Origin of the sequence: Vibrio sp. Vb1337 (assembly GCF_033338715.1) — a bacterium.
Classification (GTDB): Bacteria; Pseudomonadota; Gammaproteobacteria; order Enterobacterales; family Vibrionaceae; genus Vibrio; species Vibrio alginolyticus.
The window spans coordinates 1-57,671 of sequence record NZ_JAWOTD010000026.1 but is presented as its reverse complement, the minus strand read 5'-3'; the positions used below and the strand labels follow the sequence as shown (position 1 = coordinate 57,671).

51 protein-coding genes (1 of these 51 running past the window's edge) are annotated in these 57,671 nt (G+C 46.2%); 33 read left to right on the top strand and 18 right to left on the bottom strand.

Features of this window, described 5'->3' with window-relative positions:
- From secB to R7E42_RS21140, 4 genes are all read left to right on the top strand, one after another.
- A protein-coding gene (gene secB / locus R7E42_RS21155; RefSeq protein WP_005386410.1) for a protein-export chaperone SecB crosses the window boundary here: on the top strand, positions 1 to 163 show its 3' portion. 302 nt of this gene lie to the left of the window's left edge; the window shows 163 of its 465 coding nt (coding positions 303-465); the start codon falls outside the window, past its left edge; the stop codon is at positions 161 to 163.
- 195 nt (positions 164 to 358) lie between these two features.
- Positions 359 to 1,396, top strand: coding sequence for an NAD(P)H-dependent glycerol-3-phosphate dehydrogenase (gpsA, locus tag R7E42_RS21150; RefSeq protein ID WP_005381474.1), 1,038 nt, complete (start codon positions 359 to 361; stop codon positions 1,394 to 1,396).
- Between the two features lie 78 nt (positions 1,397 to 1,474).
- On the top strand, positions 1,475 to 2,296 hold the full coding sequence (cysE, locus tag R7E42_RS21145; RefSeq protein WP_005381475.1) for a serine O-acetyltransferase: 822 nt from the start codon (positions 1,475 to 1,477) through the stop codon (positions 2,294 to 2,296).
- 27 nt (positions 2,297 to 2,323) lie between these two features.
- Complete coding sequence (locus tag R7E42_RS21140; RefSeq protein WP_318072976.1) at positions 2,324 to 3,469, top strand: murein hydrolase activator EnvC; 1,146 nt, start codon at positions 2,324 to 2,326, stop codon at positions 3,467 to 3,469.
- 73 nt (positions 3,470 to 3,542) lie between these two features.
- Here R7E42_RS21140 and R7E42_RS21135 read toward each other — a convergent pair whose 3' ends face one another.
- From R7E42_RS21135 to epmA, 4 genes are all read right to left on the bottom strand, one after another.
- Positions 3,543 to 4,499, bottom strand: coding sequence for a DHH family phosphoesterase (locus R7E42_RS21135; protein ID WP_318072975.1), 957 nt, complete (start codon positions 4,497 to 4,499; stop codon positions 3,543 to 3,545).
- Between the two features lie 144 nt (positions 4,500 to 4,643).
- On the bottom strand, positions 4,644 to 5,279 hold the full coding sequence (locus R7E42_RS21130; RefSeq protein ID WP_005386402.1) for a TetR/AcrR family transcriptional regulator: 636 nt from the start codon (positions 5,277 to 5,279) through the stop codon (positions 4,644 to 4,646).
- Between the two features lie 21 nt (positions 5,280 to 5,300).
- On the bottom strand, positions 5,301 to 5,675 hold the full coding sequence (locus R7E42_RS21125; RefSeq protein WP_017635567.1) for a VanZ family protein: 375 nt from the start codon (positions 5,673 to 5,675) through the stop codon (positions 5,301 to 5,303).
- 9 nt (positions 5,676 to 5,684) lie between these two features.
- Positions 5,685 to 6,656, bottom strand: a complete 972-nt coding sequence (gene epmA, locus R7E42_RS21120; protein ID WP_154204977.1) for an elongation factor P--(R)-beta-lysine ligase — start codon at positions 6,654 to 6,656, stop codon at positions 5,685 to 5,687.
- A gap of 435 nt (positions 6,657 to 7,091) precedes the next feature.
- Between epmA and frdA the strand changes: the two genes are divergently transcribed.
- Genes frdA through frdD form a run of 4 tightly spaced genes read left to right on the top strand, consistent with a single transcriptional unit; the run spans position 7,092 to position 10,424 of the window.
- Positions 7,092 to 8,891, top strand: coding sequence for a fumarate reductase (quinol) flavoprotein subunit (frdA, locus tag R7E42_RS21115; RefSeq protein ID WP_005381487.1), 1,800 nt, complete (start codon positions 7,092 to 7,094; stop codon positions 8,889 to 8,891).
- Positions 8,891 to 9,649, top strand: coding sequence for a succinate dehydrogenase/fumarate reductase iron-sulfur subunit (locus R7E42_RS21110; RefSeq protein WP_005381489.1), 759 nt, complete (start codon positions 8,891 to 8,893; stop codon positions 9,647 to 9,649). Before frdA ends, R7E42_RS21110 begins: the two co-directional genes overlap by 1 nt.
- 2 nt (positions 9,650 to 9,651) lie before the next feature.
- Positions 9,652 to 10,035: a fumarate reductase subunit FrdC gene (gene frdC / locus R7E42_RS21105; RefSeq protein ID WP_005381491.1), complete on the top strand. Its 384-nt coding sequence runs from the start codon at positions 9,652 to 9,654 to the stop codon at positions 10,033 to 10,035.
- 11 nt (positions 10,036 to 10,046) lie between these two features.
- Positions 10,047 to 10,424 carry a fumarate reductase subunit FrdD gene (frdD, locus tag R7E42_RS21100; protein ID WP_005381493.1) on the top strand — a complete coding sequence of 126 codons (378 nt, stop codon included), beginning with the start codon at positions 10,047 to 10,049 and terminating at the stop codon, positions 10,422 to 10,424.
- 102 nt (positions 10,425 to 10,526) lie between these two features.
- On the opposite strand, the gene R7E42_RS21095 is transcribed toward frdD, so the two are convergent.
- Together R7E42_RS21095 and efp are read right to left on the bottom strand one after the other, a co-directional pair.
- Entirely contained in the window at positions 10,527 to 11,930 is a 1,404-nt protein-coding gene (locus R7E42_RS21095) for an SPFH domain-containing protein (RefSeq protein WP_005381498.1), read from the bottom strand.
- A 267-nt stretch (positions 11,931 to 12,197) separates the two neighbouring features.
- Positions 12,198 to 12,764 (bottom strand): elongation factor P, encoded by a 567-nt coding sequence (efp, locus tag R7E42_RS21090; RefSeq protein ID WP_005381500.1) that lies wholly within the window; start codon positions 12,762 to 12,764, stop codon positions 12,198 to 12,200.
- A 32-nt stretch (positions 12,765 to 12,796) separates the two neighbouring features.
- Between efp and epmB the strand changes: the two genes are divergently transcribed.
- Both epmB and R7E42_RS21080 read left to right on the top strand, forming a co-directional pair.
- Positions 12,797 to 13,819, top strand: a complete 1,023-nt coding sequence (epmB, locus tag R7E42_RS21085; RefSeq protein ID WP_005381502.1) for an EF-P beta-lysylation protein EpmB — start codon at positions 12,797 to 12,799, stop codon at positions 13,817 to 13,819.
- Positions 13,820 to 13,914: 95 nt separating this feature from the next.
- Positions 13,915 to 14,412: an MgtC/SapB family protein gene (locus R7E42_RS21080; protein ID WP_005381504.1), complete on the top strand. Its 498-nt coding sequence runs from the start codon at positions 13,915 to 13,917 to the stop codon at positions 14,410 to 14,412.
- Between the two features lie 100 nt (positions 14,413 to 14,512).
- Here the strand turns inward: R7E42_RS21080 and R7E42_RS21075 are convergent, their stop codons facing one another.
- The 3 genes from R7E42_RS21075 to R7E42_RS21065 form a co-directional block, all read right to left on the bottom strand.
- A complete protein-coding gene (locus tag R7E42_RS21075; RefSeq protein WP_005381507.1) occupies positions 14,513 to 15,076 on the bottom strand; it encodes a VC2662 family protein in 564 nt (187 codons plus the stop codon).
- A gap of 315 nt (positions 15,077 to 15,391) precedes the next feature.
- Entirely contained in the window at positions 15,392 to 17,038 is a 1,647-nt protein-coding gene (groL, locus tag R7E42_RS21070; RefSeq protein WP_005381509.1) for a chaperonin GroEL, read from the bottom strand.
- Between the two features lie 77 nt (positions 17,039 to 17,115).
- Positions 17,116 to 17,406 (bottom strand): co-chaperone GroES, encoded by a 291-nt coding sequence (locus tag R7E42_RS21065; protein ID WP_005381516.1) that lies wholly within the window; start codon positions 17,404 to 17,406, stop codon positions 17,116 to 17,118.
- Positions 17,407 to 17,646: 240 nt separating this feature from the next.
- On the opposite strand from R7E42_RS21065, the gene R7E42_RS21060 reads away from it, so the two are divergent.
- Positions 17,647 to 19,029, top strand: coding sequence for an MATE family efflux transporter (locus tag R7E42_RS21060; protein ID WP_033907284.1), 1,383 nt, complete (start codon positions 17,647 to 17,649; stop codon positions 19,027 to 19,029).
- A 90-nt stretch (positions 19,030 to 19,119) separates the two neighbouring features.
- On the opposite strand, the gene pfkA is transcribed toward R7E42_RS21060, so the two are convergent.
- The 3 genes from pfkA to R7E42_RS21045 all read right to left on the bottom strand — a co-directional run bounded on the left by pfkA (position 19,120) and on the right by R7E42_RS21045 (position 21,898).
- Positions 19,120 to 20,082 carry a 6-phosphofructokinase gene (gene pfkA, locus R7E42_RS21055; protein ID WP_005381521.1) on the bottom strand — a complete coding sequence of 321 codons (963 nt, stop codon included), beginning with the start codon at positions 20,080 to 20,082 and terminating at the stop codon, positions 19,120 to 19,122.
- 283 nt (positions 20,083 to 20,365) lie between these two features.
- Positions 20,366 to 21,274 carry a CDF family cation-efflux transporter FieF gene (gene fieF / locus R7E42_RS21050; protein ID WP_025768809.1) on the bottom strand — a complete coding sequence of 303 codons (909 nt, stop codon included), beginning with the start codon at positions 21,272 to 21,274 and terminating at the stop codon, positions 20,366 to 20,368.
- Between the two features lie 111 nt (positions 21,275 to 21,385).
- Positions 21,386 to 21,898 carry a CpxP family protein gene (locus R7E42_RS21045; protein WP_054575301.1) on the bottom strand — a complete coding sequence of 171 codons (513 nt, stop codon included), beginning with the start codon at positions 21,896 to 21,898 and terminating at the stop codon, positions 21,386 to 21,388.
- 190 nt (positions 21,899 to 22,088) lie between these two features.
- Between R7E42_RS21045 and R7E42_RS21040 the strand changes: the two genes are divergently transcribed.
- From R7E42_RS21040 to trmL, 4 genes are all read left to right on the top strand, one after another.
- The gene (locus R7E42_RS21040) at positions 22,089 to 22,778 is read left to right on the top strand and encodes a response regulator (protein WP_005382384.1); all 690 of its coding nucleotides are present in this window, start codon (positions 22,089 to 22,091) and stop codon (positions 22,776 to 22,778) included.
- Positions 22,778 to 24,172 carry an envelope stress sensor histidine kinase CpxA gene (gene cpxA / locus R7E42_RS21035; protein WP_170894109.1) on the top strand — a complete coding sequence of 465 codons (1,395 nt, stop codon included), beginning with the start codon at positions 22,778 to 22,780 and terminating at the stop codon, positions 24,170 to 24,172. The genes R7E42_RS21040 and cpxA overlap by 1 nt, the downstream gene beginning before the upstream one ends.
- 174 nt (positions 24,173 to 24,346) lie before the next feature.
- Entirely contained in the window at positions 24,347 to 24,955 is a 609-nt protein-coding gene (locus R7E42_RS21030) for a superoxide dismutase (RefSeq protein WP_262630482.1), read from the top strand.
- Between the two features lie 136 nt (positions 24,956 to 25,091).
- Positions 25,092 to 25,571, top strand: a complete 480-nt coding sequence (gene trmL / locus R7E42_RS21025; RefSeq protein WP_025768811.1) for a tRNA (uridine(34)/cytosine(34)/5-carboxymethylaminomethyluridine(34)-2'-O)-methyltransferase TrmL — start codon at positions 25,092 to 25,094, stop codon at positions 25,569 to 25,571.
- Positions 25,572 to 25,641: 70 nt separating this feature from the next.
- On the opposite strand, the gene R7E42_RS21020 is transcribed toward trmL, so the two are convergent.
- Positions 25,642 to 26,160 (bottom strand): FxsA family protein, encoded by a 519-nt coding sequence (locus R7E42_RS21020; RefSeq protein WP_005386383.1) that lies wholly within the window; start codon positions 26,158 to 26,160, stop codon positions 25,642 to 25,644.
- A gap of 431 nt (positions 26,161 to 26,591) precedes the next feature.
- Here R7E42_RS21020 and aspA point away from each other — a divergent pair, with 431 nt between their 5' ends.
- The 4 genes from aspA to R7E42_RS21000 all read left to right on the top strand — a co-directional run bounded on the left by aspA (position 26,592) and on the right by R7E42_RS21000 (position 32,345).
- Complete coding sequence (gene aspA / locus R7E42_RS21015; RefSeq protein ID WP_005382379.1) at positions 26,592 to 28,043, top strand: aspartate ammonia-lyase; 1,452 nt, start codon at positions 26,592 to 26,594, stop codon at positions 28,041 to 28,043.
- A 176-nt stretch (positions 28,044 to 28,219) separates the two neighbouring features.
- Positions 28,220 to 29,527 (top strand): anaerobic C4-dicarboxylate transporter, encoded by a 1,308-nt coding sequence (locus tag R7E42_RS21010; protein WP_005382378.1) that lies wholly within the window; start codon positions 28,220 to 28,222, stop codon positions 29,525 to 29,527.
- Between the two features lie 161 nt (positions 29,528 to 29,688).
- Positions 29,689 to 31,521, top strand: a complete 1,833-nt coding sequence (locus tag R7E42_RS21005) for a protein-disulfide reductase DsbD (RefSeq protein ID WP_318072974.1) — start codon at positions 29,689 to 29,691, stop codon at positions 31,519 to 31,521.
- A 194-nt stretch (positions 31,522 to 31,715) separates the two neighbouring features.
- Positions 31,716 to 32,345 (top strand): response regulator, encoded by a 630-nt coding sequence (locus R7E42_RS21000; RefSeq protein ID WP_005382375.1) that lies wholly within the window; start codon positions 31,716 to 31,718, stop codon positions 32,343 to 32,345.
- Here R7E42_RS21000 and R7E42_RS20995 read toward each other — a convergent pair.
- Positions 32,342 to 34,093 (bottom strand): potassium/proton antiporter, encoded by a 1,752-nt coding sequence (locus R7E42_RS20995; protein WP_318072973.1) that lies wholly within the window; start codon positions 34,091 to 34,093, stop codon positions 32,342 to 32,344. The two genes, R7E42_RS21000 and R7E42_RS20995, sit on opposite strands and share 4 nt — an antisense overlap.
- 520 nt (positions 34,094 to 34,613) lie before the next feature.
- Between R7E42_RS20995 and R7E42_RS20990 the strand changes: the two genes are divergently transcribed.
- The 5 genes from R7E42_RS20990 to R7E42_RS20970 all read left to right on the top strand — a co-directional run bounded on the left by R7E42_RS20990 (position 34,614) and on the right by R7E42_RS20970 (position 39,188).
- Positions 34,614 to 34,877: a DUF4212 domain-containing protein gene (locus tag R7E42_RS20990; RefSeq protein ID WP_005382373.1), complete on the top strand. Its 264-nt coding sequence runs from the start codon at positions 34,614 to 34,616 to the stop codon at positions 34,875 to 34,877.
- 12 nt (positions 34,878 to 34,889) lie between these two features.
- Positions 34,890 to 36,617, top strand: coding sequence for a sodium:solute symporter family protein (locus R7E42_RS20985; RefSeq protein WP_005382372.1), 1,728 nt, complete (start codon positions 34,890 to 34,892; stop codon positions 36,615 to 36,617).
- 108 nt (positions 36,618 to 36,725) lie between these two features.
- On the top strand, positions 36,726 to 37,208 hold the full coding sequence (locus R7E42_RS20980) for a hypothetical protein (protein ID WP_005382371.1): 483 nt from the start codon (positions 36,726 to 36,728) through the stop codon (positions 37,206 to 37,208).
- A 199-nt stretch (positions 37,209 to 37,407) separates the two neighbouring features.
- The gene (locus R7E42_RS20975; protein WP_318072972.1) at positions 37,408 to 37,785 is read left to right on the top strand and encodes a hypothetical protein; all 378 of its coding nucleotides are present in this window, start codon (positions 37,408 to 37,410) and stop codon (positions 37,783 to 37,785) included.
- 17 nt (positions 37,786 to 37,802) lie between these two features.
- Positions 37,803 to 39,188 (top strand): class II fumarate hydratase, encoded by a 1,386-nt coding sequence (locus R7E42_RS20970; RefSeq protein ID WP_017635560.1) that lies wholly within the window; start codon positions 37,803 to 37,805, stop codon positions 39,186 to 39,188.
- Positions 39,189 to 39,278: 90 nt separating this feature from the next.
- Here the strand turns inward: R7E42_RS20970 and R7E42_RS20965 are convergent, their stop codons facing one another.
- Positions 39,279 to 42,710 carry a PAS-domain containing protein gene (locus R7E42_RS20965; RefSeq protein ID WP_318072971.1) on the bottom strand — a complete coding sequence of 1,144 codons (3,432 nt, stop codon included), beginning with the start codon at positions 42,708 to 42,710 and terminating at the stop codon, positions 39,279 to 39,281.
- A 135-nt stretch (positions 42,711 to 42,845) separates the two neighbouring features.
- Complete coding sequence (locus tag R7E42_RS20960) at positions 42,846 to 44,033, bottom strand: 3-phenylpropionate MFS transporter (protein ID WP_005382367.1); 1,188 nt, start codon at positions 44,031 to 44,033, stop codon at positions 42,846 to 42,848.
- Positions 44,034 to 44,266: 233 nt separating this feature from the next.
- On the opposite strand from R7E42_RS20960, the gene R7E42_RS20955 reads away from it, so the two are divergent.
- From R7E42_RS20955 to fis, 9 genes are all read left to right on the top strand, one after another.
- A complete protein-coding gene (locus R7E42_RS20955; RefSeq protein WP_258515048.1) occupies positions 44,267 to 46,093 on the top strand; it encodes a DUF294 nucleotidyltransferase-like domain-containing protein in 1,827 nt (608 codons plus the stop codon).
- 33 nt (positions 46,094 to 46,126) lie between these two features.
- Positions 46,127 to 46,756 carry a 3'-5' exonuclease gene (locus R7E42_RS20950; protein WP_025768818.1) on the top strand — a complete coding sequence of 210 codons (630 nt, stop codon included), beginning with the start codon at positions 46,127 to 46,129 and terminating at the stop codon, positions 46,754 to 46,756.
- A gap of 237 nt (positions 46,757 to 46,993) precedes the next feature.
- Positions 46,994 to 48,946, top strand: a complete 1,953-nt coding sequence (gene acs / locus R7E42_RS20945) for an acetate--CoA ligase (protein ID WP_285400548.1) — start codon at positions 46,994 to 46,996, stop codon at positions 48,944 to 48,946.
- Between the two features lie 303 nt (positions 48,947 to 49,249).
- The gene (aroQ, locus tag R7E42_RS20940; protein WP_005382360.1) at positions 49,250 to 49,699 is read left to right on the top strand and encodes a type II 3-dehydroquinate dehydratase; all 450 of its coding nucleotides are present in this window, start codon (positions 49,250 to 49,252) and stop codon (positions 49,697 to 49,699) included.
- Positions 49,700 to 49,760: 61 nt separating this feature from the next.
- Positions 49,761 to 50,222 carry an acetyl-CoA carboxylase biotin carboxyl carrier protein gene (gene accB, locus R7E42_RS20935; protein ID WP_005386355.1) on the top strand — a complete coding sequence of 154 codons (462 nt, stop codon included), beginning with the start codon at positions 49,761 to 49,763 and terminating at the stop codon, positions 50,220 to 50,222.
- Between the two features lie 14 nt (positions 50,223 to 50,236).
- Positions 50,237 to 51,580, top strand: a complete 1,344-nt coding sequence (accC, locus tag R7E42_RS20930; RefSeq protein ID WP_005382509.1) for an acetyl-CoA carboxylase biotin carboxylase subunit — start codon at positions 50,237 to 50,239, stop codon at positions 51,578 to 51,580.
- 165 nt (positions 51,581 to 51,745) lie between these two features.
- Positions 51,746 to 52,633: a 50S ribosomal protein L11 methyltransferase gene (prmA, locus tag R7E42_RS20925; RefSeq protein WP_005386351.1), complete on the top strand. Its 888-nt coding sequence runs from the start codon at positions 51,746 to 51,748 to the stop codon at positions 52,631 to 52,633.
- 139 nt (positions 52,634 to 52,772) lie between these two features.
- Positions 52,773 to 53,741 carry a tRNA dihydrouridine synthase DusB gene (gene dusB / locus R7E42_RS20920; protein WP_005382505.1) on the top strand — a complete coding sequence of 323 codons (969 nt, stop codon included), beginning with the start codon at positions 52,773 to 52,775 and terminating at the stop codon, positions 53,739 to 53,741.
- 23 nt (positions 53,742 to 53,764) lie between these two features.
- The gene (fis, locus tag R7E42_RS20915; RefSeq protein ID WP_000462885.1) at positions 53,765 to 54,061 is read left to right on the top strand and encodes a DNA-binding transcriptional regulator Fis; all 297 of its coding nucleotides are present in this window, start codon (positions 53,765 to 53,767) and stop codon (positions 54,059 to 54,061) included.
- Positions 54,062 to 54,135: 74 nt separating this feature from the next.
- Here fis and R7E42_RS20910 read toward each other — a convergent pair whose 3' ends face one another.
- Both R7E42_RS20910 and R7E42_RS20905 read right to left on the bottom strand, forming a co-directional pair.
- Positions 54,136 to 55,293, bottom strand: a complete 1,158-nt coding sequence (locus R7E42_RS20910) for an MFS transporter (RefSeq protein ID WP_318072969.1) — start codon at positions 55,291 to 55,293, stop codon at positions 54,136 to 54,138.
- Positions 55,290 to 56,861 carry an ABC-F family ATP-binding cassette domain-containing protein gene (locus R7E42_RS20905; RefSeq protein WP_318072968.1) on the bottom strand — a complete coding sequence of 524 codons (1,572 nt, stop codon included), beginning with the start codon at positions 56,859 to 56,861 and terminating at the stop codon, positions 55,290 to 55,292. Before R7E42_RS20905 ends, R7E42_RS20910 begins: the two co-directional genes overlap by 4 nt.
- Positions 56,862 to 57,671: the final 810 nt, after the last annotated feature.

The following is a 57,671-nucleotide window of genomic DNA, read 5'->3' as shown; positions in this document are numbered from 1 at the left end:
CGCATTCTGCCCGAACATCCTATTCCCATACGCTCGTGAAACTATCTCAAGCCTAGTCGTTAAAGGTACGTTCCCTCAACTGAACCTAGCGCCAGTAAACTTTGACGCGCTATTCATGAACTACCTACAACAGCAAGCTCAACAAGGCGAAGCTGAAGCGTAATTCACGTTTTATAAGTGACGAATAGCCACAGTGCTGACGTCACCGACTCAAATAAAATGCACAGAGCGTCTACCATCCGATGCAATGTGCATTTTTTATTTCTGACAAAAGTTCCTAGTTCCTAATCGCCAGAAGGCGTAAAATTTGACGATTAGGAACTAGATTCTACTAGTAGCAAGACAATTAGGCGGTAGCATGACACAAGCAAATACAAACAATGCTTACGGTAAAGACATCGCAATGACTGTGATTGGCGCAGGCTCATACGGCACCTCTTTGGCAATTTCACTCGCTCGTAACGGCGCGAACGTTGTCCTTTGGGGACACGAGCCAGAGCACATGGCTCGCCTAGAAGCAGACCGAGCTAACCATGCCTTCTTACCAGGTGTTGATTTCCCTGAAAGCTTGATCATTGAATCGGATTTAGAAAAAGCCGTTCAAGCAAGCCGAGATTTGTTGGTTGTGGTTCCAAGCCATGTCTTTGGCATCGTGCTAAACAGCTGTAAACCATTCTTGCGCGAAGACTCTCGCATCTGTTGGGCAACCAAAGGGCTTGAACCTGAAACGGGGCGCCTGCTGAAAGACGTCGCTTATGACATTATCGGTGAAAACTACTCACTAGCAGTATTGTCTGGCCCAACGTTTGCGAAAGAGCTCGCAATGGGTATGCCGACTGCAATTTCAGTTGCGTCTCCAGATTCTGAATTTGTTGCGGATCTACAAGAAAAAATCCACTGTAGCAAAACCTTCCGCGTATATGCCAATAGTGACTTTATTGGTATGCAATTGGGCGGCGCTGTGAAAAACGTTATTGCGATTGGTGCGGGTATGTCTGATGGTATTGGTTTTGGCGCCAACGCCCGTACTGCATTAATTACTCGTGGCTTGGCTGAAATGAGTCGCCTTGGTGCTGCGCTGGGTGCACAGCCAGAAACCTTTATGGGCATGGCAGGTTTAGGCGATCTTGTCCTGACATGTACCGATAACCAATCACGTAACCGACGCTTTGGCTTGGCATTAGGCCAAGGTAAAGACGTTGATACGGCTCAAGAAGAAATTGGCCAAGTGGTTGAGGGTTACCGCAATACAAAAGAAGTATGGCTACTCTCTCAACGTATGGGTGTTGAGATGCCGATAGTTGATCAAATTTATCAAGTATTGTATCAAGGAAAAGATGCGCGCTTAGCAGCGCAAGATTTACTTGCTCGTGACAAAAAAGCCGAAGGAAAGTAGCAATCTACCGCCCTTTGCAGCTCATCTGAGAAAAATTGAAGTTGTCGGGTCACGGAAGAACCACTCTGGATATTGAGAATGAAACACTGCGAAAAACAAAAAGTCTGGAACAAAATTGTCTCAGAAGCCCGTGAAATGTCAGAACAAGAGCCTATGCTGGCGAGCTTCTATCATGCCACCATTATCAAGCATGAAAGTTTGTGTGCCGCTCTGAGTTATATTCTGGCTAACAAATTGAACACCGCTTCCATGCCAGCGATGGCTGTGCGTGAAGTGGTTGAAGAAGCCTTTGCGGCTGATCCAACCATCACTGACGGCGCGGCTTGTGATATTTGTGCCACGGTCAATCGCGACCCTGCTGTTTCAATGTACTCAATGCCATTGCTGTACCTAAAAGGCTATCACGCACTGCAAGGCTACCGAGTAGCAAACTGGCTGTGGAAGCAAGGTCGTCACGCTCTTGCGACTTACCTACAAAATCAGATTTCGGTAGCATGTCAGGTCGATATTCACCCTGCAGCGCGCATTGGTAGTGGTATCATGCTCGACCATGCAACAGGCATCGTGATTGGTGAAACTGCCGTGGTCGAAAACGACGTGTCTATACTGCAAGATGTCACCCTTGGTGGTACTGGTAAAGAATGCGGTGATCGTCACCCGAAAATTCGCGAAGGCGTAATGATCGGCGCTGGTGCAAAGATTCTTGGCAATATCGAAGTTGGTGAAGGCGCGAAAATCGGATCTTGCTCTGTGGTATTGCAAGCCGTGCCTCCTCACACAACGGTGGCTGGCGTGCCTGCAAAAATCGTCGGACGTCCAAAAACGGACAAACCTTCTCTCGATATGGATCAAGGCTTTAACGGCAAGTCGCAAAGCTTTATCCATGGAGATGGTATTTAATCGTCAACAAACCTTTTTGACAACAACGTGGTAGGTAACTCTCAAGTGCGAAAACAAAATCACCCTGTTCTACGCTCGGCTATTTTATTAACTTGTGCTTTATCTGCCACTTATCCCATTACCTCCTCTGCTGTGACTCAGCAAGAGCTCAAAGGCGTATCCAGTGAGATAAGCCGTCAGCGCAAATCGCTCTCTTCCCAAGAAAAGCAGCTCAATGAGTTACAGAAGTCACTAAAAGATCAAGAGCTTGGAATTTCTAAGCTTGAGCGTGAAATACGACAAACCAAGTCTAACCTCGCACAAGCAGACAAAAACATAGAAAACCTAGAAGAGAAAATTGCCTTGCAAGAAGCACAGCGTCAAGAGCAAGAAGAAGAACTCAAACAGCTGCTGCAAACGTATTACGTAACCGAGCGAGCGAAGGCCAATGGTCACTTGTTAAATCAAGGTGTGGAAGAAGACCGCATGAGCCAATACTTCCAGCATTTAGCTAAAGCACGTGCTGAAGTGATTGATGCGATCACCAAAATAACCCAAGAATTAGCGCACAACAAAAACCAGCTCGAGCTAGAAAAAGAGCAAATCGAGACTCTGCTCAAGCAGCAATCCGAAAAACGTACAGCGCTAGCGAGTACACAATCCAAGCGTAAGCAAACCCTGAATAAAATTCAGAGCAGTATCAAGAATGACAAACGCTACTTAGCCGAGCTGCAACGCAACGAAACCCGTTTAAAAGCAGAGATCGCCAAAGCAGCGAAGCGTAATGCGGTGCCAATGGACGGACTCGGCAAACAGCGTGGTAAGTTGCCTTGGCCACTCAAAGGCAGTGTGTTACACAACTTTGGTACGCGACAAACCGGGCAGGTAAACTGGAAGGGCATGGTGCTGTCTGCCAACTATGGTCAACAAGTGAAAGCCGTTTATCCTGGTACTGTCGTATTTGCGGAGTATCTGCGCGGATACGGTTTAGTGGTACTGCTCGACCACGGCAAAGGTGACATGACCCTCTATGGTTACAACCAAGCCTTAACTAAAAAAGAAGGCGACCGAGTCACCGCCGGCGAAGTGATTGCTCTCGCGGGTGATACAGGTGGTCAAGACAGGCCATCGCTGTACTTTGAAATTCGTCGTAATAGTGAAGCGCAGAATCCGAAATCTTGGTTAAAACGCTGATTATCTGACTGATAGACTTATAATAAAAAAGGAGCCACTCGGCTCCTTTTTTGTATTCATATTTTGGCAAATGCTATGCGTAGTAGGTTTCTACCGCATCAATAAAAGCATTCACATCATCTTTGCTTAACGCGTTGATTCCTGCCGCCGCCTCTCGCCCCCCACCTGTCGGGAACTGACCACACACGGCAACGGCACCTTGTTTATTGTTTAACGGGGCACGGAGTGAAACCGTATAAGTCCCATCTGAATTTTCAGTAAGTACCGCATGCGCAGAGTCAGGGGTTTGGTTTGCTAGCCAGTTGCCATAAACACCACTGATTCGGCGTGATGCCGCCGTGTTTGGTAACTCAAACAACTTCAGCTTACCGCTCTCATGCATGGCAGGCACTGCGAGAGCCACCTCCATGTCTTGTTGGTAAGCCGATTGCAATTGGTAGTATGGCGAGGCCGTATCTTCAATAGCTTCAAATGGTGACGTGTACTTCAGCAAAGCTCGGTACAACTCCGCAGGGTGAAAGTGTAAATCTTCAACTTTCGATCCGTAGCCGTTGTAGTTAATTAAAGTACCCAGCTCTTTTAGCTGCTCTTTCTGTTGCTGCAACAAGCCCGCGTTATTCGCTAACTCATCGGCTTTAGCAATCATGTTATCGCCATAAGCCGCCGTAATCGCCCAGTCATGAAAACGTCCATCGAGCAACTTATCGACAATCAACGCCGTGCACATGTTGGCATCGAGATCGATGTGCGCATCCAAATTACCATGCTGAGGAATGTCGCCCGCTTTGTGATGATCGGCGTAAAAGACGTGCGCGCCTTGAGCCAAAGCTTGCTCTAGACCTGCCATGTTCTTTTCCATCGAAATGTCTAACACAGTCAGCTCATCACCCGCTTGCACGTCTACTTTTTCCACCAGCTTGATGTCGCGCTTTACACCGGTTATTAACTGGGCATCGACAGGATCAGCCAAACGTAATTGTAGAAGAGCAATGATGCCATCAGCATCACCATTAAAAATGTCGTAATTCATGGGGCGATAGTTCCTTTATCGAGAATCTTATCCCTGCAAGGGTTTTTAGCGTATGGGACTATTGTGCGTGGCATATTTGACAAGTCAACTCGAGCCACGACTCGAAAATGAGAGTGACTCTCGAAATATTAAGCAGCTTGACGTTTAACTGTGTAGATTGCTAACCGCATCTTCTAATAACAGTAGCTGCTCTAAGCCCTGCTCAGTTGCTAATGGCTTAACGACATTAAGCATCTGCAACATCCCTTGCTTCACCATTTGCTCAGTAATGTTGGTTTTTGAAGCCATCGCAGATTGATACGCCAACCAACTACACGCAATCAAGTGCAATGTACATACCAGTGACTTCAACTGTAGTTGATCGACATTCAACAGCTTCATCGTTACGAACTCTTGCATAATAGCAATGAGATTCGCTTGCAGCTTCTCTTGCACATCGATGTACTGCTCGTGTAGCTGTTCATCTCGTGACAAGATTTCTGGTAGGTTTGCGTAGAAAAAGCGGTATTTCCACATCAAGGTAAAAATAGAGTCTAGGTAGCTCTTCAGCATAGTCAGGCTCTCTTGCGAACCTTGAATAGGGGTAAATCTTTCTAAAAGTTCTGCTGAATAAAGCGCAAAGATCTCACGAACGATTTCTTGCTTATTGCGGAAGTGGTAATACAGATTACCAGGGCTAATTTCGATGTGATCGGCAATGTGATTGGTGGTGATGTTGCGCTCACCATGTTGGTTGAACAACTCCAGTGCCGCGTAGACGATTTTGTCGCGCGTTTTCATTGTTATCGTGTTCCCTCTTCATTAACGAATCGAGTATAGCGACTTCACCAACCTAGGTCGATAGAGGCTCCAAATACGGTAACATAACAGACCAGTTAAGATGCCAGTTGAGTTGGCGACAAGGTCTAACCAAGAAGTTTGTCGCCCTACATACCCTTGCAACCACTCAATAACGGCGCTGAATAGCAAAATACTAATCGCCACCGCCCAACGTTGACGCCAACGCCACACACAAAAACAACCTAAAAACGCAAAGCCGCTATACGCCATAGCGTGCTGCATTTTGTCGAGATACGCGATATTGCCCCAGTCTTGCAGTTCACCTGAACTCAGAGATAAAAAAGCGATCAATATGGCGTAGCTAAAGATGACGAAACGTGCAGCCGTCAGGTTCATTGGACGTCCTTATGCAATTGGAAATGGAAAGGCCGTCACTTGATCAATGTGGTCACAGCCTAGCGCCAGCATGATCAAACGATCGATACCCAACGCGACCCCTGCACAATCTGGCAACCCTGCTTCCAGTGCAGAGATCAGATGATAATCGATCGGCTGTGGTTTTAAACCCATTTCGATACGCTTTGCGTTATCTTGTTCAAAGCGCGCTAATTGCTCTTTCGGGTTATCCAGTTCATGAAATCCGTTCGCCAGCTCTATCCCCTTAAAGTACACTTCAAAACGATCCGCGACGCGATGATCTTGAGGATTGATTTTCGCAAGCGCCGCCTGTGATGCAGGGAAGTCGTACACAAAAGCCGGCACGTCCTGACCAATTTTGTTTTCTACTCCCACGCTAAATAGTAGTTGCAGCAGCGTATCGCGATCTTCTTCTGACTCAGCAATGTCACTCAAACCCAGCTTGCTTGCCGCCGCTTTCAGCTCAGTCATCGAGCCTTCCAGTGGACACACACCCAACACATCAATGAAGGCTTGCTTATACGTCATGCGCTGCGCTGCGCCACACTTCAATACCAGCTGCAACAGGTCATCCATTTCATCCATCAATTTATGATGGTCAAAGCCAACGCGATACCACTCCAACATCGTGAATTCAGGGTTGTGGTAGCGACCATTCTCTTCATTACGAAATGCTTTGTTGATTTGATAAATACAACCGCTACCCGCAGCCAAAAGGCGCTTCATATGGAATTCTGGGCTGGTCATAAAAAACAGCTTACTGCCATCGGCATAGCCTGGGCCAACAAACTCGGTTTGGAAAGTATGCAAATGGATGTCAGTCACGGTTGCGTGACTCATGGCTGGCGTATCGACTTCCATCACCTGTCGGTCAGCGAAGAATTGTCGAATCGACGCGACTAACGTCGCACGTTGACGAAGTTGGTCAATGGAAGCAGTAGGTTGCCAGTTGGTTTGCATAACAAATCTCTCAAACTTTAATTCAGCGAGGAAAGTCTCATTCTACATGCTTTTTACTCTTCAAGAAGAGAGGAATATCCCTTCTTCTTTTTACTAATGAGCTCGCCAATTTGAGGCAAGCATTACTCGTGCCGCAGAACAAAAAACACTCAGTTAAAATCCTATTATCCATGCGGTTAATGTCACGCAACACAGGCTTAACATCCCTAATGTTAATGCTTGAGGGCCAAAACCTCGATGCCGTGATAGCAGTCACATAACCTATAAATTCTATGCCCTTAAGTGCATTACCGAAGCAAAAACCCAATTACATCAATTTTTCTGCCATGTGGCTCATCTACACTAACCCTACTACTTTTGGGGAGTTCTTTTTAAAGAGCGCCTCGTAATGACAATAACAAGCGGATTTCCGCAATCACACACTGGAGGATAACTGTGCAAATTATCACCACAGATATCGCAGTCATCGGCGCAGGCGGCGCTGGTCTTCGTACTGCTATTGCAGCGGCTGAAGCAAACCCAGACTTAGAAGTCGCTCTGATTTCTAAAGTTTATCCAATGCGCTCCCACACGGTCGCTGCAGAGGGTGGCTCAGCAGCAGTTATCAAGGATGAAGATAGCTTAGACAACCACTTCAACGACACTGTTGGCGGTGGTGACTGGCTATGTGAACAGGATGTTGTTGAATACTTTGTAGAGAACGCGACTCGCGAAATGATCCAAATGGAGCAATGGGGTTGCCCATGGAGTCGTAAAGAGAACGGTGAAGTCAACGTACGCCGCTTTGGTGGTATGAAGGTTGAACGTACTTGGTTCGCTGCAGACAAAACTGGCTTCCACATGCTTCATACGCTATTCCAGACATCAATGAAGTACAGCAACATCAAACGTTTTGATGAGTACTTTGTGGTGGATCTGCTTGTTGATGAAGGCGAAGTTCAAGGTCTGATTGCTATTCACATGTCTGAAGGCGAGCTTGTTACTATCAAAGCAAAATCGGTTGTTCTAGCAACAGGTGGCGCGGGCCGTGTTTACCACTGTAACACCAACGGCGGTATCGTAACGGGCGATGGTATGGCAATGGCTTACCGTCACGGCGTTCCTCTACGTGATATGGAATTCGTTCAATACCACCCAACCGGTCTTCCTGGTACAGGTATCCTGATGACGGAAGGTTGTCGTGGTGAAGGCGGTATCATCGTTAACAAGAATGGCTACCGTTACCTACAAGATTACGGCATGGGTCCTGAAACTCCAGTTGGCCAACCGAAGAACAAATACATGGAACTGGGTCCTCGTGACAAAGTTTCTCAAGCTTTCTGGCACGAACAACAGAAAGGCAACACCATCAAACACCCACTGGGTGACGTGGTGCACCTAGACCTTCGCCATCTTGGTGAAGAGTACCTACAAGAGCGTCTACCGTTCATCTGTGAGCTAGCAAAAGCTTACGTAAACGTGGACCCTGCAAAAGAGCCAATTCCAATTCGTCCAACCGTTCACTACACCATGGGTGGTATTGAAACGGACGGCGGATGTGAAACTCGCATTAAAGGCCTATTCGCGGTGGGTGAATGTGCGTCTGTTGGTCTTCACGGTGCAAACCGTCTAGGTTCTAACTCACTGGCTGAGTTCGTGGTATTTGGCCGCGTAGCGGGTGAAAATGCAGTGAAACGCGCAGCAGAATTCAAAGGTTGGAACGACGCGGCAATTGACGCGCAAGTCAAAGCCGTTGAAGAGCGCATCGCGAAACTGATGAACCAAGAAGGCGACGAAAACTGGGCAGAAATCCGCACAGAAATGGGCCACACCATGGAAGCAGGCTGTGGTATCTACCGCCAAGAAGATTTGATGCAAGCGACTATCGACAAAATCACTGAGTTGAAAGAACGCTACAAACGCATCAGCATCAAAGACAAAGGTAAAGTGTTCAACACAGACCTTCTATACGCAATCGAAGTGGGTTACGGCCTAGAAGTCGCAGAAGCGATGGTTCACTCTGCGATTCTACGTAAAGAATCGCGCGGCGCGCACCAGCGTCTAGACGACGGTTGTACAGAACGTGATGACGTAAACTTCCTAAAACACTCACTTGCTTTCTACAAGCCAGAGTCAGCACCAAGTATCGATTACAGCAATGTGACCATCACTAAGTCACAACCAAAAGCTCGTCTATACGGTGAAGCAGCAGAAAAAGCCGCGGCTGAAGAGAAGAACGCAGAGGAGCAAGCATAATGTCAGCAAATCGCATTCAAAAAGTAGACATCCTGCGTTACGACCCAGAAAAAGATGCAGAACCATACAAGCAAACATTCGAAGTCCCATTCGATGAAACCATGTCTGTACTTGACGCACTTGGTTACATCAAAGACCACCTAGACAAAGATCTGTCTTACCGTTGGTCTTGTCGTATGGCGATCTGTGGTTCTTGCGGCATCATGGTGAACAACGTACCGAAACTTGCTTGTAAGAGCTTCCTACGTGACTACCCAGACGGCGTGACTATCGAGCCTCTAGCGAACTTCCCAATCGAGAAAGACTTGATTGTTGATATGACGCCATTCATCGAGCGCCTAGAAGCAATCAAACCATACATCATTGGTAACGATCGTAAACCAGAAGACGGTACGAACTTGCAAACGCCAGAACAGATGGCGAAATACAAACAGTTTGCTGGCTGTATCAACTGTGGTCTGTGCTATGCAGCATGTCCTCAGTTTGGTCTTAACCCAGAGTTCATCGGTCCTGCTGCACTAACGCTAGCCCACCGCTACAACCTAGACAGTCGTGACAACGGTAAAGATGAGCGCATGAAGCTTATCAACGGTGAAAACGGTGCTTGGGGTTGTACGTTTGTTGGTTACTGTTCTGAAGTTTGTCCGAAGAACGTTGACCCAGCAGCGGCAGTAAACCAAGGCAAAGTGGAGTCTTCTATGGACTTCGTGATTGCTATGTTGAAACCTGATGGTTCACCAAAGAAAGTGGAGGCATAAGGATGAGCAATCGTAAACCTTACGTTCGTGAAGTAAAACGCACTTGGTGGAAGAACCATCCTTTCTACCGCTTCTACATGCTACGCGAAGCTACGGTGCTTCCGTTAATCCTATTCACTCTGTTCCTAACTTTCGGTTTAGGTTGCTTGGTGAAAGGTCCTGAAGCATGGCAAGGTTGGTTAGCATTCATGGCGAACCCAATCGTAGTCGCAATCAACATCGTTGCACTACTCGGTAGCCTATTCCACGCTCAAACTTTCTTCAGCATGATGCCACAAGTAATGCCAATTCGTTTGAAAGGCAAACCAGTGGACAAGAAGATCATCGTATTGACTCAGTGGGCCGCTGTTGCGTTTATCTCACTGATCGTTCTCATCGTGGTGTAAGGAGCTGAGCAATGAAACCGAATTATAGTGTAAACACATCACCAAAACGTTCTGATGAGCCAATCTGGTGGGGTCTGTTTGGCGCAGGTGGTACTTGGTTCGCGATGATCACGCCAATCACGGTATTGGTGCTGGGCATCTTGGTCCCACTAGGCGTGATTGATGCAGAAGCGATGAGCTACGAGCGTGTCTCCGCATTCGCAACCAGCATCATCGGTGCGCTATTCATCATTGGCACGCTAGCATTGCCAATGTGGCATGCAATGCACCGTGTACACCACGGCATGCACGACCTTAAGTTCCACACTGGTGTGATTGGTAAAATTGCATGCTATGCATTTGCAGGCCTCATCACTGCACTAGCAGTTATCTTTATCTTCATGATTTAAGAGACTGACCAAAAAAGAAAAAGCTGGCTAAATGCCAGCTTTTTTATTGCTTTGGGTTACCTATGATCTTTTTGCTTTTTAAGCTTTTGACCACCCATGATCTTATTGCTGTGTGACCTTCTTTGTCTGGTCCATAAGACCCAGAGCACCAAAGCCAGTAATCACATCTAGGTTTGTTTTCAAGCCCGTTTCGTCACTTCCACCAATGTAATTTTGTGGCATCTGAACTTGGAAGTTTTGCAAATTGTTGTACAGCGAGTTCGCTACGTCTCGATTCAATTCTGCCAAGTAAACTTCACGGTTTGCTCCTAACGCCGCATACTTACCTTTAAGGACTTCAGATTCTGCGCGACCTTTCGCTAATATCGCTTTCGCTTCAAACTCAGCAGAAAGTGCGTTCGCTTTTTGAATCGCTAAGTTAGCCTCTGCGATAGCTAGCTCTTTCTCCTTCTCGACTTCAGCAAGTCGTTTGGTTTTTTCCACTTCAACGATTTCACGCTCTGCAATCTGACGTGCAACTTCCACTTCTTTTTGCTGAGCAATAATTGCGAGTTCTTTACCACGCTGAGCGTCTTGCACCTCACGTGTTCGTTGAATCTCTTTGCGTAACTGCTCGGTCTCTGCCTGTGCTTTCGACGTTTCTTGTTCCTGAATCGCGCGAATACGATCCGCCACTAAACGCTTTTTATCTGCCAATAGCTGATCTAATTGCTTTTCTGGCTGCGGGTCACCAATGGTCACCTGCGTCACTTGAATACCGTATTGTTGTAACGGATTGTCTTGACGAATCGGTTGCCCGGTTTTGTCTACGACAGGTACGGTTTTCCAAACCAGTTGATTGGTGCGCTGTAATTGGTTCGGATTAGCTTGATTCGCCCCAACAGGCGCAAGATCCAACTCTTCCACTTCAACCTGACGTCGCTCTGTTAGATAAATCCCCTCTCGTAACTGATCGCCAAGTTTCGATTTGAACTGGTTCAAACCACCTTGGAAAAACTCTTCACCCGTGTATTGGGTTGCGGTAATCACCGTTACGTTACGTGCGTTCTTTACAAGCAGCGCATCGATCAAGTTACTGTTGTTGCGGAACTCTTTATGCATCTTCTTCACCGCTTCAGGGTCATTACTGAGCTTAAAGCGGAATGTTACGGGGATCTGACCAATATAGGTGTCGGCAAATCGAACCTGAATCGCATCAAGACGTTGATAAAAATCTTCGCCCTTGCTGTTACCGAATGACACGGTGATCACTTGGTCATACTTGGTGATTTTGGACAGAAATGGCATACGAAAATGAATGCCAGGTTCAGTAAACACATCCAACTCACCAGTAATATTATTCTGATGCACGTAGCTGTAACCCGCATCGGTCATCAGCACCGAGCTATTAATCGTTAAGCCTATTGCCAACAGCGGTACGCCAAATACGGCTGCTTTTAATCCTTTATGTAGTAACTGACGTCTCTCTTCCACCTTTAAACCCCTTCCTAAACCTCTGCTTTCCATTTTGTTCTCCTTTTTTGGATTGTTACTGAGTTAAATCGATAAAAATCAGATTGCTATGCAACTCAGCAACAAGTACTAATGTATCAAAATGTTACATTAAGGAATAATCGACAGATTCATGGAATAAATAAGATTTTTACGAATAATACAAAATCATCAAAAATTTGCGGAGGATATCGATGTTTTACGCAGAGGGATTAAAAGAGAAGAATCACAGGCAATAAAAAAGGCCGCCGAAGCGACCTTTCTAACAATCATATAAAGTGCTTACTTCACACGACCTACGTATTCAGCAGTACGAGTATCTACGCGAATCACTTCACCAATTGAGATGAACAGAGGAACACGAACAACAGCGCCAGTTGATAGCGTAGCTGGTTTACCGCCAGTACCTTGAGTATCACCTTTCAGGCCTGGGTCTGTGTCTACAACTTCTAGCTCAACGAAGTTTGGTGGAGTAACAGTAATTGGGTTACCGTTCCAAAGAGTGATCATACAAGTGTTGTTTTCTACCAACCACTTAGCGTTTTCACCTACCGCTTTTGCATCCGCTGCGATCTGTTCAAACGTTTCACTGTTCATAAAGTGGTAGAATTCGCCGTCTGAATATAGATAATCTAGGTCGATATCCATTACGTCTGCCACTTCACAAGTGTCACCAGACTTGAATGTTTTCTCTAGCACTTTACCAGAAAGAAGTTTACGAATTTTAACACGGTTGAACGCTTGGCCTTTACCTGGTTTAACGTATTCGTTTTCCAGAATTACACAAGGCTCGTTATCAAGCATTAACTTAAGACCGCCTTTAAATTCATTGGTGCTAACTGTAGCCATTTTTTCCTCTTACATTCTTAGAGCTAAATTCAATGCCGCACATAATAACCCGAAAAGTCGAATCTGTTGAGCAAAACTGGCTCAAACAGTTGGCGAATGGGATCTCTGATCCTGCAAAATTGCTCGAAATACTGGAAATTGATCCTTCACCGTGGCAAGACGGGTTTGCCGCGCGCAAGCTGTTTGCACAGCGTGTACCGCAAAGTTTTGTCGATAGGATGGAGAAAGGCAACCCTAAAGACCCTCTTTTACGTCAGGTTTTACCACTGAGCGACGAATTTGAGGTGCATCCGGGTTACTCCAATGATCCATTGGAAGAGCAGGACAATGAAGTCCCTGGCCTGCTACACAAGTATCGCAACCGCGCCCTGATGATTGTCAAAGGTGGCTGCGCGGTAAATTGCCGTTACTGCTTTCGTCGTCACTTCCCTTATCAAGAGAACAAAAGCGGGAAACAAGCCTGGACCAAGTGCTTAGAGTACATGGCACAACAACCAGAGTTGAACGAAGTCATCTTCTCAGGTGGTGATCCATTAATGGCAAAAGACGATGAGATTCATTGGCTTTTAGAGCACATTGCTCACATTCCTCACATCAAACGTCTGCGTATTCATAGCCGTTTACCTGTGGTGATTCCTGCTCGAGTCACTGATGAACTATGCCAACTTCTGCAAGCATCAAGGTTACAAATCATCCTCGTCACTCACATCAACCATGCCAACGAAATCAATGACGAATTTGCTGAACAGATGTTCAAGCTCAAAAGAGCGGGCGTTACGCTTCTAAACCAAGGCGTTCTGCTGAAAGGCGTGAATGATTCGGTAGAAGCTCAAGTGGCGTTAAGTGAGGCCTTATTTGACGCGGGTATCTTGCCTTATTACCTCCACGTTCTTGATAAGGTGCAAGGCGCAGCGCACTACTTTATTTCGGACGAAGAAGCGAAAGCTATTATGCGCGGACTCATCACGCGTGTATCGGGTTATCTGGTACCAAAACTCACACGAGAAATTGGTGGCAGGCCAAGTAAAACGCCGTTGGATTTGCATTTAGAGTAAGCTCTGACGCTCAATTAAATTTGTCGTCTAGATTGATTATTTTTGTTCGCTTTGCACGGTAAGTCTATGCATACTCCGCACTTTTGGAGGTCAAGATGCATACAGCATTCGAACAAATTTTCGATCTTGGCCCATTCAGTTGGCCTGCCCTACTATGCTGCGCCATTAATGGGCTCATGATCGGTATAGAGCGCCAAACTCGTGGTAAACCGGTTGGCATTCGCACAGCAATATTAATTATTTCAGGCACCTACCTGTTTATGTCGATGGCAGTGTCGTTATCGCCAAATACACTTGATCAAGCACGAGTGCTTGGTCAGATCATTACTGGCGTCGGCTTCTTAGGCGCTGGCGTTATGATGACACTTGATGGAAAAATCCATGGCGTAACATCCGCGGCTGTAATATGGGTGCTAGCAGGTTTAGGTTTGATGATAGGTTTGGGTTATTTAACGCAGTCGGTGGTTATTACTCTCCTGACATTAACCGTGTTGTTAGGTGTGGATAAAGCAGAAAACCACATCAAAGCATTACGCCGCGGTGTTCATCAAAGAATTCAACAACGCAAAACTTCATCACGATTAATTAAATAGTTAACGATCCGAGAAACTCGCTTCATCCCATCTGTAATTAAAAAGCCCTCGACGAACATCGAGGGCTTTCTGTATATAAAGATTCTGACTTTCTCAGGGATTACTTAGCAAAGTTGATGAGTGGGAAACACTTGAAGAAACCGTTATCCGCACAGTTCAAAAGACCAATTTGCACGCCATCGATTTGATCGGTCATGTTGAAGAAACCAAACTGGAAATTAGACTTCTTAGAGATACTCGCTAAGCCCACATCCGCCATGGTGTAGCCTTCAGAATAGTTCACCGCGCTCCAGTTCAAGCCTTTTACGTTGTTCGTAATGTTAACAGCACCCAAGTTAACACCCGTCGTCTGACCTTGGTTCCAGTTAACTAAGCCTAAAGACGCGCCTTTCATTTCTTGATTTACTTTTGCTGCGCCAAAAAACAGACCGAAGTTCACACCTGTCGTACGATCCGTTTCTGACATACCAAGCAGTGAAAAGTCGACACCTTTAACCTCATTTACCTGCCCATGCAGCACAGCTAAACGAACGCCACCTACTGAAGAATTAGAGGGTGCGTTTGTGTTATCGATAGTAGAGAACATCACAGGTGTACTGTCGGCAAAAGCAACAGGTGATGCGATAGCGGCTGCAACCGCCAATGACGTCATAAGCTTTTTCATTTTCATCTCCATGATGGGAAGCAACAATTTACAACATAGTGTAATGTTCAGATTTTGCTCTGTCCCCGTTCAAAAAGTGTTAGCAATAGGTCAGATTTAACCATCTGACTCAAAAGAAAAAATATTTCTCTTCGATTTTTTGCTTCTGAAATGGCGCTTTTTACGCTCAAAAATCTCATGATAAGCCACTCCAGAACGTCATGTTTCTCAGGTGACACGCATAAAAAAAGTCGAGGCATCTGCCTCGACTTTTAAAGGTTTGGTCGGTTATCTTTCCGCTATAAGGGCTCCCTTAGAGCGATGAGATAAGCTGGCTTACATCATGCCGCCCATACCGCCCATGCCACCCATGCCGCCCATGTCAGGCATCGCTGGCGCGTCTTTTTGCGGTAGGTCAGTAACCATCGCTTCAGTAGTGATCATCAGACCTGCAACCGATGCTGCGAATTGTAGTGCAGAACGAGTAACTTTAGTTGGATCTAGGATACCCATTTCTAGCATGTCGCCGTATTCGCCTGTTGCCGCGTTGTAGCCGTAGCTACCTTCACCCGCTTTCACGTTGTTCGCAACAACTGAGTCTTCCTCACCTGCGTTCTTCGTGATTTGACGGATTGGCGCTTCCATTGCACGTAGTGCAACGCGGATACCAACGTTTTGTTCTTCGTTGTCACCCGTTAGGTGAGCAATCTTAGATGCCGCGCGGATAAGTGCAACACCACCACCAGCAACAACACCTTCTTCAACCGCTGCGCGAGTTGCGGCTAGCGCATCTTCTACACGGTCTTTCTTCTCTTTCATTTCAACTTCAGTCGCAGCACCAACTTTGATTACTGCAACACCGCCAGCCAGTTTAGCTACGCGCTCTTGTAGTTTCTCTTTGTCGTAGTCTGAAGTTGCGTCTTCGATTTGTTGACGAATCTGAGCAACACGGCCAGAGATCATCTCTTCTTCACCGATACCATCGATGATAGTCGTGTTTTCTTTCGTGATAGAAACACGCTTCGCTTGACCTAGATCTTCTAGTGCAACTTTTTCTAGCTCTAGACCGATCTCTTCAGAAATCACAGTACCGCCAGTTAGGATAGCGATGTCTTGTAGCATTGCTTTACGACGGTCACCGAAGCCAGGTGCTTTCACAGCTGCAACTTTTACGATGCCACGCATGTTGTTCACAACCAATGTTGCTAGCGCTTCGCCTTCTACATCTTCTGCAATGATAAGCAGTGGACGAGATGCTTTCGCGACAGCTTCTAGCGTTGGAAGAAGCTCACGAATGTTTGAGATCTTCTTGTCTACTAGAAGAATGAATGGGTTTTCTAGATCAACACTGCCTGATTCTTGGTTGTTGATGAAGTAAGGAGACAGGTAACCGCGGTCGAACTGCATACCTTCTACTACGTCTAACTCGTCTTGTAGCGCCTGACCTTCTTCAACCGTGATAACGCCATCACGACCCACACGCTCCATTGCTTCTGCAATGATATTACCTACGCTTGCGTCTGAGTTTGCAGAGATAGTACCAACCTGCGCGATCGCTTTTGTGTCGTTACATTCAACAGAAAGCTCTTTTAGTTGCTCAACTGCCGCGGCAACAGCTTTGTCGATACCACGCTTAAGATCCATTGGGTTCATGCCCGCTGCGACTGCTTTTAGACCTTCGTTAACGATAGATTGTGCTAGTACCGTTGCTGTTGTTGTACCGTCACCCGCTGCGTCGTTTGCTTTAGACGCAACTTCTTTAACCATTTGTGCGCCCATGTTCTGGAATTTATCTTCCAGCTCGATTTCACGCGCTACTGATACACCATCTTTAGTGATAGTCGGTGCACCAAAAGATTTGTCTAGAACGACATTACGTCCTTTAGGACCCAGTGTTACTTTTACTGCGTCAGCCAGAACGTTTACACCTTCCAGCATTTTAACTCGTGCGTCATTACCAAATTTAACGTCTTTAGCAGCCATCTTTGATTTCCTTTCTAAAATTCTTTGTGTGTAATTTCGTAATTGAATCTGAGCAAAAAATTACTCAATGATTGCTATTATTCAACGATCGCCATGATGTCGTTTTCAGACATGACAAGCACTTCTTTACCGTCGATTTTTTCAGTTTTTGTACCGTAACCTTCAGCGAAGATAACGGTATCACCGACTTTAACGTCTAGTGGCAGTACGGTGCCGTTTTCTAGGATGCGGCCTTTACCCACAGCTAGAACAACACCGCGAGTCGATTTTTCTGCAGCAGAACCAGTCAGAACGATGCCACCAGCAGACTTAGATTCAACTTCTTTACGTTCAACGATAACTCGGTCATGTAATGGACGAATGTTCATCGGTCGTCTCTCCTGAAAATTTCCATGTTTATTTGATAATTGTCCTTAGGGACTGTAGCCCCAGACACGTGATCCCTATATAAGGGGTCGAAGCAGCGATCCCAAGGGGGTGGCACAAAATTTTTGTGACTTAGTTAAAATAACGAACAACTAGGCAACGGTTTGCGTTAGAAATGCTCACTCGCTCGGCATCTCGCTTTCTTGTATCCTTGCAGTTTGCTCACCAGATAGTTGTCACACATGCAGGAAAATAACAAGCTGGAACCCCAAGCGACCGATAAGCATGGTTTGTTGACCGCACCCATTCCTGAAACGCTGCGGAAAATGACCGTACCCATGACCATGGGCATGATCGCAATTTTGATGTTTAACTTGGTGGACACGTTTTTTATCTCGTTGCTTGGCACTCAAGCGCTAGCAGCTATCAGCTATACCTTCCCTGTAACCTTTGCGGTTAACTGCATTACGATGGGGATTGGGATGGGACTAGCGACCAATATTGGTCGCTTGCTTGGGCAAGGTCATGCACCACAAGCTGCTCGGTTCACCACTCACGGTTTGTTGTTAGCCGTGTTACTTGTGGCTATCGCGTCTTCTATTGGCTTTACCACCATTGCGCCATTGTTTCGTTTTCTTGGTGCGTCTGATGATCTCATCCCTCTTATTGAGCAATATATGCAGGTCTGGTATCTCACCATTCCTCTGCTAGTGATCCCAATGGCGGGCAACAGTGCTATCCGAGCTACTGGCGACACAAAAACACCAGCAAAAGTCATGATGTTGGCTGGTTTGATTAATGGCATGCTCGATCCATTGTTGATTTTCGGTTATGGCCCTTTTCCGGAACTTGGCATTCAAGGCGCAGCCATAGCAAGTGCCTTTAGCTGGTTAGGTGCTTTGTGTGGCTCATTCTATGTGCTAATTAAACGGGAAAAATTGCTTGCTCAACCCCAATGGGCTTTGCTGAAACAAGACTGGCAACAGACACTAAAAATTGGTACCCCTGCAGCGCTATCAAACGCGATGAATCCGTTGTCCGGTGCCATTCTGATGATGCTGTTATCCAACCACGGTACAGCGGCGGTTGCTGCTTACGGCGCAGCGCAGCGTATTGAGTCTATATTGATTTTAGTATTGATGTCGCTGACCTCTGCCCTCACACCGTTTATGGCACAAAATTTAGGAGCCAAACAACCGCAACGAGCCTTTTCCGGTTTATTTATTAGCATGCGTTTTGCAGTGGTATTCCAAGGGTTTATCTTCTTGATGATGGTGCCACTGAGCATTCCTCTGGCTGCGCTGTTTTCTCAGGAAGATGCGGTGAAAAACCTGCTTTGGCATTATTTACTGGTGGTGCCATTTAGTTATGGCTTCCAAGGCATCGTAATGATGTTAGTCAGTGGTTTGAATGCGATGCACAAGCCATTGCGTGCATTCCAGTGGAGCTTTATGCGGCTGTTCATTTTTACCTTGCCATCGGCGTGGGTCGGGAGCCAAATCTACAGCATTGAAGGCTTGTTTATCGGTATCGCGGTTGGGAATACGTTGGGTGGGCTACTGGGCTACTTGTTTGCGCTGCGCGAGCGAAAATTAACGCTCATAGAGCAGAGCAGCGTGTCTTAACACTCGTCTATCGCTAGTTTCTTTTTGTTGATTCTCAAATACAAAAAAACCGCGGAAAGCCGCGGTTTTGTTTATCTATTTCAAGCTTGCTTAGAACAACTCTTCAGCAACTTTGTATAGATCGTTGCGTACTGGACGCTTCATGTTTTCGATTGCGTCGATGATATCGTGGTGAACAAGTTGCTCTTTCACGATACCTACACAACGACCACCATGACCTTCGATCAATAGGTGAACAGCGTAGTTACCCATACGAGATGCTAGTACGCGGTCAAATGCAGTTGGACGACCACCACGTTGGATGTGACCAAGTACTGTTGCACGAGTTTCACGACCTGTCGCGGCTTCGATGTCACGTGCTAGTTCATTAGCATCCATCATTAGCTCAGTAAGCGCGATGATCGCGTGTTTCTTACCTTTAGCGATACCATCTTGGATGTTGCTGATCAGCTTGTCTTTGTCTAGACCAGTTTCCGGAGTGATGATGTATTCACAACCGCCCGCAATTGCAGACATCAGAGTCAAATCACCACAGTGACGGCCCATGATTTCTACAATTGAAATGCGTTGGTGAGATGAAGAAGTATCACGTAGACGGTCGATTGCATCGATAACGGTGTTTAGTGCACTTAGGTAGCCCACAGTGTAATCCGTACCTGCGATATCGTTGTCGATTGTGCCCGGAAGACCGATACATGGGTAACCCATTTCAGTCAGTTTCTTCGCACCCATGTACGAACCATCACCACCGATTACCACTAGTGCATCGATACCATGTTTTTTCAGGTTCTCAATCGCTTTTTCACGAACTTCCACTTGTTTAAATTCAGGGAAACGTGCAGAACCTAGGAACGTACCACCTTTGTTGATCACATCTGAAACGCTAGAACGATCTAGCTTCTCGATGCGGCCTTCGTATAGGCCTAGGTAGCCGTCGTACACACCGAATACTTCCAATCCTTCGGATAGTGCTGTACGTACTACGCCGCGTATCGCAGCGTTCATACCAGGTGCGTCACCGCCACTTGTTAAAACACCGATCTTCTTAATCATGCTCACCCTCGATCTTTGGCAATCAATTATTTAATTTTCTTTTAGGCCCCTTGTTACCAAGCAACCTGCATAATCCAGAACTGTGCGTTATGTTACATTTCCTCTACAGGATTACCAATGAAAACGCACTTTTTTATGTAACTTTTCTACTTATGTAAGAGTATTACAGTTTCTCTATGAAACTTTGTTGATTCATATCAGGATCACGAATCTTAATAAGTATTGATGGAAAGATAGTCAATAAGTACCTGTTTGTCGTCGGGCACTGATGGATTTTTCAAGCCTACCAATCTTGTGCTTTCTGCTCTTTCTCTGGTCCGAAAACGACAGACAATGGATCTTGATGGATCAATACATCCGCATCAGGAAACAGAGCCAATAAATTATCTTCCACTTTATCAGCAATGTAATGCGCCTCAATTAATCTTAAGTTATCGTCTAGCTCTAAATGCAACTGTATAAAGCGCGTCGGTCCGGACATTCGCGTTCGTAACTGATGCACGCCCAATACCCCTTTTACGCTCAAACAAGCTTGGTTAATTTGCTCAAGCTCTTCATCGGGCAACTTTCTATCAAGTAAGGTTTGAATCGCTTCGCTGACCATTTTGAAAGCGCTATAAAGAATGAAGACACCAATACCAATCGCAAACACAGCATCCGCTTGAGTCACTCCAAAATAACTGAGCCCCAGAGCAACCATGATCGCAGCATTCATATACAAGTCAGTCTGATAATGCAGAGAATCCGCCGCTATTGCTTGGCTCCCCGTCACGCGAACCACATGTTTTTGGAACATCACCAAGCCAAGTGTGACCACAATCGCAAACAGCGATACATACACACCTAACTCCGGTGCGTGTAAAGCATGTGGGCGGAAAAATCGGTCAATCCCGTTAAGAATCAAAAATACTGCCGAGCCCGAAATAAACATTGCTTGGGCTAGGGCCGCTAAGGACTCAGCTTTACCATGTCCAAACGTATGTTCGCGGTCTGCCGGTTGTAAGGCGTAACGAACCACCACAAGATTCACAACCGAAGCCGCGATATCTAACATGGAGTCAATCAATGACGCCAATAAGCTCACTGAGCCGGTTACCCACCACGTGATGACTTTTACTATCAGAAGAAGCGTCGCCACAATGGTTGCAGTCCAAGCGGCGGTCGTAACTAAACGTGCGTATTGCTGTTTCATAATCAAAGAGTTAACTAAAACCATACGTTGAGTATATTGAATGACCATGAAATAACCAGATCAAAAAGAGGCAACCAATGGCTGCCTCTTTATATAACATCAATTCATGACTTAATTATTGCGCGACTTTTCCATGCGCTTGTGCATTCTGTCGCCACACTCTTGCATACGTTCATTTTGTAGCTCAACAAATTTCGCTTTCTGCTCAGGTGTTAATACGCTAAGCATTTGGTGCTTTCTTTCTAGCATTTGCACGCGACGTTCCGTTTGGCGCTCAACCATCTCTTTTGCTAATTCGGTAGCTTGAGCTTCATCAAAATTATCCGCCAGCAAAAGCGATTGCACTTTTGCGTGATGCGCTTGACGCTCAGTCATACGTGCTTCTTTGCCATCAGAGAATTTTGCTTTCATTTCCGCTTTGTTTGCTTCACGCATTTCTTTTAGCTGATCTTTTTGTGCATCAGTCAGGTCTAGTTGACGCATGACACCTCGGTCCATACCCATGCCGCATTCGTCACGAGGACCTTTATGATGGTTTTTACCACCGTAAGCGAATGCGCTTGCGGCGCCAAGAGTAAGAGGTAGAACAACAGCAGCTAACACAAGTTTTTTTGCAGACTTCATAATACGATTCCTTACACAGGTGAGTGGTTCTTCTGAGCTGTTCTCACAGCGCTTGAGTATAGAATACGACCCGCTAGGTAAAGCGACGTATAGGGAGCGTAAAGAATCGTAAAGAGTGATTTTTCTCCTCTTCGTTGCGCATCATTCCAATGTAATATTAGGCTATCGGTAACTTACTATAGGTGCCCCCATGGCAAACATTCTTTTAATCGATGACGATATCGAGCTAACCAGCTTATTAAAAGAAGTACTCAGTTTCGAAGGGTTTGACGTCAGCGAAGCAAATGACGGTGAAGCCGGCTTAGCCGCGATCAATGATAAGATTGATTTGATTTTGTTGGATGTCATGATGCCAAAACTCAATGGCATGGAAACGCTGAAACGCTTACGTGAAAATTGGGAAACTCCCGTCTTGATGCTGACCGCTAAAGGGGAAGAAATTGATCGCGTGATCGGCTTGGAACTGGGCGCGGATGATTATTTACCAAAACCTTTTAGTGACCGAGAGCTGTTAGCGCGTATCCGCGCGATTTTACGCCGCACTAGCAGCACACAAAAAAATACCAAAAACAGCGATTGCATTGAGTATCAAGAAATCCGCCTCTATCCCGGTAAGCAAGAAGCGTACTGTGAGCAACAGCTACTCGATCTCACGGCAACCGAGTTTGCGCTACTCACCCACTTCGTACAAAACCCAGGACAAGTGCTGACCAAAGAGACACTGAGCTTAGATGTGCTTGGTAAACGACTCGCTGCTTTTGATCGCGCTATCGATATGCATGTCTCGAACTTACGTAAAAAATTACCAGATCAAAGCAATGGCAAGCCGCGAATTAAAACCCTGCGTGGTCGTGGCTACATGCTGCTTGAGGAGGATTAATGCGCCTATCACGCATCAAACTGCCAAACATCAATAGCCTGTATGGACGCATCTTTGCCATTTTTTGGTTCACCATGTTATTAGTATTGATAGCCGTGCTATCACTGCCACATTTGGACCCACGCAAAGCTCGCGATATTCCAGAAGAACACTACAAACGTATGGTAGAAACGCGTGACTCAATCCAACAAAAATACAGCCAGCAAACTGATTTAGGCCGCATACTTTTTCGTATCGAGGGCAACCGCCACGGCAAGCACGACCCTCGCCCACGAGTGTTTTTTTCTGACTACAGCGGTAATGTTCTTACGACAGAAAAACGCAGCAATTTTCAATTGCGTGCCATGCAAAACTTTGTCACCAGTATCGAAGATTACAATAATCCAAAGCAGAAGCTGTATGGTCGATACATGATTGCGGGCCCAATTCCTATCACTTTGGCAGATTCCGATATCTTGATGTACGTGGGCTTCAAGTGGAATGAGCCACCACCTCTACTCCTGCGTCTGTTTGATCACCCATTCCAGCTCTTGCTTGCGGTCATGTTGGTTAGTACACCATTGCTGTTATGGCTTGCTTGGGCTTTGAGTCAGCCTGCACGTCGTCTTGAAGCCGCTGCTCAACGTGTAGCGAAAGGTGAATTTGTCACAGACCCAAATTTAGAAAAAGGCACGGCGGAATTTCGTCAAGCAGGCAGCAGCTTCAACCAGATGGTCGAAGCGGTTAATCAAATGATTTCAGGACAACAACGTTTGCTATCCGATATCTCTCACGAGCTGCGCTCACCTTTAACTCGTCTACGCATGGCAAGCGCATTAGCGACGCGTAAACAAGGAGAAAGCCCAGAATTGACTCGTATCGATACCGAAGCGCAGCGCTTGGAACAGATGATCAGCGAACTATTAGAGCTTTCTCGCATGCAGGCGAACAGTCATATGACTCGCGAAACACAGCCATTAGAAAGTTTATGGGAAGAGATCATTAAAGATGCGCAGTTTGAAGCAGAGCAAATGGGCAAACAGCTACACTATTCAGAATTACCTAAGCGCAATATTTCCGGTAACCCTAAACTGCTGATGAGTGCGGTGGAAAATATCGTTCGTAACGCCATTTACTACGGAAAAGATGAGGTACAAATCGACATCAAAGCCGATGACGATACGCTTCGTATCACGGTTGACGATAATGGAGAAGGTGTACCAGAAGAGGAACTGGCCGCGATTTTTCGCCCGTTCTATCGCGTTTCCACGGCACGCGATCGCCACTCTGGCGGCACAGGTCTCGGCCTAACCATTACCGAAAGTGCCATTCGCCAGCACAGTGGCACGATCGCAGCCAGCCGAAGTCCTTTAGGCGGATTGCGCATGAGTATCACCTTACCGATCAATTGTTAGTCTCAATTTGATGAACTAACAATAATTCGCACCATATTTCTAGAGTGAGTGATTCACAGCCCCACCCTCACTTTAGAAATTGGTGAGGCTTCTTAGAATACCCTTACAAAGATCAAAGTTGATAATAATTATCGTTAGCATTAAAGTAAATTTTCCAATTAAGGAGGATTTACTATGTCACATACATTTCCCGCTCTGCCTTACCCGTACGATTCACTAGAGCCGTACATCGATGCGAAAACCATGGAAGTGCATTACAGCAAACACCACAAGACGTACTTTGATAAGTTTATAAATGCCGTTGAAGGGAGTGAGCTCGAAACTCAGTCATTAGACGAGATCTTTGACAATATCTCTAAGCTCAGTCCAGCAGTACGTAATAATGGTGGCGGCTATTACAACCACATCATTTATTGGAATTGCATGTCACCAAACGGTGGCGGAGAGCCTCAAGGCGCGCTTGCTCAAGCAATTAACGATAAATTTGGTAGCTTTGCGCAATTTAAAGAGGCGTTTGCCCAAGCTGCCATCAATACCTTTGGGTCTGGCTTTGCATGGCTGATCGTAAAAGATGGTGAGATTCACATTACGTCCACCAGCAATCAAGATAACCCTCTGATGGACGTAGTGGATGTGCGCGGTGAACCAATCCTCGCATTAGACGTGTGGGAGCACGCGTATTACATCAGTTACCAAAACCGTCGCCCAGAATATATTGATGCGTGGTGGAACGTCGTCAACTGGCGAGCAGTTGAAGAAAACTATGCTCACGCTCTCTTATAAAAAGCATCACTACTTACGGTATTAACATCCGCGCTAATGCCTGCTTTCATACCCAGGTCAATTTTGCTGAATCTCGCATATTTCGGTGACTTGGGTATATACTGCCCCTCTCTTTGACCAACTCTATTTCAATACCATGTTTGATATCGCTTTATACGAACCAGAAATCGCGCCGAACACCGGCAACATCATTCGACTATGCGCCAACTGCGGTGCAAACCTTCACTTAATTGAACCTCTGGGTTTCGATCTTGAAGAGAAAAAAGTCCGCCGCGCTGGTTTGGATTACCATGATTTAGCTCGCGTAACGCGTCATAAAAACTATCAAGCGTTCTTAGAATATTTAGAGAAAGAGAAGCAAGGTAACTACCGATTGTTTGCCTGCACCACCAAAACCACAGGTCACCACGTTGATGCACAATACCAAACGGGTGATGTTTTGATGTTTGGTCCAGAAACTCGTGGTTTGCCTGCTGAAATCATCGATAGCTTGCCAATGGAGCAGCGTATTCGCATTCCAATGATGCCAGATGCGCGCAGCCTAAACCTTTCGAATGCCGTTGCGATCATTGCTTTTGAAGCATGGCGTCAAATGGGCTTTGAAGGCGCATTGTAAGCAGCACGAATTCCAAATACAGAAAAGGGCGCTTGGTGCGCCCTTTTGTTTTCTTTACTGTCTAACTCAATCAGTTGAGCTTGTTGCGATCATCATCGTCTTTACGCTCGTATTCCCCTTCGAAGGTCTTGCCATTATCTGACTGGGAATCAAATGGGTCACGACGGAACGGGTCTTGCTCAAATGGCCCCTGGTTAGAGAAACCACCTTGGAAGCCACCGCCATGCATGGTTTTCACCACCATTTTGCTCATCAAGTATTTAGCTATCGCGGCGCGTGGCGCAGGAAGCAACACCAACATACCAAGGGCATCGGTCATAAAGCCCGGGGTTAACAGTAGCACGCCAGCCACCGCTAGCATTACGCCTTCAAAAATTTGCTGGGCTGGAATTTCACCTTGTTCAAGACGCCCCTGTACTGACATCAGTGTTTGTATACCTTGGCTACGAACCAACGACGCACCAACAAATGCAGTGATTAAGACTAGTGCAATGGTCGGCCATAAACCTAAAAAGCCGCCCACCTGAATAAATAAGCCGATTTCAATGATCGGAACAAAAATAAACGCTAATAATAAGATAGGAAACACACGCCCTCCTTTGTTTAATTCAGTGTAATGGTAAAAGCAGACTAAGCTCAAACGAATCGTTGTAAAAAAGCGTGTTCATACTGGTCTCCTTCTTTTTTAGACAAAGTAGCGGGAGCGCGTTTCATTCAATTGCATACCGATTTTTTCGTGCTTTTAAAGTGCTAATTTCGAACTCTAAAAACTCATGTTTGTCGAGGAAAATCGAGTACCCATAAAGGGTTATTAATAACCCGTTCATACTTTGCAAATTATTGACTCATGAAAAACGAAAAAGGTGATCTAGTTACTATTTTTATGCGCTAGGTGCAGTATCATGTGCCACATAAGTCAGGACGGATTTTCCAGCCAAAAATTCTGATGAATGGATTCTAGATTGCAGAAATGGCTAATAAATAACTTTATTATCAGAATTATCATCTAAGGATCCTGCTATGGCTACCCTATCTGATGCTCCAAAAACAGCAAACCCAGCCACTCGTATTGAAGAAGATCTATTAGGTCAACGTCATGTCCCTGCAGATGCGTACTACGGTATTCATACGCTACGTGCGATCGAGAACTTCAACATCTCTAATATGACCATCTCTGACGTACCAGAATTTGTACGCGGCATGGTAATGACCAAAAAAGCAGCAGCGTTAGCAAACAAAGAACTTGGCGCTATTCCAAAAGACGTTGCAAACTACATCATCGAAGCGTGTGATTTGATCCTAGAAACTGGCAAGTGTATGGATCAGTTCCCATCAGACGTATTCCAAGGCGGTGCAGGCACTTCAGTTAACATGAACACGAACGAAGTGATCGCAAACGTTGCGCTTGAGTTGATGGGTAAAGAGAAAGGCCAATACGAATTTGTTAACCCAAATGACCATGTAAACAAGAGCCAATCAACCAACTGTGCGTACCCAACAGGTTTCCGTATTGCGGTATACAACAGCGTACACAAGCTAATGGAAGCAATTGAGTACCTAAAAGGCGCATTCGAACTTAAAGCCGTTGAGTTTAAAGATGTACTGAAAATGGGCCGTACTCAGCTTCAAGACGCAGTACCAATGACAGTAGGTCAAGAGTTCCATGCATGGGCGGTAACACTAAACGAAGAGATTCGTGCTCTAGATTACACATCTAAACTCCTCCTAGAAATCAACCTAGGCGCAACCGCAATCGGTACTGGTCTAAATACACCAACTGGCTACCAAGCGCTTGCAGTAAAACACCTAGCGGAAGTAACAGGCCTTGACGTTGTTGCAGCAGAAGACCTTATCGAAGCAACGTCTGACTGTGGTGCATACGTAATGACTCACGGCGCGCTAAAACGCCTAGCAGTGAAACTATCGAAGATCTGTAACGACCTTCGTCTACTTTCTTCTGGTCCTCGTGCGGGTCTAAATGAATTGAACCTACCTGAAATGCAAGCAGGCTCTTCAATCATGCCAGCTAAAGTAAACCCAGTTATCCCAGAAGTAGTAAACCAAGTTTGCTTCAAAGTTCTCGGTAACGACAACACGGTTTCTTTCGCAGCAGAAGGCGGTCAGCTACAGCTAAACGTTATGGAACCTGTGATCGCACAAAGTGTGTTTGAGTCTATCTCTCTACTACACAACGCGTGTGTGAACCTACGTGATAAATGTATCGACGGCATCACTGTGAACAAAGAAGTTTGCGAAAACTACGTTTACAACTCTATCGGTATCGTCACTTACCTAAACCCATACATCGGCCACCACGAAGGTGACATCGTAGGTAAGATTTGTGCAGAAACTGGTAAGAGTGTTCGTGAAGTCGTGCTAGAGCGCGGTCTGCTTACAGCAGAGGAGCTTGATGAAATCTTGTCAGTAGAAAACTTCATGCATCCTACTTACAAAGCAAAACGTTACGAGTAATAACGAATCCGAAGGGGGCCACTCAGGCCCCTTTTTTAGGCTCTCATACGGTTAACCACATTTTTTATATGCTTTTATTGCCGCTAAACCACTAGGTTCTCATTCTCTGAGCATTTACTCCTGTTCCTGAGTGTTCAAAAAATCAGAATCAAATAAAAAACTAAAGAGGTATCAATATGGTCATGGTCGAACTCTTCGTGGTTCTGCTCTTCATCTATTTGGGGGCAAGAATCGGTGGTATCGGCATTGGTTTTGCCGGTGGTGCTGGGGTCATTGCGTTGTCTTTGATCTTGGGCGTACCAACAAGCCAAGCTTACATTCCCGTTGACGTAATTTTGATCATCATGTCTGTAATCACCGCTATCGCAGCAATGCAGGTAGCGGGTGGTTTAGACTGGATGGTGCAAGTTGCTGAAAACTTTTTGCGCAAGCATCCTGAGCGCATCACCTTTTATGCGCCTATCGTAACTTACCTAATGACATTAATGGCGGGTACTGGCCACACGGCATTCTCTACTTTGCCAGTGATTGCAGAAGTAGCGAAAGGCCAAGGCGTGCGCCCTTCTCGTCCACTGTCTATCGCGGTCGTAGCATCGCAAATCGCTATCACCGCATCACCAATCTCAGCGGCTGTTGTAGCGTTCGCGGCAATGCTGCACCCATTTGGCGTTGACTACCTAACACTACTAGCAATCTGTATCCCAACGACGTTCATCGCGTGCATGATCGGTGCGTTCGTGGCGAACTTCATGGGCTGTGAGCTAAAAGACGATGCTGAATACCAAGAGCGTCTAGAAAAAGGCTTAATCAAGCTAAATACAGAAGCAAAACGCGAAATCCTACCAACAGCGAAGAAAGCAACATTCATCTTCCTAGGCGCAATCGCATTTGTCGTGTGTTACGCAGCAGCAATTTCTGGCTCTGTTGGCCTTATCGAGAACCCTGCTCTAGGTCGTAACGAAGCTATCATGACGGTAATGCTAGCAGCTGCGGCAGCTATCGTAATGAGCTGTAAAATCGATGCTGGCAAAATCCCAGCCGCAGCAACATTCCGCTCTGGTATGACAGCATGTGTGTGTGTTCTTGGTGTGGCATGGCTAGGTTCTACGTTCGTTAACGCGCACGTTGACGGCATCAAAGAAGTTGCGGGTGCGCTACTAGCAGACTACCCATGGATGCTAGCACTCGTTCTATTCTTCGCTTCAATGCTGCTTTACTCACAAGGTGCAACCACTGTTGCGCTGATGCCAGCAGCACTAGCAATCGGTGTCGCACCACTTACCGCAGTTGCATCTTTCGCAGCAGTAAGTGCGCTATTCGTGCTGCCAACTTACCCAACGCTACTTGCCGCGGTTGAGATGGACGACACGGGTTCAACTCGTATTGGTAAGTACGTATTCAACCACCCATTCTTTGTACCTGGTGTGGTAACCATCGCTTCTGCGGTAGCACTTGGCTTCGCATTCGGTGGTCTACTGATCTAGTAGAAACAGAGTCTTACTCGGGGAGCTTCGGCTCCCTTTTTTATTGCCTGTTGTCTTGATTTATGCTCAATAAATCTTCATTTTCATGAAACTTATTGACTCGCCTCCGGGTCTGATTGAGTTACACTAACGGCAATTATCTAAGATGAATTGACTCTTTTATGCGCGCATTACTTTCCGTTTTACTCTTAGGGCTCATTACCTTTTCCACTCCGTCTTTAGCTTTATTTGGCAAAGACCAGTTTAACAATAGCCAGAACAACAGTTTTGGTAGCAGCAGCGACAGCTTTGTTCCGGTTGATCAGGCGTTTCCATTTAACTTCTACCAGCAAGATGACAAATTGATGCTCGATTGGCAGGTACGTGACGGGTACTACCTATATCAAGAGCGCTTGTCTGTAGCTGGTGAAAAAGTATCGCTAGGCGAACTGCAAATGGAAGACGGCACACCGCATAAAGATGAATTCTTTGGTGACGTGCATATCTATACTCAACCTCTCTTCGTTAATGTACCAATGCATGATTGGCAAGACGGTGCGCGCGTGGTGGTGCAATACCAAGGTTGTGCGAAAGCAGGCTTCTGTTACCCGCCAGAAACTCGCGTGATTCCTATCAGCGCGTTTACTTCGTCGAACTCAGATTCAACAACGGCGACAACTGCATCAAAAGCAGAACAGGCACCAACAGCAACGCCACCAGCGGCGCAATCATCTACGTCTGGTGACACATCATCGGCGCCAGTAACACAGCAAGATAGCCTTGCAGCCAACCTTGCTGATAACTGGTGGACACCACTTCTGTTCTTAGCGCTTGGTGTGGGCTTGGCGTTTACACCTTGTGTGCTGCCGATGTACCCAATTCTGACCAGCATAGTGCTTGGCAGTGGCAAACTAAGCCAACGCCGCGCGCTAGGCTTGTCATTCGTCTACGTGCAAGGCATGGCACTGACTTACACCCTACTCGGCCTTGTGGTGGCATCTGCAGGTATGCAGTTCCAAGCGGCAATGCAACACCCTTATGTGCTGATTGGTTTGAGCGTACTGTTCATCGCACTCGCTTTGTCTATGTTTGGTCTGTACTCATTACAGCTACCAAGCAACGTTCAAACGTGGTTAAACAACCTCAGCAACAAACAGCAAGGCGGCAGCAGTGCAGGCGTATTCGCCATGGGGGCGATTTCTGGACTGGTGTGCTCACCATGTACCACGGCACCTCTGTCTGGTGCGCTACTTTACGTTGCACAAAGCGGCGATTTGCTTACCGGTGGTATCGCGTTATACGCGCTGGCGATGGGCATGGGTATTCCGCTGATTCTTGTTGCGGTCTTCGGCAACAAACTGCTACCAAAAGCAGGTGGTTGGATGGACCGAGTGAAAACACTCTTCGGCTTTATTCTGCTTGCCGCACCTATCTTCTTACTAGAACGTATCATGCCAGAAATGTGGTCAACGATTCTGTGGTCAGCACTGGGTATTGCTGCTTTTGGTTGGCTATACCACATCAAAAACAGTCTAGAGTTTGGTGGCTGGAAACAAAGTGCCGTGGGCATAATCGCCGTCTTAGGTTTGCTAGCCTCAGCACAACCTATTTTAAATTACTGGTTTGGCAACAGCACAACACAAACTCAGCAAGCCACTGTTAGCTTTACTCGCATTGCTAACGTGGCGGAGCTTGAAGAACAACTGGCACTTGCGAAAGCGGCAGGTAAACCCGTCATGCTCGATTTCTACGCCGATTGGTGTGTAGCATGTAAAGAGTTTGAAAAGTACACCTTCCATGACCCAAGCGTCGAAGCCAAACTGCAAGACTTCGTTCTTCTGCAAGCGGACGTGACCAAAAACCAAGTGCAAGACATCGAACTACTGAAGCACATGAGTGTGCTTGGTTTACCAACAATTGAGTTTTGGGATGCCAGTGGTGAACGCGTTTCAAACGCTCGTTTGACGGGCTTTATGCAAGCCGAGCCTTTCTTAGAGCATATCAAGCAGTTCTGATAACCAGATATTCAAACGCCAGTGATGTCCACTGGCGTTTTTTATTGCTCAGATTTGAATAAGAACATTGCGTTTATATGCAATTTTCCTAATAAAAGTCGATTTGGTTCAGACTTTTAGCGAATAAATATTGTCCACTCTCTCAAAGCTGGACAATAATAAATTTAACGAAATAGTCAAAAGTGTTTAACGTCATGGATTCGACCTACACCATCATTATTGCAGATGATCACCCACTCTTCCGGAATGCCTTGTTTCAATCTATCCACATGGCTATTAGTGGTGCAAATTTGCTGGAAGCGGACTCACTCGACGCACTTCTGGCTTTGTTGGAGCGAGAGGAAGAGCCAGATTTAGTGCTATTGGATCTCAAAATGCCAGGAGCAAATGGTATGTCTGGCTTGATTCATTTGCGAGCAGAGCATCCAGATTTACCTATCGTCGTCGTTTCAGCGAGTGAAGAGCCGGCGATCGTGACGCAGGTGAAAAGCCATGGTGCATTTGGTTTTATTCCCAAGTCCAGCGACATGCGCGAATTAGTGAACGCGCTCAATCAAGTGCTGAATGGCGACCCATACTTCCCTGAAGGGTTGATCACCAATAACGCGGCATGTAATGACTTAGCGGAAAAGATTGCTGCGCTAACACCGCAGCAATATAAAGTGTTGGGAATGTTGTCCGATGGCTTGCTGAACAAGCAAATCGCTTACGAATTGAATGTTTCAGAAGCCACCATAAAAGCGCACATGACAGCGATTTTCCGTAAGCTCGGTGTAAAGAACCGCACGCAAGCCGTGATTATGCTGACGGAAATGAGCGACTAGATTGACGTCTTATCGTCAGACTTACTTTTTTCGTTTGGCAATCGGATACCGACTTTCGTGACCTGCTGATCAACAACATCAGCGACGATCCAATGCAAACCTTGCCACTCGAAATGGTCTCCCAATACTGGCGTGCTACCTAATTGCTCTTCGACAAGGTTTCTCAAACTTTTATCCAGCGGTTCATCCCCCAGATTCAAACCATACATCACGGCAATATCGGCAAGCTTCACTTCAATATCGAGGAAGAAGTCACCGAAGAATCGCGCTAGCGACGCTTTCTCTGGGGCTTCACTAAACAGTAAGCTCAGTGCATCTAAATCCTTTTCTTGTGCTAATACACACAAGGTATCATCTTCCTCAAGACGCGTACTGCCGGATGGGTGCAATAGCTCTTTACTGCGAAATACAGCGGCGATACGCGTTCCTTCCGGCATCGAAAGACTACGTAATGGCTCACCAATGCACCATTTATCTGCTTTAAGTCTATAGATAAACAGCTCCCACTCACTGGTCGGGTAAATCTCTACACCCGTACGCGAAATTGGCTCAGGCTTAGAAGGTAGCTCGACCTTTGCAAGAGACATCGCCTTAGTCAACGTGCCCCCTTGTACTATCAAAGACACCATTACTACAAAGAATGCCAAATTGAAGTACAGTTGAGCATCTGGCAACCCTGCCATCATCGGAAATACCGCGAGGATGATAGGTACAGCACCACGCAGTCCTACCCAAGAGACAAACCACTTTTCACGTGGCGTGAAACTCTTGAATGGCAGTAAACCAATCCAAACTGAGATTGGTCGGGCAAACAAAATCATCCCGAAAGCAAGCGCAAGACCTGGCAACGCAATAGAGAGTAAATCGGATGGTGTAACCAACAAACCAAGCACCAAGAACATACCAATTTGAGCTAGCCACGTCATACCATCTAAAACATGAAGAATAGAGTGGCGGCTGCGTGTTGGACGGTTACCTAATAAAAGACCAACAAGGTAAATCGACAAAATACCACTGCCACCCAAAGTGTTAGATAAAGCGAAAATAAGCAAGCCACCACTGACCGTTAAAATAGAATACAGCCCATCTGGTAATTGATTGCGATTGATAACTTTCCATAAGATCCAGCCACCAGCGAAGCCAAGTAACGCGCCGATACCAAACTGCTTAAGAAAACTGAACGCCAAAAAGCCCGCACTTAAATCTGCGCCAGGGTTCGCTAAAATAGCAATCAGAGTTACGGTCAGAAACACCGCCATAGGGTCATTGGTGCCGGATTCAATTTCCAGCGTTGAACCAACACGTTCGTTCAGGCTACGACCTTTGAGTAGAGAGAAGACCGCGGCAGCATCGGTGGAGCCAACAATCGCACCAACCAATATGCCTTGCAATAAATCTAAGTCGAATAACCACGTTGCCATCAGCCCGGTCAAAATGGTGGTGATCGCAACGCCAAATGTCGCCAAAGAGACCGAGGGCCATAACGCAACCCTAAAGCTGGCGACCCGCGTTCTCATCCCACCATCAAGCAAAATGATGGCTAATGCGAGGTTACTAACCAAATAAGCGATCGAAAAGTTATCGAATAAGATGCCGCCTAAGCCGTCTTCCCCCGCCAGCATTCCAACGGCTAAAAATACCAAAAGAATTGGGATTCCCAACTTAGAAGACACTGGGCTTAAAAGAACGCTAAGTGCGATTAACAACGCACCTATTAGAAAAAAACTGTTAATGGTGTCTGCGTCCATTCTCACCCTCCCTTAATGAAAAACGATAATAATTGTGATGAGCAAGGCTACTTCGTTAATGAGGTAATGCCCTAATCTGCCTCCCCTTTACACCGTCTCAAAATGCGAGGTTGTACGAGAATGACTCAGTTATATTACTTTATTGTGCGTTAAAACGGTGATTTGATGCGAAAACTTTATGTAAATAAATTACTTGTGATCTTTCTTATCTACGCCTTCTCTCATTGAGAGCCACAAGATCACCACCAATATTTACACAGCATCTCCAAATTCAATGAAGAAAAGATTAATGGCCAGTCTTAATCATGCTTGTTTATCCAATCAACCTTTAGACCTTTGGCTAACTTAACAGTTTATTAACATAACATTTTACCCCTTTATTCGCTGCAAAAGCCCATAGTATGGAGGTTCTTCATTTTTAACACCCCGACTAAAGTTGAAAAGAGTTATTGCCAACACCTTGCTAATGTACACATTGAAACATTTCATTAACAACAATACCAATCGTAAGGAGACGGCAATGGCATTTGAAAGCGAAGAAAGAGCCAAAGCCTATTGGGACAAAAACGTGAAGCTCATGATCGGCCTAATGGTCATCTGGTTCGTCGTGTCTTTCGGCTGCGGCATTTTATTTGTCGACGTACTAAATCAATTTCAACTGGGCGGTTACAAACTCGGTTTCTGGTTTGCTCAACAAGGCTCCATCTATGCCTTCCTAGGAATTATTTTCTATTACGCATGGAAGATGCGCCAAATTGACCGTGAATTCGGCGTGGACGAATAAGGAGTCACTCAGATGGATTTGAAAACTATTACCTACCTGGTCGTTGGCGCCACGTTCATCCTGTACATCGGGATTGCTATTTGGGCTCGCGCCGGCTCAACCAAAGAGTTTTATGTTGCTGGTGGCGGTGTAAACCCGATTGCAAACGGTATGGCAACCGCAGCCGATTGGATGTCCGCAGCGTCCTTTATCTCAATGGCAGGCTTAATTGCCTTCATGGGCTATGGCGGCTCAGTATTTCTAATGGGTTGGACTGGTGGCTACGTTCTGCTTGCGCTGTTGCTAGCGCCTTACCTACGCAAATTTGGTAAGTTTACGGTGCCAGAGTTTGTTGGTGAACGCTTTTACTCCAACACAGCACGTATCGTAGCGGTTGTTTGTCTTATCATCGCATCAGTGACTTATGTTATCGGTCAGATGAAAGGCGTGGGCGTTGCGTTTGGTCGCTTCTTAGAAGTGGATTACTCCACTGGCCTATTAATTGGTATGTGTATCGTTTTCATGTACGCGGTTCTTGGCGGCATGAAAGGCATCACTTACACGCAGATTGCTCAATATTGCGTACTCATTCTTGCTTACACTATCCCTGCAATCTTTATCTCTCTGCAACTCACTGGTAACCCAATCCCACAAATTGGTCTAGGGAGTACCATGGCTGGTACCGATGTCTATCTACTCGATCGGCTTGACCAAGTGGTGACCGAACTCGGATTCAGTGAATACACGACCCAAGTACGTGGCGACACACTTAATATGTTTGTCTACACCATGTCACTGATGATTGGTACTGCCGGTCTACCACACGTAATTATCCGTTTCTTTACCGTGCCGAAGGTTCGCGACGCACGTACATCAGCAGGCTGGGCTCTGATCTTCATCGCAATCCTTTACACTACTGCACCAGCGGTATCAGCGATGGCTCGTCTCAACCTAATGAATACGGTAAATCCAGCTCCGGGTCAGCACCTAGCGTATGACGAGCGTCCTGCGTGGTTCAAAAACTGGGAAACAACTGGACTACTCGGTTTTGACGATAAAAATGGCGATGGCAATATCCAATACACTTCAGATGCGTCCACCAACGAACTGCGCGTTGATAACGACATCATGGTATTGGCTAACCCAGAGATCGCTAAACTACCAAACTGGGTGATTGCACTTGTGGCAGCAGGTGGTCTTGCAGCTGCACTATCTACCGCAGCAGGTTTACTACTCGCCATTTCTTCAGCTATTTCCCATGACTTAATCAAAGGGGTTATCAATCCGAACATATCCGAGAAAAAAGAGCTACTTGCTAGTCGAATATCAATGGCAGTAGCGATAGCAGCCGCAGGCTATCTCGGTTTAAATCCGCCTGGATTTGCCGCAGGTACGGTAGCACTCGCCTTTGGTCTTGCCGCTTCATCCATCTTCCCTGCATTGATGATGGGCATCTTCAGCAAGAGCATCAACAAAGAAGGCGCAATCGCCGGTATGATTGCGGGTATCAGTATTACGCTGTTCTACGTATTCCAACACAAAGGCATTCTTTTCGTTGCTGATTGGAAATATCTAGAAAGCTGGGGAACAAACTGGTTCCTGGGTATTGAGCCAAACGCGTTTGGTGCTATTGGCGCACTATTTAACTTCATCGTCGCATTCGCTGTCTCCAAAGTAACAGCAGAAACGCCACAAGAAGTAAAAGACCTAGTCGAACACGTTCGCGTGCCAGTAGGTGCTGGTAGTGCAGTGGATCACTAAAAACTAATCAAAACCACAAAAGCCCCGTTTGGAACCAGCCGTCCGGGGCTTTTTTATTCTCACTTTTCAGTTACCATATTCGCAGTATGTCGTTGCAAGGAAGCCAAGATGTTCAAAAACAAGCACTTTATTCTCGCTCTACTGATTGCGCCAGTTCTCTCTTTGATCGCTTACTTCGGTACCGATATGGCCCTCAGCGAGAAGCCCCACGCGGCGCAAGAAGGGGAAACTTACAAACTCGCGAGTAAGTCTAATTGTCGTTACACCAGTGGTCTGTGTGATATGGAAAATGGCGATTTTAAAGTGAAATTTCGCTCGGAAAAACTCACTAAAAATAACTTAGAATTATCACTCAACGCCGCTTACCCACTCGAAGGTGTTAAAGTTTCTATTGTGAGTGACAAAGAGAAAAACGCTCAACCGATTGATATGAAGCCCGCCGATCAAGCAGGCCAAAGCTGGTACATCACCTTACCAAAGCCTGCATCTGCAGAAAGCTGGTTAAGAGTCGTCATTCAATCAGGCGGTACACTGTATTATGGTGAAACACAAACCGCATTTGTGAAGTACGAAACCTTATTTACTGAATAACGGTGACAAGCTAATTCACCGGTATTCAAACGACAGTGACTTAGTTTCACTCAGCATAAATGAATTCCTACTCAGCCGACGCCTTTGCGTCGGCTTTTGTTTCCGTAAGTCTTTCTTCAACAACCTCTTACTCTAAAAAGGGTTGCCAACTCACAATTTAATTGATAATAATTATCATTACATTTGATGAGAGGTGGTTATGGACAACAAACGGGACATCTTTAAGGCATTTTTTAAAGCCCAAGATAGATTCCTTCTCGCCGCACCACATGGCTTTGAGCCAGACGTGATTCATGACTATATTCATTGGGGAATGGTGTTGTCTTCTTGTTATGAACACGATGCCGATGAAGAAAATCTATTGTTGTGTGAGCTGTTTTTACGTCAGGTTTATTTCCATTTACTAGACGCAATTCAAGACTCAACTCGCAGTCGTATCTTCCGTCGTATCTGTCTCGATTCTATCCATACGCCATTATTCTGCCTCAAACGCTATTACTACCAGTTTGAACAAGGCGACGTGAAATTTCTCGCACTACAACAACAATTACGCCTGATTCAAATCTCACTCGATTAACCAAAAGGATCCCTACCATGAGCACCGAATTCCGCATAGAAACTGACAGTATGGGCGAAGTAACTGTCCCTGCAGATGCTCTCTACCAAGCCCAAACTCAACGCGCCGTCGATAACTTCTCATTCAGTCAACATAAAATGCCATCTGGTTTTATCAAAGCGTTAGCACACATCAAGCAGACTGCGGCACTCACCAACGCACAGCTAGGGCTGCTTGAAGGAGATATTGCCAACGCGATTGCTGACGCAGCTCAAGCAATTATCGAAGGCAATCATATTGAGCAATTCCCAATTGACGTATTTCAAACCGGATCAGGTACTAGCTCAAATATGAATGCGAATGAAGTAATTGCAACACTGGCCTCCCAGCATCTAGGCGGCACTGTCAGCCCTAATGATCACGTCAACATGGGGCAAAGCAGCAACGATGTGGTACCAACGGCCATTCAAGTTAGCGCAGCATTAGCCATTGAAAAACAGCTCTTCCCGGCCCTGTCACACCTCAGCCAAACACTAGAGTCTAAGCAACAAGCATTGAAAGATGTTGTAAAAACCGGTCGCACCCACTTAATGGACGCGATGCCAATTACCTTTGCTCAAGAACTTGGCGGTTGGCAGTTCCAAATCGAGCATGCAAAACAAGCGATTGAACAAGCACTTCCTGCTGTAAAAGCCTTAGCCCAAGGTGGTACGGCGGTTGGAACGGGGATCAATGCCGATCCACGCTTTGCAGACTTATTCGCTAGCAACCTAACCCAGTCAACTCGTATTCAGTTCACGGCCAGTGATAACTTCTTTTTCAATTTAAGCAGTCAAGATGCGATCGTCGCTCTGTCGGGACAGCTCAAAACAGCAGCAGTTGCGATCATGAAGATCGCAAACGATCTTCGTTGGATGAATTCAGGCCCATTGGCTGGTTTAGGTGAGATAGAATTACAAGGCTTGCAACCGGGTTCTTCCATCATGCCTGGCAAAGTAAATCCTGTGATCCCAGAAGCCGCAGCTATGGCATCAGCGCAAGTCATTGGTAATGACACCACCATTACCGTCGCAGGCCAAGCGGGCAACTTCCAGCTTAACGTCATGCTGCCAGTTATTGCTCATAACGTATTGGAGAGTATCGAGTTACTCTCTAACAGCGCAACTGCTTTAGCTGACAAAGCCATTGCGACGTTTGAAGTTCGCCAAGATAACTTGGATGTAGCACTCGCCAAAAACCCAATTTTGGTTACGGCTCTCAACCCGGTCATTGGTTACCTAAAAGCGGCAGAAGTCGCGAAAAAAGCCTACAAACAGGGACGCGCGATTATTGATGTCGCGGAAGAAGAAACTGATTTGGATAGAGCCACACTAGAGCGATTGCTTAATCCAGCCAAACTGACCCAAGGCGGCGTCGCAGAATAAACGGCAAACTCAGCCTATCAACTAAGATTACAAACATCGAGACCTCCATTCGGAGGTCTCTTTTATAGCGATTTTTCAAACACTCCAATCCTAAGCGACTCGATTGAGCACCGAACGCAGCTTAAGCGGCTTAACTGGCTTAGCAATAAAGCTGAACCCATTTGCTTTGATGCCATCAAGCATATCATCGGTACGATCTGCACTGATGATGACGCCTTCAAAGCTGTGGCCTAATCTCAGGCGGCATTGCTGTAGCACTTCTAAACCAGTACGACCATCATCAAGTCGGTAATCGGAGAAAATTACATCCGGAATCCAACCATCCTCAAGCGCTTGTAGACTTTCAACTAAATCAATCGCAACTCGTGTATCGCAACCCCATCGGGAAAGTAAGTTTTCCATGCCGACTAGAATGTCAGGCTCATTATCGACACAAAGGATTCTCAGATGACCAAGTTCAGATTGCTTATTCATCGCCACGTGAACTGGATGAGGCTGAACATGATCAGCTTTATCTAGGGTGATGGAAAAAACACTGCCTTTTCCAACCCAAGAGCGCATCGAAATTTCATGCCCAAGTACCTGAGCAATTCCTTTCGAAATCGCCAAACCAAGTCCGAGACCTTGGTCGGAACGAACTTGAGTTCCGCGATTAAACTCTTCAAAAATCTCTTGCTGCTTCTCTTCTTCAATCCCCACTCCATTATCCCATACATCAATACGCACTTGCCCTTTCACGCGGCGAACACCGAGTGCGACTTTGCCATTCGGGTTATAACGAAACGCATTGGTCAGGAAGTTTTGCACCACACGGCGCAGCAGTTTGGGATCCGACTTAACCATGAGTGAGGACGGAATCATGGTGAACTCTATGCCTTGCTGTTTGGCTAACGCACTAAACTCAGCATTCAAATTCGATAACACATCATTTAACGCAAAGCCATGCACGTTGACTTCCAACTTGCCCGATTCCAAACGCGAGATATCCAGCAAATCTCCAATTAAGTCTTCGGCAGCCTCTAAAGCACTTTCAATGTGTGCTGACAGCTTTTTGGCTTCGCTGTCTTTGGCGACTTCCGATAGTGAAGATGCGAATAGACGCGCCGCGTTGAGCGGTTGCATCAAGTCATGGCTTACTGCCGCCAAGAACCGTGATTTGGACTTCGATTCCAAATCCGAGCGCTGTGTCGCTTCCACCAGCTGCTTGTTAAGTTGTTCTAATTCTCGAGTCCGCAGACGTACCCTTTCTTCCAATGTCTCGTTGGCGTCTTTCAGTGCTTGCTCTGCATCACGGAATACGGTGATGTCGGTAAAGCTCATCACAAAGCCACCACCTGGCATTGGGTTACCTTGCACCTCTATCACGCGACCATCGGGACGAACCCGAGAAGAGGTGTGCCGAGTCCCTTGCTCAAGGTGATAAACACGGCGACGGACGTGGTCATCAGGGTCACCAGGGCCACACAACCCCTGCTCTGCATTGTGCCGAATCACATCCGCAATCGGTCGACCTACTTGAATCAGGCCTGGCGGAAATTCAAAGAGTTCTAAATAGCGTTGGTTCCACGCTACCAAGCGTAGTTGCTTATCGACGACCGCAATACCTTGTCCAATATGCTCAATCGCGCCTTGGAGTAAACCCCGACTAAAATCGTACAGTTCAGAGGCTTCATCGACGATAGTCGCCACCTCTTCAAGCTGCATGTTTCTTCCTTGCAGAGCGGAAGTAAGTACTAACTTAGCAGAAGATGCACCAAATACCCCTGCTAGCACACGCTCCGTATGCCGAATCAGAGAAGATGGCGCTTGCTGATTCGGCATTAACTCTTCTCGTTGCTGGCTCCAGTAGGCTTGAAACGCCGCTTTAACTCGCGTTCGTCCGACAAATCTGGACGCTAGCATTTCCAGTTCCGCAACCGTAACGCGGCTCTGGTACAGGCTCATATTTTCGCTTTCAGGCAGCGGTGTACCAACGAATGATGCCGATTGTAAGCGCTCACTTAGGCTTGGTCGGGTAGCCATAGAAACCACAACAAAACACACTGCATTAGCGACCACACTGAGGATCATCCCCCAATCTGAAATCGCGATATCAAAACTAGCCAATACCTCTGGTGGCGTAATCAACCAGATCAGGAAGTTATTACTGGCGTCTCCGGCAAGCATGTCTGTTTGGCTCATTAACGTAATCAACCAGGTAGCAAAACCCACCGCGAGGCCAACATACACACCTTTCTTATTCCCTTGACGCCAATACATACCGCCAACCAGCGCAGGAGCAAATTGCGTGATAGCCGCGAACGAGAGAAAGCCGATAGCAGAAAGTGAATGAATGGTGTCCAACGCTTGATAGAAACACCACGCGCCAATCAACAAAACTAAAATCAAACCACGACGGATCCGCAGTAATAATTCAGAAAAATGGTGATGGTTACGCTGCGTCAGTCGCATGCGACGCAATAGCAATGGCATAACCAAGTCGTTCGAGACCATGATCGCTAAGGCAATCGTCGATACGATAACCATGCCGCTTGCCGCTGAAGTACCGCCTAGAAACGCAAGCAAAGCGATTTCACTCGCCCCTACCGACATCGGCACACTGATGACATAAGTATCAGGCGAAGCGCCACTCAAGAGGCCTTGTCCTACCCACGCAATAGGTAAAACAAAAATCCCCATTAAGATCAGATAAATGGGGAACAACCAGCGAGCCACATGCAAATCTTGAGCACGTTCATTTTCCACCACCATCGTATGGAATTGTCGCGGAAGGCAAACGATCGCCAGCATGGTGAGTACAGTATGAATCAATATAGTCGGGATATTTGGTGACTGATACGTCTGTGCGGCAACATCAAGTAAGCTCAAACTCTCGGTGTTCATCGCCAACCAAACAATGAAGACACCAACCACTAAAAAAGCCAGCAGTTTGATAATGGATTCGAAGGCAATTGCCATCATCATCCCACGATGGTGTTCCGTGTTATCAATGTGGCGGGTACCGAATAGCATCGTAAAAATCGCCAATGCGACCACAACAAACCACGACACGCTATCGTTTTGATAACCAAAATCAGTAGCCAGCTCCGGAGCAATAATTTCAAGCCCCATAGTGATACCACGCAGCTGTAAAGCGATGTACGGCAAAATTCCCGCAACCGCTATGAGCGTAACAACCACGGCCAAACCTTGGGATTTACCGTAGCGTGCTCCGATAAAGTCAGCAATCGACGTGATGTGTTCCCGTTTAGCAATCAAAATAAGCCGAGCTAAAACGCGCCATCCGATGGTAAACACTAAAATGGGAGCAATATAGATGGGTAAGAAAGACCAAGGATTACTGCTGGCCTGCCCGACCGTGCCGTAGAAGGTCCACGATGTACAGTACACCGCAATGGAAAGGCTATAAATCCAAGGCCGCCAGCGCGCTAGCCACCTTTTCTGAATGTCGCCGTACCACGCGATGATAAATAAAGCTCCCAAATACGCTAAAGAAACGGGAACCACCAGCCATCCTTGCATCCGATATCCTTTCTTGCCTTTCTTGCTACTTTTAAAGCAAGAGAATAAAAAAACCTCTCCATGAGGGAGAGGTTTCATTTAACACTGCTTTGATAACGGAGACAAAGCTTAGTTTTTAACCTTTGTTACATAAGTCTAATTCTGTGTTTCAAGTGGCTTGTCTGATACATCAACCACCTGATGTGGGTCTTGCGAATCAAGCTTGATGAACAGAGCCAATAACCCCATCGCGGCCATGCCCCAGAACACAAGCGGTCCCCAGTGCTCATAACCCCAGCCACTCAATACGGTCATTAACGCGATAAATGCGCCCAACGGAATCGCGTTATACAACGCTTGCAACGCTACGATCTTATTTTCTTCGGAGTTTTGGATATATTGGATCGCGGCAATGTGTGCGGTAGCGAAAGTCACACCATGCAATAGTTGAACAATCACCAAAGCAATAATTGATGTTGTCGACGCCGTAATACCCCAACGCATCATTACACCAACGGCAGCAGCAATAAACAGCGCGCGTATTGACCAACCTACGAATAAACGCTTACTCAGTGCAAACACTGCCACTTCTGCGGCCACCCCCAAGCTCCATAAGTAGCCAATGACATCTTCCGAGTGACCAGCGGCCTTCCAGTGAATCGCACTAAAGCCGTAGTAAGCCGCATGACTGCCCTGAATTAGTGACACCAACACTAAGAATTTTAGTATCGGCTTGTCGGTCAAAAGAGCGGTCAGCTTTGGACGTTCTGCGCTTTGCCCACCGTGCGTTACAGGCATTGGGTTAGTCGGTCGCATAGCAAACAGCAACGAGATAAACACGCCGAACATCGCAGTGTACAAGATCATATCGGAGCCAAATTCAGCCACCAGGTAGCCCACTGCCGTCGAGCCTGCGATAAAGGCGATCGAACCCCATAGCCGCGTGCGGCCATAATCGAGCATTTTCAGGCGAGCGTAGTAATTTGCCATCGCGTCCGACAACGGAATAATCGGTCCACAACAAAGATTGAACAACACTGTCGCTAGTGCCATTAACCAAAAGCTACCACCCGTAAAAAAGTGAAATCCAACAAAAAGGAGGGCAGCGAAACTCAACCAACGTAAAGCAGGCATAAGATGTTCGACTTTGTGTACTCGTGGGGTGATCACGATATTGGCAACACAACGTGTCGCAAGGCCTAACCCGACCAGCAAACCGATATCTGTCGAAGATACGCCCTGATCCTTAAACCAAAGTGACCAAAATGGCAGATACACGCCATACGCAAAGAAGAATCCGAGAAAGTACTGGGAAATCCAGCCATACGGAGAAGGTTTCAACATTACAAATATCCTAAAACGGGAACACCAACGTTCGAGCCGGGAATTATGGATCGCCATGCGTATTATAAAAAGGGAAGAATAAGAAACTTATCGTTTCCTCGATGGAATACTAACTTTGCGACATTTGGCATCTTCAAGCGAAAACATCGTAATTTAGACCAAAGTCGTCTGGCTTCCGGTAAGAAATTTGTCAGACTTAGAGAGTGTTCCTTCCATCATTATTGGGTGTTCTCATGCCTGACAAATTTAACATGCAATCTCCACCGTTCGATCGCTTAACTGAAGCACAACAAACGCGACTGCGATCGTCTCTGGACGTCGCCTACTATCGAGCTCGAGATGTTATTTTATCCTGCGGACAGAAGAACCCCCACTTACATATTCTGATCAAAGGCGCGGTAGAAGAGCGCTCCAACGATCAACAGGAAGTGTTCGCACATTATGCCAACGACGATATGTTCGATGTACGCTCGTTACTTGAAGACAAGGTACGTCATCACTACATCGCGCTTGAGGACACGCTCTCTTACCTACTGCCGAAAGAAATTTTCCTTGCCCTTTACAACGAAAATGGCCAGTTTGCAGCCTATTTCGATAACAATTTATCGAAACGGCAAGAGCTCATCGAAGCGGCCCATCAACAGCAAAACTTAGCGGAGTTTATTCTCACTAAAGTTGACCGCAGCATTTATCACCCACCGATGATCCTCGAACCAAATACACCAATTAACGAGGTAACACGTTCCTTAAAAGAAAATGGGATTGACGCTGCATTGGTTCAACTCCATGGCGATGATCCACGATTGGAAAAATGGCCATCAGCCCACCCGTACGCAATAGTGACTCGTACTAATATGCTGCATTCTGTGATGTTGGATGGTTGCGCGCTCGACACACCAGTGGGTGAGATCGCGAGCTTTCCTGTTTATCACGTTGATGATGGTGACTTTCTATTCAACGCCATGATCACAATGACCAGAAACAGAATGAAACGCCTCATGGTATGTGAAGGTAACAGAGCCGTTGGCATGCTGGATATGACCCAAATTCTTAGCGCGTTCTCAACCCACTCTCACGTGTTAACGCTCAGTATTGCTCGAGCAAGCAGCGTGGAAGAGCTCGCTTTGGCCTCAAACCGCCAACGTCAATTGGTCGAGAGCTTATTGAAAAACGGCATCCGCACTCGCTTCATCATGGAGCTGATCTCAGCCGTAAACGAGCAAATTATCGAGAAAGCGTTCGAGTTAGTAATACCACCAGCCTTGCACGACCATTGTTGCTTGATCGTACTCGGCTCTGAAGGCCGAGGAGAGCAAATTCTCAAAACCGATCAAGACAATGCCCTGATTATTCAAGATGGTCTGGAATGGCCTCATTGCGAACAAGTGATGCAATCCTTCACACACACCCTACAACAGCTCGGTTATCCACTTTGCCCTGGTAAAGTGATGGTTAACAACCCGAAATGGGTCAAAACACAGCAAGAATGGATAAGCACCCTAAACCACTGGATAGCTAAAGCCGAACCACAACAAATCATGGACTTAGCCATTTTCAGTGACGCCCATGCTGTTGCTGGGAATTGCGAGCTGCTGGCTCCAATTGCGGCGCATCTTCGTGACACAATGAAAGATCGCATGTTGATATTGTCTGACTTTACTCGCCCTGCCTTGCAGTTTTCGGTGCCCCTAACTCTATTTGGCAACGTAAAAAGTGCTAAAGACGGATTGGACATTAAACGCGGCGGTATTTTCCCAATTGTACACGGCATTCGCGCCTTGTCTTTGGAGTATGCCATTGAAGAGAAGAACACGTTTGAACGCATTGAAGCTCTGAGAAATAAGCGCATCTTAGAACCCGAAACAGCAGATAATCTCAACGAAGCACTAAAATTGTTCTTTAAACTTCGCCTTAATCAGCAACTCAAAAAGCAAGAAGCGTTGAATAACATTGATATTAAACAACTGGATAGAACTGAGCGTGATTTGCTTCGCCACGGCTTACATGTGGTGAAGAAATTTAAGCAATTTTTAGGCTTCCATTATCAAATTCGTGATTAACCCTGATTTTCATAAATCACAGAGGCGTAAGCAATGAACTGGTTACAACGCAAATACTGGTACTACAAATTGAAAGGTTCGCCTTATCAGTCGCTGTTTTGCACGCCAGATAAAACAGAATACGTCTCTCTTGACTGCGAAACCACCAGCCTTGACCCAAATCGCGCCGAGCTGGTGACTATTGCAGCCACCAAGATCATCGACAACCGCATCATCACCAGTCAACCATTTGAAGTCCGCTTACGCGCGCCGCAATCGCTCGACTCAGGCTCGGTCAAGATCCATCGAATTCGCCACCAAGACTTAGTCGATGGCATCAGTGAAAAAGAGGCGCTGCTCGAGCTGCTCGACTTTATCGGCAACCGACCACTTGTGGGCTATCACATTCGTTACGATAAAAAGATCTTAGACCTTGCTTGTCTGCGGCAACTTGGCTTCCCACTTCCTAACCCACTCATCGAGGTCAGTCAGATTTATCACGATAAGTTGGAACGACATTTGCCGAATGCCTACTTCGACTTAAGTCTGGATGCCATTTGTAAACACCTCGAACTTCCTATCCAAGACAAACACGACGCCTTGCAAGACGCGATTTCTGCCGCTTTGGTCTTTGTCCGCTTAACGAAAGGCGATTTACCCAACCTAACCGCACCGTATACATAAAAATCAGTTGACCTAGCTCCCAGAAATACTTTTGTTTCAGCGATTTCCCGGCGCTTCTATCACTCTCATCCTAAAGTCTAATTGTGGAAATACGCGCGGTGACTGACAGTTATAAGCACAACGTCGTCATTACCACGACCAAGTTATTTAGAACCAAAAAACAGCCCTACAAAAATATATTCAAAATCTTATCTAGATTGGTGTAAGGCCGAGAAATAAGGCACAAGGAGAGAAGCCATGAGCGAAGCCCACGTTTATCCGGTAAAAGAAAATATTAAAACTCATACACACGCGGATAATGATACTTACTTAGCCATGTATCAGCAGTCGGTAACCGATCCAGAGGGCTTCTGGAACGAACACGGCAAAATCGTTGATTGGATCAAACCTTTCACCAAAGTAAAAAGCACTTCTTTCGACACTGGCCATGTTGATATTCGCTGGTTTGAAGATGGCACACTGAACGTCTCGGCTAACTGTATTGACCGTCATCTTGCAGAACACGGGGACGACGTCGCCATCATTTGGGAAGGCGATGATCCAGCCGACGACAAAACACTCACTTTCAACGAACTGCACAAAGAAGTGTGTAAATTCTCCAACGCATTGAAAGAGCAAGGCGTACGCAAGGGAGACGTGGTGTGTCTATACATGCCAATGGTGCCAGAAGCCGCTGTGGCTATGCTCGCTTGTACCCGTATTGGTGCGGTTCACACCGTAGTATTTGGCGGTTTCTCACCAGAAGCACTATCCGGCCGTATCATCGACTCTGACGCTAAAGTCGTGATCACCTCAGACGAAGGCGTACGTGGCGGACGCGCTGTTCCACTGAAAAAGAACGTGGATGAAGCACTAACCAACCCAGACGTAAAAACCATCAATAAAGTCGTCGTGCTTAAACGTACAGGTGGTGATGTTGAATGGCATGAACACCGTGATGTTTGGTGGCACGAAGCAACAGCCAACGTTTCTGACGTTTGCCCACCAGAAGAGATGAAAGCCGAAGACCCGCTGTTCATCCTCTACACATCTGGCTCGACAGGTAAACCTAAAGGCGTACTACATACTACAGGCGGTTACCTCGTCTACGCGGCAATGACCTTTAAATATGTCTTCGATTATCAACCAGGTGAAACCTTCTGGTGTACCGCGGATGTGGGCTGGATTACAGGCCATACTTACCTAATTTATGGTCCACTAGCGAACGGGGCCAAAACCATTCTGTTTGAAGGTGTTCCAAACTACCCAAGCACGGCTCGTATGAGTGAAGTGGTTGATAAGCACCAAGTGAACATTCTCTACACTGCGCCAACCGCTATTCGTGCACTAATGGCAAAAGGTAACGAAGCGGTAGCAGGGACATCTCGTTCAAGCTTACGTGTGATGGGTTCAGTAGGTGAGCCTATCAACCCTGAAGCGTGGGAGTGGTACTACAAAACGATTGGTAACGAGAGCTCGCCTATCGTTGATACTTGGTGGCAAACAGAGACCGGCGGTATCTTAATTGCACCACTACCAGGTGCAACAGATTTAAAACCAGGCTCAGCAACTCGACCATTCTTCGGAGTCCAACCTGCACTGGTTGATAACATGGGCAACATCATTGAAGAAACCGCAGCAGAAGGTAACTTGGTGATCCTTGATTCATGGCCAGGTCAGATGCGTACTGTTTATGGCGACCACGAGCGCTTTGAACAGACCTACTTCTCAACCTTCAAGGGAATGTACTTTACTAGTGATGGGGCTCGTCGTGACGAAGACGGTTACTACTGGATCACGGGCCGTGTTGATGACGTACTAAACGTGTCGGGTCACCGCATGGGTACCGCTGAAATAGAATCGGCTCTTGTCGCACATCATAAAATTGCTGAGGCCGCTATTGTGGGCATTCCGCATGATATCAAAGGCCAAGCTATCTACGCTTACATTACCTTGAACGATGGTGAATTCCCGTCAGCAGAGCTACACAAAGAAGTGAAAGATTGGGTGCGTAAAGAAATTGGTCCAATTGCAACACCAGATGTACTGCACTGGACGGATTCCTTACCGAAGACTCGTTCTGGTAAGATAATGCGTCGAATCCTGCGTAAGATTGCAACGGGCGATACAAGCAACCTCGGAGACACGTCAACGCTTGCCGATCCGAGCGTGGTAGACAAGCTTATCGCAGAGAAAGCAGAATTGGCATAAATTCAACCAACTGTTTTAAAAGCACTTTAAAAACCGCCATCACTCATGGCGGTTTTTTGCTTTAGTGCACAAATTGGCCACACAAAAAATATGGCAATTATGTTGTTTTTGTTAACTTGGTTACAGAAACGAGAGTGGCTATTAGGAGATTAGACCAGTAAATTGCTGCTAATTGCTATGAATTAGCTATAATCTTGGTCGATTTTTTAAAATTTGCTCGGTTTTAACAAAAAAATCGTGCTGAACTATCGTATATTTGGGAATATAAACGTTCCACTCACGATAAGGGAAGATAGCAACACAATGTCTGCAAAGTCACGGATTCTTGTTCTAAACGGACCAAATCTTAATCTATTGGGTCTGCGCGAACCGACACACTATGGTCACAGTACCTTAGCTCAAGTTGTGGATACTCTTACAGAGCAAGCCCATAACGCTGGGGTAGAACTGGAACACCTACAATCAAATCGTGAGTACGAACTGATTGAAGCCATTCACGCTGCCTATGGCAAGATTGACTTCATCATCATCAATCCAGCGGCTTTCACTCATACTAGTGTGGCGCTGCGAGATGCATTACTTGGCGTCGCCATCCCATTTATTGAGGTGCACTTATCAAATGTGCACGCACGTGAACCATTCCGTCATCACTCTTATCTGTCAGATAAAGCAGAGGGTGTGATTTGCGGTTTAGGCGCACAAGGTTATGAATTTGCTCTGTCTGCAGCGATCAATAAGCTACAGGCAAAGTAACCCTAACACTCTGCAACCCTACGAGGGTTGTCTTAATCACAAGATAAAAGAGAAAGAAAAGATGGATATTCGTAAAATCAAGAAGCTAATTGAGTTAGTTGAAGAGTCTGGCATTGCTGAGCTAGAGATCTCTGAAGGTGAAGAGTCAGTGCGCATCAGCCGTCATGGCACTGCAGCCCCTCAAGCACCAATTCACTACGCAGCAGCTCCAGCGGCGGCACCTGCTCCAGTAGCAGCGGCACCAGTAGCGGAAGCGCCAGCAGCAGAAGCTCCAGCAGCAACACCTGCAGGTCACCAAGTTCTTTCTCCAATGGTTGGTACTTTCTACCGCTCTCCAAGCCCAGACTCTAAAGCATTCGTAGAAGTGGGTCAGAAAGTAAATGCTGGCGATACTCTATGTATTGTTGAAGCAATGAAAATGATGAACCAAATCGAAGCGGACAAATCTGGCGTTGTTACAGCAATCCTAGCTGAAGACGGCCAACCAGTTGAATTCGACCAACCTCTTGTTGTAATCGAATAAGCGGGGCTTGCCTTATGCTAGACAAAGTAGTCATCGCGAACCGAGGTGAAATTGCACTTCGTATTCTTCGCGCTTGTAAAGAATTAGGTATTAAGACCGTCGCTGTTCACTCAACAGCGGACCGCGATCTTAAGCACGTACTACTCGCAGACGAAACCGTATGTATCGGCCCTGCTCGTGGTATCGACAGCTACCTAAACATTCCACGCATCATTTCTGCAGCAGAAGTGACTGGTGCTGTGGCTATCCACCCAGGTTACGGCTTCCTGTCTGAGAACGCAGACTTCGCAGAGCAAGTTGAGCGCAGTGGTTTCATCTTCGTTGGTCCAAAGGCAGACACTATCCGCCTAATGGGCGATAAAGTATCTGCTATCAATGCAATGAAGAAAGCAGGCGTTCCTTGTGTACCGGGTTCTGACGGCCCTCTAGACAATGACGAAGAGAAAAACAAAGCATTTGCTAAGCGCATTGGTTACCCAGTAATCATCAAAGCATCTGGCGGCGGCGGCGGTCGTGGTATGCGTGTTGTTCGCGCAGAGAAAGACCTTATCCAAGCCATTGCAATGACACGTGCTGAAGCAAAAGCGGCGTTCAACAATGACATGGTTTACATGGAGAAATTCCTAGAAAACCCTCGTCACGTTGAAGTTCAGGTTATTGCTGACGGTCAAGGCGGCGCAATCCACCTTGGTGAGCGTGACTGTTCAATGCAACGTCGTCACCAAAAAGTAGTGGAAGAAGCTCCAGCACCTGGTATCACCGAAGAAATGCGTAAGTACATCGGTGAACGCTGTACTCGTGCATGTATCGAGATCGGTTACCGCGGCGCAGGTACGTTTGAATTCCTATACGAGAACGGTGAGTTCTACTTCATCGAAATGAACACTCGTATTCAGGTAGAGCACCCAGTAACAGAGATGGTTACTGGCATCGACCTAATCAAAGAACAGCTTCGTGTTGCAGCGGGTCAGCCTCTGTCATTCACTCAAGATGATATTAAGATCCGTGGCCATGCGATTGAGTGTCGTATCAACGCAGAAGACCCTGAGCGCTTCCTACCATCTCCGGGTAAGATCGAGCGTTTCCACGCTCCTGGCGGTATGGGTGTGCGTTGGGAATCTCATATCTACACAGGCTACACAGTACCACCTCATTACGATTCAATGATTGGTAAACTGATCACTTACGGTGAGAACCGTGATGTAGCGATTGCACGTATGAAAAACGCACTGGGTGAGATGATCATCGAAGGCATCAAAACTAACGTGCCACTGCAATTCTCCATTATGAATGACGAAAACTTCCAACACGGTGGTGCAAACATCCACTACCTAGAGAAGAAGCTTGGCTTACAATAAGCCTAAGCAAACGTCTTAAAAAATGCCCACTCCCGTGGGCATTTTTGTTTTATATGTACGCAAAGGGCTCAACATATAAATCGGCTTATTTGGGTATATACTCAAACAAATCGTAGAGTTCTGGTAAACTCTGCGCCACTTCATTCACTTTAAGAGCAAAAACCAATGCCTTGGATTCAAATCAAACTCAACGCGACCAATGAAAACGCTGAGCAAATCGGCGATATGCTAATGGAAGAGACTGGCGCGCTGTCTGTTACATTCTTAGACGCGCAGGATACACCTGTATTCGAACCTCTACCTGGCGAAACTCGCTTATGGGGCGATACTGATATTCTGGCACTGTATGATGCAGAAGCAGACACTAACTTCATCATCGACCAAATTAAAGCGAGCAATATGCTGGCTGACAATTTTGCTTACAAAGTAGAACAGCTTGAAGATAAAGACTGGGAACGCGAATGGATGGAAAACTTCCACCCAATGAAATTTGGTGAACGCCTATGGATTTGTCCAAGCTGGCGCGACATTCCAGATCCTGACGCTGTTAATGTTATGTTGGATCCAGGCCTTGCATTCGGTACGGGTACTCACCCTACAACAGCACTTTGTCTTGAGTGGCTAGAAAGCATGGACTTAAGCGGTAAGACCGTTATCGACTTCGGTTGTGGCTCAGGTATTCTTGCGATCGCAGCGATCAAACTGGGCGCTGAAAAAGTGATAGGGATCGACATTGATCCTCAAGCCCTGCTTGCTTCAAAAGACAATGCTGAGCGTAATGGCGTTGCAGACAAACTAGAAGTTTACTTACCGCAAAATCAACCTGAAGGTCTCGTCGCTGACGTCGTTGTGGCCAACATCCTTGCGGGACCTTTACGTGAACTTGCACCTATCATCAAAGGACTAGTTAAGCCAAATGGCGACCTCGCTATGTCCGGCGTATTAGACACTCAAGCTGAAGATGTTGCGAACTATTACCGTGACGAGCTTCACATTGACCCGATTGTTGAACAAAGTGAATGGTGTCGCATCTCTGGTTGTAAGCAAGGCTAGACAAGGTTTTCAGAGCTAATTGTTTGAAATTCATACAATTTACAAAAACAATTTGTAAATGCTCAAATATTAGTCTTTTCACGCAGTGAAAAAATGCGTAAAATGCGCGCCCTTGCTGGTACAGAACTGTGATGACGTTTTGAAAATCGGAAACTATCAACTTAAGAACAATCTAATCGTAGCCCCTATGGCTGGTGTAACGGATAGACCGTTTCGCGAGTTGTGTCTTCGTTATGGTGCGGGAATGGCCGTCAGTGAAATGATGTCTGCTAACCCAAAACTATGGGGAACGTCAAAGTCGAAACAGCGCATGGTACACGAGGGCGAATCGGGCATTCGCTCTGTACAGATTGCGGGTTCCGATCCACAGCTTATGGCGGACGCAGCTCAATTCAGTGTTGAGAACGGTGCACAAATCATCGACATCAACATGGGCTGCCCGGCAAAAAAAGTGAATAAGAAGCTAGCGGGCTCTGCTCTGCTTCAATACCCAAACATTATCGAAGAGATTTTGAAAGCGGTCGTGAATGCAGTGGACGTTCCTGTAACGTTAAAGACTCGAACTGGCTGGGATACAGACAACAAGAACTGTGTCCAGATCGCTAAATTAGCCGAAAACTGCGGCATACAAGCTCTTGCTCTGCATGGCAGAACGAAAGCATGTATGTACAAAGGTGAGGCCGAATATGACAGCATTAAAGCGGTAAAAGAGGCGATTTCAATTCCGGTTATCGCGAACGGTGATATCGATAGCCCGGAGAAAGCCAAATTTGTACTGGAGTACACCGGTGCGGACGCTTTAATGATTGGACGCCCTGCCCAGGGTCGTCCTTGGATTTTCCAGGAAATCCATCACTATTTGGAAAACGGCACCACAATGGAGGAACTTCCAACTGAGGAAGTGAAAACCATTATGCTTGGTCATGTAAATGCTCTGCATGAGTTTTATGGGGAGTTCTTAGGTCCACGTATCGCGCGCAAGCACGTTGGGTGGTACCTGAAAGAGCATGAACAGGCAAGTGAGTTTCGCCGTACCTTCAACGCTATCGACGCAGCTCCGCTGCAAATTGAGGCGTTAGAAGGTTATTTTGATAACGTTGCATCATAATTAAGAGAAGAGCTAGACCGAATATGTTCGAACAAAATCTGACTTCAGAAGCATTAACAGTAACTACAGTAACGTCACAAGACCAGATTACTCAGAAGCCTTTACGTGACTCTGTTAAAGCGTCTCTTAAAAACTACCTTGCTCAACTAAACGGCCAGGAAGTAACAGAACTATACGAATTAGTTCTAGCTGAAGTTGAACAGCCACTATTAGATACTATCATGCAGTACACTCGCGGTAACCAAACTCGCGCAGCAACTATGATGGGTATCAACCGCGGTACTCTTCGCAAGAAACTTAAGAAATACGGCATGAACTAAGACCGGCTTTCAAAAAGTATTTGGAACAAGCCGTTACCTTTTTAGGTAACGGCTTTTCTTTATCTACTAAAACACTACGAATAACGCTCACTTTGTTCAGCATTACCAACTGGCTTTAATATAACTACCGCTGAGCCAAACAATAACAAAGCCACGACAGCGACCCATTCACTACCTACAGAATAAGCAAAGCCCGCCAAGGCAGACCAAATCGCGACACCAAAGTGCATCATACTCATTCCAGAAGACATCAGCACACCTCGATGTTCATCAGATAAGCTTGCTATATGTGCTTGTAACGCCGGAGAGCCTACCCCTCCAGCAAGAGACCAGAGCACTAGAGCTGGAAGATAAGCGGTCACCGTACTCATCTCATTTGAGAACACCCATGCACTGCAAGGTATGCACACCATTAAAGCCACTCGCATAACGGCTCGAGAGCTACCAAGCCAGCGAGAAGCTCTCGCCACGCACATATTTCCAACCACACTCACGATCCCTAGAGCTGCATAAATAGCGCCCACCCAACCGAGCGCCAAATCGCTGGTATCTCGAATATGAAGGCCTATCAGGTTAAATACACCAATACCTCCCCCTAGACCTAAACACATCGCTAAAATCGCCCTCAACGCGCCAGGAACATGAATTACACCTGTTATAGGTGGCAGAGCATCTGACATTTGGGACTCATCATGCTTGTTGTTCATGGACACTACGCTCATGGCACCGACAAAAAGAGCCGCCACGCCCAAAATAATAAAAGCGGCACGCCATGATAAAAGCTGGGTCAACAATGCTCCGATCGCCGGGCTAGTTATCATACCTAGCGTTAATCCCGCCTGAACCATCACAATTTGACACATCGCTCTATTACCCTTCGCGTCTCCCGCTAACGCGAATGCAATTGGTAACATGCCTGCACTTGCAATACCAGTGATCACACGAGTTGCAATAGCAAGTTCAAAATCATGAACTATGCCCGTCGTAATAGACGCAACCCCAAATACAAAGCAAGCAGGCACCATGATACGAATACGCCCAGCTCGGTCTGATAAACGGCCCAAGTAAGGAGCGAAAATTGCTATGGCTAAACTATATGCCGTAATAAATAAGGTCACCTGACTCGGTTGAACACTTAAATCATTTCCGATAGGTTCAAGAATAGATCCAAGCATCAACTCATCAGCACCAACAAGAAAAGCAACGAGAAATAGGATCATGGACTGCATCATAGCTCCACCTCCTGTTCTGTTTCCGATTCAGCACAAGTGAGCAACGAAATATCTAAAACTCTATCAGGCCAAGATTGCAAAAATGCCTTCTCATGAGATACCACAATCACGCTACCGGAAAAGCGCTGGAGAGCCTCTTTAAGCGCATTTTTACTGCTGCTATCCAAGTGTGTTGTTGGTTCGTCCAACAGCAAAACATTGCATTTCTGAACCGATAAACAACACAACTTCACCCGAGTTTGCTCACCACCGCTCAATGTATCTAAGTGGCGCTGCGTCTTATCCCCCGTAATCCCAAAGCGAGCTAATAGCTTGCGTGACTCTTTGCTTGAGATTGTTGGCGCACAAGAGCACAGCTCCTGTTCAGGTGTGTTCTGAGGATGGCACCAAGACAAATCTTGAGAAAAATAACCAATCATTGCACCTTTTGCCAATACCACCTCACCAGAGAGTGGCTCGATCTCCCTCATCAGGGTTTTAAGTAAGGTCGACTTACCCACGCCGTTAAAACCAGCAACAACCAACTTTTCCCCGCGCGCTAACGTGATATCAAGCGCAGGAAGCAGAGGCTGCTGATAACCTATCATCAACGCTTTTGTGTCAATCACATACTGTTGCCCAATAGGCTGGTGAGCAAAGTCAAACATCGATACTTTTTCTATATTATTCAGTTGAATAGGTTTGATTTTATCCAGTTTTTTCTTGCGTCCCTTAGCAAGACTCGCGTTAACTCCAGCGCCATTTTTGGCAATACATTGCTCTAACTTTCGAATTTCATTTTGCTGAGCCTTATATTGCTTTTCTAACAAAGCACCGTCGTGATGCTTTTGCTGCATTGCTTTGACATAAGTGCCGCTGTATTTTCGGACCGTTTGATAATCAATATCACAAATACTGGTTGCTACTTGATTAAGGAAGTCAATGTCATGAGAAACCAGTAAAACAGTGCCAGTGTAATCGTTGAGAAACGTGACTAGCCATTCAATGTGCGGAGCATCAAGATAGTTTGTCGGCTCATCAAGAATTAACACATCGGGGTTGCGAAGTAACAACCTGCCTAAAAGGACTTTGTGCCTTTGACCGCCACTTAGCGAGATAAGCGGTGTATCTAAGCCAAATTGATAAATACCAAGACCTACAGCAACTCGTTCAATTTTGGTATTAATTGCATAGAAGTCTTCATCTTCTAAATATGCCTGTAGCCGAGCGACTTGGCTTAAAAGAGATGTAGAGTGAGACTCGGTCATCGCATGATACAAAGTCCAAAGCTTTTGCTCTGCAGCGTATAAACTCTCAAAAGAGCCCTTTAAACACTCATGAACTGTCAGCACATTATCGATCTTAAAATGTTGTTCTAAATACCCCACCTCAAGGTTTGGTAACCATTCAATGCAGCCCTTATCTGCAGATAATTCACCGAAAAGCAGTTTCAATAAGGTGCTTTTTCCAACACCATTCGCTCCGGTGATACCTATTTTCTCTCCCACGTTAATACGAAAGGTCACGTTGTTGTATAACGTCTTATCAGCTATCTGATAAGACAAATTTTTAACTTGTAAAATACTCATGTTTTCAACCAAATAAAAAAGGGCCGGTGATCAATACCGGCCCTTATTTCAATACTGGGTAATGCTTTGTAGCTGCTTAACAGATACAAAAAGGCCGATGATGAAATATCACCGGCCATCTCTTCTCTTTTATCAGGTGTACAAGCTCCTGCGTATAACTTCAGCGAAGCTACCCACACATAAAACACCTGATGAAGATTAATTTAAGACTCCGAGCAACACTTCATCGCGTTTTTTGCATGGAGTTCAGCCTTCTTACAAAGCTTTTAAACAAGAGATATAACATGATTTACTGTTGAAAAAATATTCGATGTGAAGCGTACACCTTTAGAATAAAAAGTACCAGATAATTATTAAAACTATCGTGACTTACACGAAGGTCCACAGAAAGAAGACTTTTCCTCAGTCAATGTACCAGGTGAACTGCTTACTCAGCAAACACAGCTATGAAAGCACCTATACCGCTCACGTTATACGTACGTAGTGGTGGCTTTGAAGGTTGGAGAGGGTTAGAGGGAAGAAGTAGCGAATATACTTTAAGACACTGGCTTAAATAGGTCGACAAAACAAAATCCATGTTTGGAAAGTTTTAAATGCGCTGAGTTTATATTAATAAGCGCCTATGGCTAAATCAAAACATCTAAAGCAGAGAAATCTCCCCCGAAAATAACATAACCTATTGAATAAATTTTCCAGGTAATAATAAAGGAAGCTTTGGTAAGTTAAGCACAGGGGCTCAAAACTAGCGCTCGAGACTGCAGGAACCACACAAAACTGCGTTCCACTTCACTCATGACAGGGCTTAGAAAG

Excerpts from the sequence above, each read along its gene's own strand:
- groL (WP_005381509.1), bottom strand. The coding sequence starts at position 17,038 with ATGGCTGCTAAAGACGTTAAATTTGGTAATGACGCACGAGTTAAAATG.
- R7E42_RS21060 (WP_033907284.1), top strand. The coding sequence starts at position 17,647 with ATGCAGGAAAATAACAAGCTGGAACCCCAAGCGACCGATAAGCATGGT.
- R7E42_RS21065 (WP_005381516.1), bottom strand. The coding sequence starts at position 17,406 with ATGAACATTCGTCCATTACATGACCGAGTTATCGTTGAACGTAAAGAA.
- R7E42_RS20960 (WP_005382367.1), bottom strand. The coding sequence starts at position 44,033 with ATGTTGAAACCTTCTCCGTATGGCTGGATTTCCCAGTACTTTCTCGGA.
- R7E42_RS21135 (WP_318072975.1), bottom strand. The coding sequence starts at position 4,499 with ATGAATTACGACATTTTTAATGGTGATGCTGATGGCATCATTGCTCTT.
- R7E42_RS20905 (WP_318072968.1), bottom strand. The coding sequence starts at position 56,861 with ATGAGTATTTTACAAGTTAAAAATTTGTCTTATCAGATAGCTGATAAG.
- R7E42_RS20955 (WP_258515048.1), top strand. The coding sequence starts at position 44,267 with ATGCCTGACAAATTTAACATGCAATCTCCACCGTTCGATCGCTTAACT.
- R7E42_RS21010 (WP_005382378.1), top strand. The coding sequence starts at position 28,220 with ATGGTCATGGTCGAACTCTTCGTGGTTCTGCTCTTCATCTATTTGGGG.
- R7E42_RS21130 (WP_005386402.1), bottom strand. The coding sequence starts at position 5,279 with ATGAAAACGCGCGACAAAATCGTCTACGCGGCACTGGAGTTGTTCAAC.
- R7E42_RS21095 (WP_005381498.1), bottom strand. The coding sequence starts at position 11,930 with ATGGAAAGCAGAGGTTTAGGAAGGGGTTTAAAGGTGGAAGAGAGACGT.
- cpxA (WP_170894109.1), top strand. The coding sequence starts at position 22,778 with ATGCGCCTATCACGCATCAAACTGCCAAACATCAATAGCCTGTATGGA.
- R7E42_RS20965 (WP_318072971.1), bottom strand. The coding sequence starts at position 42,710 with ATGCAAGGATGGCTGGTGGTTCCCGTTTCTTTAGCGTATTTGGGAGCT.
- R7E42_RS20995 (WP_318072973.1), bottom strand. The coding sequence starts at position 34,093 with ATGGACGCAGACACCATTAACAGTTTTTTTCTAATAGGTGCGTTGTTA.
- gpsA (WP_005381474.1), top strand. The coding sequence starts at position 359 with ATGACACAAGCAAATACAAACAATGCTTACGGTAAAGACATCGCAATG.
- R7E42_RS20990 (WP_005382373.1), top strand. The coding sequence starts at position 34,614 with ATGGCATTTGAAAGCGAAGAAAGAGCCAAAGCCTATTGGGACAAAAAC.
- accB (WP_005386355.1), top strand. The coding sequence starts at position 49,761 with ATGGATATTCGTAAAATCAAGAAGCTAATTGAGTTAGTTGAAGAGTCT.
- R7E42_RS21125 (WP_017635567.1), bottom strand. The coding sequence starts at position 5,675 with ATGAACCTGACGGCTGCACGTTTCGTCATCTTTAGCTACGCCATATTG.
- R7E42_RS21080 (WP_005381504.1), top strand. The coding sequence starts at position 13,915 with ATGCATACAGCATTCGAACAAATTTTCGATCTTGGCCCATTCAGTTGG.
- R7E42_RS21000 (WP_005382375.1), top strand. The coding sequence starts at position 31,716 with ATGGATTCGACCTACACCATCATTATTGCAGATGATCACCCACTCTTC.
- R7E42_RS21040 (WP_005382384.1), top strand. The coding sequence starts at position 22,089 with ATGGCAAACATTCTTTTAATCGATGACGATATCGAGCTAACCAGCTTA.
- R7E42_RS21045 (WP_054575301.1), bottom strand. The coding sequence starts at position 21,898 with ATGAAGTCTGCAAAAAAACTTGTGTTAGCTGCTGTTGTTCTACCTCTT.
- frdD (WP_005381493.1), top strand. The coding sequence starts at position 10,047 with ATGAAACCGAATTATAGTGTAAACACATCACCAAAACGTTCTGATGAG.
- R7E42_RS21075 (WP_005381507.1), bottom strand. The coding sequence starts at position 15,076 with ATGAAAAAGCTTATGACGTCATTGGCGGTTGCAGCCGCTATCGCATCA.
- fieF (WP_025768809.1), bottom strand. The coding sequence starts at position 21,274 with ATGAAACAGCAATACGCACGTTTAGTTACGACCGCCGCTTGGACTGCA.
- R7E42_RS20975 (WP_318072972.1), top strand. The coding sequence starts at position 37,408 with ATGGACAACAAACGGGACATCTTTAAGGCATTTTTTAAAGCCCAAGAT.
- prmA (WP_005386351.1), top strand. The coding sequence starts at position 51,746 with ATGCCTTGGATTCAAATCAAACTCAACGCGACCAATGAAAACGCTGAG.
- epmA (WP_154204977.1), bottom strand. The coding sequence starts at position 6,656 with ATGCAAACCAACTGGCAACCTACTGCTTCCATTGACCAACTTCGTCAA.
- R7E42_RS20980 (WP_005382371.1), top strand. The coding sequence starts at position 36,726 with ATGTTCAAAAACAAGCACTTTATTCTCGCTCTACTGATTGCGCCAGTT.
- epmB (WP_005381502.1), top strand. The coding sequence starts at position 12,797 with ATGCCGCACATAATAACCCGAAAAGTCGAATCTGTTGAGCAAAACTGG.
- fis (WP_000462885.1), top strand. The coding sequence starts at position 53,765 with ATGTTCGAACAAAATCTGACTTCAGAAGCATTAACAGTAACTACAGTA.
- R7E42_RS21110 (WP_005381489.1), top strand. The coding sequence starts at position 8,891 with ATGTCAGCAAATCGCATTCAAAAAGTAGACATCCTGCGTTACGACCCA.
- efp (WP_005381500.1), bottom strand. The coding sequence starts at position 12,764 with ATGGCTACAGTTAGCACCAATGAATTTAAAGGCGGTCTTAAGTTAATG.
- trmL (WP_025768811.1), top strand. The coding sequence starts at position 25,092 with ATGTTTGATATCGCTTTATACGAACCAGAAATCGCGCCGAACACCGGC.
- R7E42_RS20950 (WP_025768818.1), top strand. The coding sequence starts at position 46,127 with ATGAACTGGTTACAACGCAAATACTGGTACTACAAATTGAAAGGTTCG.
- R7E42_RS21005 (WP_318072974.1), top strand. The coding sequence starts at position 29,689 with ATGCGCGCATTACTTTCCGTTTTACTCTTAGGGCTCATTACCTTTTCC.
- R7E42_RS20910 (WP_318072969.1), bottom strand. The coding sequence starts at position 55,293 with ATGATGCAGTCCATGATCCTATTTCTCGTTGCTTTTCTTGTTGGTGCT.
- R7E42_RS20985 (WP_005382372.1), top strand. The coding sequence starts at position 34,890 with ATGGATTTGAAAACTATTACCTACCTGGTCGTTGGCGCCACGTTCATC.
- cysE (WP_005381475.1), top strand. The coding sequence starts at position 1,475 with ATGAAACACTGCGAAAAACAAAAAGTCTGGAACAAAATTGTCTCAGAA.
- acs (WP_285400548.1), top strand. The coding sequence starts at position 46,994 with ATGAGCGAAGCCCACGTTTATCCGGTAAAAGAAAATATTAAAACTCAT.
- R7E42_RS20970 (WP_017635560.1), top strand. The coding sequence starts at position 37,803 with ATGAGCACCGAATTCCGCATAGAAACTGACAGTATGGGCGAAGTAACT.
- R7E42_RS21030 (WP_262630482.1), top strand. The coding sequence starts at position 24,347 with ATGTCACATACATTTCCCGCTCTGCCTTACCCGTACGATTCACTAGAG.
- aroQ (WP_005382360.1), top strand. The coding sequence starts at position 49,250 with ATGTCTGCAAAGTCACGGATTCTTGTTCTAAACGGACCAAATCTTAAT.
- pfkA (WP_005381521.1), bottom strand. The coding sequence starts at position 20,082 with ATGATTAAGAAGATCGGTGTTTTAACAAGTGGCGGTGACGCACCTGGT.
- frdC (WP_005381491.1), top strand. The coding sequence starts at position 9,652 with ATGAGCAATCGTAAACCTTACGTTCGTGAAGTAAAACGCACTTGGTGG.
- aspA (WP_005382379.1), top strand. The coding sequence starts at position 26,592 with ATGGCTACCCTATCTGATGCTCCAAAAACAGCAAACCCAGCCACTCGT.
- accC (WP_005382509.1), top strand. The coding sequence starts at position 50,237 with ATGCTAGACAAAGTAGTCATCGCGAACCGAGGTGAAATTGCACTTCGT.